General features: G+C 39.6%; 45 protein-coding genes, 2 tRNA genes and 3 rRNA genes (1 of these 50 only partly in view). 27 read left to right on the plus strand and 23 right to left on the minus strand.

Annotated features, from left to right (window positions below):
• From RI844_RS00990 to pabB, 3 genes are all read right to left on the minus strand, one after another.
• A protein-coding gene (locus RI844_RS00990; protein WP_348396623.1) for an L-serine ammonia-lyase crosses the window boundary here: on the minus strand, positions 1–1,183 show its 5' portion. The gene continues 194 nt to the left of window position 1, outside the view; the window shows 1,183 of its 1,377 coding nt (coding positions 1–1,183); it begins with the start codon at positions 1,181–1,183; its stop codon lies off the left edge, out of view.
• Positions 1,184–1,280: 97 nt separating this feature from the next.
• Entirely contained in the window at positions 1,281–1,850 is a 570-nt protein-coding gene (locus RI844_RS00995; protein ID WP_348396624.1) for a CoA pyrophosphatase, read from the minus strand.
• Between the two features lie 41 nt (positions 1,851–1,891).
• Positions 1,892–3,286, minus strand: a complete 1,395-nt coding sequence (gene pabB / locus RI844_RS01000) for an aminodeoxychorismate synthase component I (RefSeq protein WP_348396625.1) — start codon at positions 3,284–3,286, stop codon at positions 1,892–1,894.
• A 185-nt stretch (positions 3,287–3,471) separates the two neighbouring features.
• Here pabB and RI844_RS01005 point away from each other — a divergent pair, with 185 nt between their 5' ends.
• From RI844_RS01005 to RI844_RS01015, 3 genes are all read left to right on the plus strand, one after another.
• The gene (locus RI844_RS01005) at positions 3,472–4,995 is read left to right on the plus strand and encodes a fumarate hydratase (RefSeq protein ID WP_348396626.1); all 1,524 of its coding nucleotides are present in this window, start codon (positions 3,472–3,474) and stop codon (positions 4,993–4,995) included.
• A gap of 78 nt (positions 4,996–5,073) precedes the next feature.
• Positions 5,074–7,110, plus strand: coding sequence for a S9 family peptidase (locus RI844_RS01010; protein ID WP_348396627.1), 2,037 nt, complete (start codon positions 5,074–5,076; stop codon positions 7,108–7,110).
• Between the two features lie 186 nt (positions 7,111–7,296).
• Positions 7,297–8,589 carry a DNA recombination protein RmuC gene (locus RI844_RS01015; RefSeq protein WP_348396628.1) on the plus strand — a complete coding sequence of 431 codons (1,293 nt, stop codon included), beginning with the start codon at positions 7,297–7,299 and terminating at the stop codon, positions 8,587–8,589.
• 73 nt (positions 8,590–8,662) lie between these two features.
• Here the strand turns inward: RI844_RS01015 and RI844_RS01020 are convergent, their stop codons facing one another.
• Positions 8,663–10,000, minus strand: coding sequence for a sodium-dependent transporter (locus tag RI844_RS01020; RefSeq protein ID WP_348396629.1), 1,338 nt, complete (start codon positions 9,998–10,000; stop codon positions 8,663–8,665).
• A gap of 182 nt (positions 10,001–10,182) precedes the next feature.
• Between RI844_RS01020 and RI844_RS01025 the strand changes: the two genes are divergently transcribed.
• Positions 10,183–10,824, plus strand: a complete 642-nt coding sequence (locus RI844_RS01025) for an MBL fold metallo-hydrolase (protein ID WP_348398295.1) — start codon at positions 10,183–10,185, stop codon at positions 10,822–10,824.
• On the opposite strand, the gene RI844_RS01030 is transcribed toward RI844_RS01025, so the two are convergent.
• A complete protein-coding gene (locus RI844_RS01030) occupies positions 10,817–11,326 on the minus strand; it encodes an RNA methyltransferase (RefSeq protein WP_348396630.1) in 510 nt (169 codons plus the stop codon). The two genes, RI844_RS01025 and RI844_RS01030, sit on opposite strands and share 8 nt — an antisense overlap.
• Before the next feature lie 608 nt (positions 11,327–11,934).
• Here RI844_RS01030 and RI844_RS01035 point away from each other — a divergent pair.
• A complete protein-coding gene (locus tag RI844_RS01035; RefSeq protein ID WP_348396631.1) occupies positions 11,935–12,291 on the plus strand; it encodes a hypothetical protein in 357 nt (118 codons plus the stop codon).
• Positions 12,292–12,383: 92 nt separating this feature from the next.
• Here RI844_RS01035 and RI844_RS01040 read toward each other — a convergent pair whose 3' ends face one another.
• From RI844_RS01040 to RI844_RS01065, 6 genes are all read right to left on the minus strand, one after another.
• On the minus strand, positions 12,384–13,313 hold the full coding sequence (locus tag RI844_RS01040) for a hydroxymethylglutaryl-CoA lyase (RefSeq protein WP_348396632.1): 930 nt from the start codon (positions 13,311–13,313) through the stop codon (positions 12,384–12,386).
• Between the two features lie 2 nt (positions 13,314–13,315).
• The gene (locus tag RI844_RS01045; protein ID WP_348396633.1) at positions 13,316–15,334 is read right to left on the minus strand and encodes an acetyl/propionyl/methylcrotonyl-CoA carboxylase subunit alpha; all 2,019 of its coding nucleotides are present in this window, start codon (positions 15,332–15,334) and stop codon (positions 13,316–13,318) included.
• 13 nt (positions 15,335–15,347) lie between these two features.
• A complete protein-coding gene (locus tag RI844_RS01050) occupies positions 15,348–16,139 on the minus strand; it encodes an enoyl-CoA hydratase/isomerase family protein (protein WP_348396634.1) in 792 nt (263 codons plus the stop codon).
• Between the two features lie 10 nt (positions 16,140–16,149).
• Entirely contained in the window at positions 16,150–17,757 is a 1,608-nt protein-coding gene (locus RI844_RS01055) for a carboxyl transferase domain-containing protein (RefSeq protein ID WP_348396635.1), read from the minus strand.
• Between the two features lie 254 nt (positions 17,758–18,011).
• The gene (locus RI844_RS01060; RefSeq protein ID WP_348396636.1) at positions 18,012–19,178 is read right to left on the minus strand and encodes an isovaleryl-CoA dehydrogenase; all 1,167 of its coding nucleotides are present in this window, start codon (positions 19,176–19,178) and stop codon (positions 18,012–18,014) included.
• Between the two features lie 40 nt (positions 19,179–19,218).
• On the minus strand, positions 19,219–19,626 hold the full coding sequence (locus RI844_RS01065; protein WP_348396637.1) for a MerR family transcriptional regulator: 408 nt from the start codon (positions 19,624–19,626) through the stop codon (positions 19,219–19,221).
• A gap of 280 nt (positions 19,627–19,906) precedes the next feature.
• On the opposite strand from RI844_RS01065, the gene RI844_RS01070 reads away from it, so the two are divergent.
• The 13 genes from RI844_RS01070 (at position 19,907) to RI844_RS01130 (ending at position 33,502) form a co-directional block, all read left to right on the plus strand.
• Positions 19,907–21,091, plus strand: coding sequence for an acetyl-CoA C-acyltransferase (locus tag RI844_RS01070; RefSeq protein ID WP_348396638.1), 1,185 nt, complete (start codon positions 19,907–19,909; stop codon positions 21,089–21,091).
• 110 nt (positions 21,092–21,201) lie between these two features.
• On the plus strand, positions 21,202–22,359 hold the full coding sequence (locus RI844_RS01075; RefSeq protein WP_348396639.1) for an acyl-CoA dehydrogenase family protein: 1,158 nt from the start codon (positions 21,202–21,204) through the stop codon (positions 22,357–22,359).
• Between the two features lie 13 nt (positions 22,360–22,372).
• On the plus strand, positions 22,373–23,149 hold the full coding sequence (locus RI844_RS01080) for an enoyl-CoA hydratase (protein ID WP_348396640.1): 777 nt from the start codon (positions 22,373–22,375) through the stop codon (positions 23,147–23,149).
• An 8-nt stretch (positions 23,150–23,157) separates the two neighbouring features.
• Entirely contained in the window at positions 23,158–24,276 is a 1,119-nt protein-coding gene (locus RI844_RS01085; protein WP_348396641.1) for an enoyl-CoA hydratase/isomerase family protein, read from the plus strand.
• A 28-nt stretch (positions 24,277–24,304) separates the two neighbouring features.
• Positions 24,305–25,192 (plus strand): 3-hydroxyisobutyrate dehydrogenase, encoded by an 888-nt coding sequence (gene mmsB / locus RI844_RS01090; RefSeq protein WP_348396642.1) that lies wholly within the window; start codon positions 24,305–24,307, stop codon positions 25,190–25,192.
• Between the two features lie 30 nt (positions 25,193–25,222).
• Positions 25,223–25,984 carry an SDR family oxidoreductase gene (locus tag RI844_RS01095; protein WP_348396643.1) on the plus strand — a complete coding sequence of 254 codons (762 nt, stop codon included), beginning with the start codon at positions 25,223–25,225 and terminating at the stop codon, positions 25,982–25,984.
• Between the two features lie 147 nt (positions 25,985–26,131).
• A complete protein-coding gene (gene gmhB, locus RI844_RS01100; protein ID WP_348396644.1) occupies positions 26,132–26,668 on the plus strand; it encodes a D-glycero-beta-D-manno-heptose 1,7-bisphosphate 7-phosphatase in 537 nt (178 codons plus the stop codon).
• Positions 26,669–27,276: 608 nt separating this feature from the next.
• Positions 27,277–28,819 (plus strand): 16S ribosomal RNA (locus RI844_RS01105).
• Positions 28,820–28,936: 117 nt separating this feature from the next.
• Positions 28,937–29,013, plus strand: a tRNA-Ile gene (locus RI844_RS01110).
• Between the two features lie 101 nt (positions 29,014–29,114).
• Positions 29,115–29,190 (plus strand) — tRNA-Ala (locus RI844_RS01115).
• A gap of 411 nt (positions 29,191–29,601) precedes the next feature.
• Positions 29,602–32,490: ribosomal RNA gene (locus RI844_RS01120) — 23S ribosomal RNA — on the plus strand.
• 215 nt (positions 32,491–32,705) lie between these two features.
• Positions 32,706–32,820, plus strand: a 5S ribosomal RNA gene (gene rrf, locus RI844_RS01125).
• Together the 16S, 23S and 5S rRNA genes with 2 tRNA genes alongside form the textbook arrangement of a ribosomal RNA operon.
• Positions 32,821–33,055: 235 nt before the next feature.
• On the plus strand, positions 33,056–33,502 hold the full coding sequence (locus tag RI844_RS01130) for a DUF3859 domain-containing protein (RefSeq protein WP_348396645.1): 447 nt from the start codon (positions 33,056–33,058) through the stop codon (positions 33,500–33,502).
• A 108-nt stretch (positions 33,503–33,610) separates the two neighbouring features.
• Here RI844_RS01130 and RI844_RS01135 read toward each other — a convergent pair whose 3' ends face one another.
• Complete coding sequence (locus RI844_RS01135; protein WP_348396646.1) at positions 33,611–34,120, minus strand: MAPEG family protein; 510 nt, start codon at positions 34,118–34,120, stop codon at positions 33,611–33,613.
• A 65-nt stretch (positions 34,121–34,185) separates the two neighbouring features.
• On the opposite strand from RI844_RS01135, the gene RI844_RS01140 reads away from it, so the two are divergent.
• Positions 34,186–34,791: an energy transducer TonB gene (locus tag RI844_RS01140; protein WP_348396647.1), complete on the plus strand. Its 606-nt coding sequence runs from the start codon at positions 34,186–34,188 to the stop codon at positions 34,789–34,791.
• A gap of 19 nt (positions 34,792–34,810) precedes the next feature.
• Here RI844_RS01140 and RI844_RS01145 read toward each other — a convergent pair whose 3' ends face one another.
• The 9 genes from RI844_RS01145 to hisG are packed head-to-tail and all read right to left on the minus strand — an operon-like array spanning position 34,811 to position 42,476.
• Entirely contained in the window at positions 34,811–35,278 is a 468-nt protein-coding gene (locus RI844_RS01145) for a GNAT family N-acetyltransferase (RefSeq protein WP_348396648.1), read from the minus strand.
• A 25-nt stretch (positions 35,279–35,303) separates the two neighbouring features.
• Complete coding sequence (hisIE, locus tag RI844_RS01150; RefSeq protein WP_348396649.1) at positions 35,304–35,921, minus strand: bifunctional phosphoribosyl-AMP cyclohydrolase/phosphoribosyl-ATP diphosphatase HisIE; 618 nt, start codon at positions 35,919–35,921, stop codon at positions 35,304–35,306.
• 53 nt (positions 35,922–35,974) lie between these two features.
• Positions 35,975–36,748 carry an imidazole glycerol phosphate synthase subunit HisF gene (gene hisF, locus RI844_RS01155; RefSeq protein ID WP_348396650.1) on the minus strand — a complete coding sequence of 258 codons (774 nt, stop codon included), beginning with the start codon at positions 36,746–36,748 and terminating at the stop codon, positions 35,975–35,977.
• Positions 36,730–37,467, minus strand: coding sequence for a 1-(5-phosphoribosyl)-5-[(5-phosphoribosylamino)methylideneamino]imidazole-4-carboxamide isomerase (hisA, locus tag RI844_RS01160; protein ID WP_348396651.1), 738 nt, complete (start codon positions 37,465–37,467; stop codon positions 36,730–36,732). The genes hisF and hisA overlap by 19 nt, the downstream gene beginning before the upstream one ends.
• Positions 37,467–38,105: an imidazole glycerol phosphate synthase subunit HisH gene (hisH, locus tag RI844_RS01165; RefSeq protein ID WP_348396652.1), complete on the minus strand. Its 639-nt coding sequence runs from the start codon at positions 38,103–38,105 to the stop codon at positions 37,467–37,469. The genes hisA and hisH overlap by 1 nt, the downstream gene beginning before the upstream one ends.
• Positions 38,105–39,187 carry a bifunctional histidinol-phosphatase/imidazoleglycerol-phosphate dehydratase HisB gene (gene hisB, locus RI844_RS01170; RefSeq protein WP_348396653.1) on the minus strand — a complete coding sequence of 361 codons (1,083 nt, stop codon included), beginning with the start codon at positions 39,185–39,187 and terminating at the stop codon, positions 38,105–38,107. Before hisB ends, hisH begins: the two co-directional genes overlap by 1 nt.
• Complete coding sequence (hisC, locus tag RI844_RS01175; protein WP_348396654.1) at positions 39,175–40,278, minus strand: histidinol-phosphate transaminase; 1,104 nt, start codon at positions 40,276–40,278, stop codon at positions 39,175–39,177. The genes hisB and hisC overlap by 13 nt, the downstream gene beginning before the upstream one ends.
• A gap of 2 nt (positions 40,279–40,280) precedes the next feature.
• Positions 40,281–41,567 carry a histidinol dehydrogenase gene (hisD, locus tag RI844_RS01180; RefSeq protein WP_348396655.1) on the minus strand — a complete coding sequence of 429 codons (1,287 nt, stop codon included), beginning with the start codon at positions 41,565–41,567 and terminating at the stop codon, positions 40,281–40,283.
• Positions 41,568–41,570: 3 nt separating this feature from the next.
• Positions 41,571–42,476 (minus strand): ATP phosphoribosyltransferase, encoded by a 906-nt coding sequence (hisG, locus tag RI844_RS01185; RefSeq protein WP_348396656.1) that lies wholly within the window; start codon positions 42,474–42,476, stop codon positions 41,571–41,573.
• A gap of 510 nt (positions 42,477–42,986) precedes the next feature.
• Here hisG and RI844_RS01190 point away from each other — a divergent pair.
• From RI844_RS01190 to fadD, 5 genes are all read left to right on the plus strand, one after another.
• Entirely contained in the window at positions 42,987–44,960 is a 1,974-nt protein-coding gene (locus RI844_RS01190; protein WP_348396657.1) for an ATP-dependent DNA helicase, read from the plus strand.
• 57 nt (positions 44,961–45,017) lie between these two features.
• Complete coding sequence (gene tsaB / locus RI844_RS01195; protein WP_348396658.1) at positions 45,018–45,719, plus strand: tRNA (adenosine(37)-N6)-threonylcarbamoyltransferase complex dimerization subunit type 1 TsaB; 702 nt, start codon at positions 45,018–45,020, stop codon at positions 45,717–45,719.
• A 122-nt stretch (positions 45,720–45,841) separates the two neighbouring features.
• Positions 45,842–46,441, plus strand: coding sequence for a M50 family metallopeptidase (locus RI844_RS01200; RefSeq protein WP_348396659.1), 600 nt, complete (start codon positions 45,842–45,844; stop codon positions 46,439–46,441).
• A 24-nt stretch (positions 46,442–46,465) separates the two neighbouring features.
• On the plus strand, positions 46,466–47,326 hold the full coding sequence (locus RI844_RS01205; protein ID WP_348396660.1) for an alpha/beta fold hydrolase: 861 nt from the start codon (positions 46,466–46,468) through the stop codon (positions 47,324–47,326).
• Between the two features lie 188 nt (positions 47,327–47,514).
• Positions 47,515–49,170 (plus strand): long-chain-fatty-acid--CoA ligase FadD, encoded by a 1,656-nt coding sequence (gene fadD / locus RI844_RS01210; protein ID WP_348396661.1) that lies wholly within the window; start codon positions 47,515–47,517, stop codon positions 49,168–49,170.
• Positions 49,171–49,256: 86 nt separating this feature from the next.
• Here fadD and cysZ read toward each other — a convergent pair whose 3' ends face one another.
• The gene (cysZ, locus tag RI844_RS01215) at positions 49,257–50,003 is read right to left on the minus strand and encodes a sulfate transporter CysZ (protein ID WP_348396662.1); all 747 of its coding nucleotides are present in this window, start codon (positions 50,001–50,003) and stop codon (positions 49,257–49,259) included.
• Between the two features lie 183 nt (positions 50,004–50,186).
• Here cysZ and smc point away from each other — a divergent pair, with 183 nt between their 5' ends.
• The 3 genes from smc to RI844_RS01230 all read left to right on the plus strand — a co-directional run bounded on the left by smc (position 50,187) and on the right by RI844_RS01230 (position 56,869).
• A complete protein-coding gene (smc, locus tag RI844_RS01220) occupies positions 50,187–53,675 on the plus strand; it encodes a chromosome segregation protein SMC (RefSeq protein WP_348396663.1) in 3,489 nt (1,162 codons plus the stop codon).
• Positions 53,676–53,687: 12 nt separating this feature from the next.
• The gene (gene zipA / locus RI844_RS01225; protein ID WP_348396664.1) at positions 53,688–54,854 is read left to right on the plus strand and encodes a cell division protein ZipA; all 1,167 of its coding nucleotides are present in this window, start codon (positions 53,688–53,690) and stop codon (positions 54,852–54,854) included.
• 65 nt (positions 54,855–54,919) lie between these two features.
• Positions 54,920–56,869, plus strand: a complete 1,950-nt coding sequence (locus RI844_RS01230) for a helix-hairpin-helix domain-containing protein (RefSeq protein WP_348396665.1) — start codon at positions 54,920–54,922, stop codon at positions 56,867–56,869.
• Here the strand turns inward: RI844_RS01230 and RI844_RS01235 are convergent.
• Positions 56,852–57,520: an NAD(P)H-binding protein gene (locus RI844_RS01235; protein ID WP_348396666.1), complete on the minus strand. Its 669-nt coding sequence runs from the start codon at positions 57,518–57,520 to the stop codon at positions 56,852–56,854. The two genes, RI844_RS01230 and RI844_RS01235, sit on opposite strands and share 18 nt — an antisense overlap.
• Positions 57,521–57,671: the final 151 nt, after the last annotated feature.

The raw sequence follows: 57,671 nt of genomic DNA on the forward strand, positions 1-57,671 counted from the left end.
GAACTTGCACAAGACCACCAACAGGGTCACAAGTTAAACCTAAGTTATGTTCCATACCAATTTCTGCAGCGTTTTCGACTTGTTTAGGATCTCCGCCTAATATTTCAGTTAATGCACCGGCAGCCATTGAACAAGCCACACCTACTTCTCCTTGACAGCCTACTTCAGCGCCAGAGATAGAAGCATTAGTTTTGTATAAAATACCTATTGCAGCTGCGGTAAGTAAATACCTAATACAGTCGTCATCTGAAACAGGCTTAACAAATTTATCATAGTAACAAAGTACCGCTGGTAATATACCTGCAGCACCATTTGTCGGTGCTGTTACCACTTGTGAACCCGCGGCATTTTCTTCATTAACCGCTAACGCGAAAAGGTTAACCCAATCCATAGCTTGTAATGGGTCAGCATTTTTTTCGACGGTTAATAAACGAAATAGACTAGGAGCTCTGCGAGTAACTTTTAGACCTCCTGGTAAAATACCTTCAGTTTTAATACCACGATCAACACAGGCGTACATTGCTTTCCAAATTTTAACAAGCTCTGCTTTTATGTACTTTTCATCATTCAAACATTTTTCATTAGCCATCATAATTGAGCTAATGCTTAAGCCGCTTTCTTTACATAATGCTAAAAGTTCATTAGCTGAACTAAAGCGATATGGTCGGTCAATGTTTGCATGCAATGATAAGGCATTATCTTTTTCTTGCTCAAATTCACTGTCTTCAACAATAAAGCCACCGCCGATCGAATAATAGGTTTTTTCTAGGACAATATTATTGCCATTAAAGGCAAAAATAGTCATGGCATTAGCATGTGCAGGCAGTGTTTTACGGCGGTGATAAATAATCGCATCTGCTTTTGGAAAAGAAATACTTGTTTCATTGTTTAAGATAATTTGTTCGGTAGCAACAGTTGCTTCTAAGATACTATCTATTTTTTCTACCGCGACAGACTCTGGTGCTTCACCATGCAAACCAAGTATTACCGCCTTGCCTGTACCATGGCCAATACCGGTTTGACCAAGTGAGCCAAATAACTCAACTTTAATGTGATTAACATCATTAAATACGTTTTCTTGTTTTAATGAGTCGATAAAACGGTTAGCCGCTCTCATTGGGCCGACAGTATGCGAACTCGATGGGCCGATACCAATAGAGAACATATCAAATACACTGATCATAGTAAAAACCTGAATTTTTGCGCGATAAGTTTCGCTTAATTGAAATTATGTTCGGATTTTAACTTAAAAGCCGTAGTAATCTCAATTGTTAAAAAAATTATTTTAGATGACTAACGAGATCTTTTAAAATTGCCGCTGTCGCCCCCCAAATGTTGTACTTTAAATATGGCATAAAATAGATATTATGCTCGACTCCTTGGCGTTTGAGTTGATAGTTAAGGTGATTTTTTTCGTTAATAAAATGCAGGAAAGGTACACTAAAGACTTCTTCGACTTCATTTTCATCGATATTAAAGGGATAATCTTGCGGGATAAAGCCAATAACGGGAGTAATTTGAAAGCCGGTTATGGTGTGGTAATCATTGAGTTGACCAACAATATCTACATCACCTCGGTTTAAGCCTATTTCTTCCTCAGCTTCACGTAATGCGGTATCGGTTAAATCAATGTCTGCGGCTTCAACTTTACCTCCGGGAAAGCTGATTTGCCCGGGATGATGTTTTAAGTGTTTTGATCTTTTCGTTAATATTACTTCAATGCCTTGCTTGGTATGAACTAAAGGAATTAAAACACTGGCATGTTTAAGGTTACCTGCATGATGATAACCACTCTCGATATCATTGAGGTGATGATAAGAAAAACGTTGTAAGAACTGTTGCTTATCCATTTGCCGCATCCGTTTTTTGTATAACACACCTGAGTAAAGTTTTATTTTAGTATAGGTAAAATTTTGTTCACTTTATCAAAAGTTTCTTGGTATTCACTGTCTACATTTGAATCAGCGACTAAACCACCACCAGCCCAACAATGAATTTTTTCATTTTCACATATTAATGTTCTGATGGTAATGTTGGTATCCATCTTACCGCACGCTGAAAGGTAGCCGATAGAACCACAGTAAACACTACGGCGGTGAGGTTCAAGTTCTTCAATAATTTCCATTGCTCTAATTTTAGGCGCGCCAGTGATAGAGCCTCCAGGAAACGCACCTCGTAATAAATCGGTGCCGTCATATCCTTGTGCCAACATCCCTTCAACAGTGCTGACTAAATGGTGAACCGCAGGAAAACTTTCAATAGCAAACAGCGAAGGAACATTGACCGTACCGGCTCGACAAACTTTTGATATGTCATTTCTTAATAGATCTACGATCATCAGGTTTTCAGCTCGATCTTTGCCTGATTTCTGTAAATCTATTGCATGCTCTTTATCAAACTCGCTAATGTTTGAACGAGGCCTAGTACCTTTAATCGGTTTAGTTTGTACTTTCTGGTGTTTTAATTGCAAAAATCGCTCTGGCGATACACTTAAAATTACACCATCTTCAATACGCATAAAGGCAGAAAAAGGCGCATTATTACTATGTCTTAACTTTTTATAAGCGCTAAACTCTTCACCTTGATACATGGCACTAAATCGTTGTGCCAAGTTAATTTGGTAACAATCGCCAGATAATAGATAATCTTGTACTCTAAAGAACTTATCTGAGTATTGCTCTTTAGTCATGTTTGAACGCCAATCAGAAGTAAGTTCAAACGGTTCTGGTACAGATGATACCCTGGTCAGCTTATTAGTAATTTTCTCAATTAATTCAGCTAAGTTATCATCAGAGCTTACTAAGCTATACTGCTGGGCTGAGCGATCATAAATAATCGCCGACTTATAAATTCCTACTGCCATTTCCGGTAACGTAATATCGACCGAACTTGTTGCTGGAATTTTTTCAAAGCGACGACCGAGATCGTAACTGAAATAGCCAACAGCACCACCGCAAAATGGAATGTTTTCTTGCTCACTAACATTATCAGGGAAAACGTTTTGTAGTGTTTGTTTAACTAACTGTAACGGATCGTCGGTAGAAACTTCTAGCTCGTCTGTCGCTAACCACTGAATACGAGTCGAATCAATTGATGTTTTTAAGGTAACCGTTGGGTCAAATACCATAATGTCATAACAACAATCAATATGATCACTGTTGCCAGAGTCAAGCCAAAATGCCCAGTTTTCATTGGCCCAATAGGTAAATAATTGCTCAGGTGTTAAATGTTTTGCAGCCGTTAACTCACAAGTAAAATAGGGCCGTGAAGAAGTTGTATCATTCATTACTTGGTTTAAATTCCTAATTTTTAGCTAATATTAGCCAATGGCATCAGTATACCGATTGTTGTCGTTATTGTAGCAAAAAAATATTATGAATATAGCGAAATGTCTAGTTGTTGAAGATATTTGGCTGTTGTATTATATGTACACTTTTATACGCCATCACATTACAAAACAACGAGAATATTATGACTGTTATTAAGCAACAGGATTTTATTGATAGCATTGAAGATGCTTTACAATATATCTCTTTTTATCATCCTTTAGACTTCATCCAAGCCCTTGAAAAAGCTTACAACAAAGAGCAAAGCACTGCCGCAAAAGATGCAATCGCACAAATCTTAATTAACTCTCGTATGTCTGCCGAAGGTAAGCGTCCAATTTGTCAAGATACTGGTATTGTTACCTGTTTCGTAAAAGTTGGTATGGATGTTAAATGGGATAATACGAATTTAACCGTGCAACAAATGGTTGATGAAGGTACGCGTCGTGCTTACCTAAACCCTGACAACCCTTTACGTGCATCAATTGTTAAAGACCCTGCTGGTAAACGAGTTAATACTAAAGATAATACGCCATCGGTTGTACATATTGATTTAGTTGCCGGCAATAAAATTGAAGTAATGATCGCAGCAAAAGGTGGCGGCTCAGAAAACAAAACTAAAATGGTAATGTTAAACCCAAGTGATTCAATTGCTGACTGGGTTGTTAAAACACTGCCAACAATGGGCGCAGGTTGGTGTCCTCCAGGAATGTTAGGTATAGGTGTTGGCGGTACGGCTGAAAAGGCTGGGGTATTAGCCAAAGAAAGCTTAATGGACCCGGTGAATATTCAGGAACTTATTGAACGTGGCCCACAAAATGCTGAAGAAGAGCTACGTTTAGAAATTTTTGAACGTGTAAATAAATTAGGTATTGGCGCACAAGGCTTGGGCGGTTTAACTACCGTTGTTGATGTGAAAATTAATTCTGTGCCAACACACGCTGCATCAAAACCTGTAGTGATGATCCCAAATTGTGCCGCAACTCGTCACGTACATTTCCACCTTGACGGTTCTGGTCCAGCTGATTTAACACCACCTAAACTTGAAGAATGGCCTGAGATCACTTGGGAAGTTGGTGAAAATGTTCGTCGTGTAAACGTTGATGATTTAAGAAAAACGGATGTCAGTGATTGGAAAACAGGTGAAACAGTTCTACTGAGTGGAACTATTTTAACAGGCCGTGATGCAGCACATAAACGTATTCAAGACATGTTAGCAAAAGGCGAAAAATTGCCTGTAGATTTTACCAATAAATTTATTTATTACGTTGGTCCTGTTGATGCTATTGGTGATGAGGCTGTAGGCCCCGCTGGCCCTACAACAGCAACACGTATGGATAAATTTACAGAAATGATGTTAGCCGACACCGGACTATTAGGAACAATCGGTAAAGCTGAACGTGGGGCTGCTACAGTAGAGACTATTAAAAACCATAAGTCGGTATATTTAATGGCTGTTGGTGGTGCGGCTTACCTTGTTTCTAAAGCAATCAAAAAAGCGAAAGTAGTTGCCTTTGAAGACATGGGTATGGAAGCTATCTATGAATTTGAAGTAGAAGATATGCCGGTAACGGTAGCAGTAGATAGTACTGGTGAGTCAGCTCATGTAACCGGCCCGGCAATTTGGCAAGCAAAAATTGAAGAGTTAGACGAAAAATTAAACGCCTGACCCGTCATACATTGTTTTAACAAGCGCTCTTAAGGGCGCTTTGTTGTATTTAGAATATTATTAAAAAGAAACAAAATTATGAAGTTAAACAAGATGTTTAAGATAGCAGTATTAGCTGCTTTACCGTTATCAGCGAATGTAAACGCTGAAATATTGACAGTAGAAAAACTCAACAGTTTGAATCAAGTACATAACGTGAACGTTTCACCTGATGGCTCTCAATTAGTGTATGGCATTAAGAGAGGCCAACAAAAGGGGACTAATCACCTTTGGTTGCAAGATGTTAAGTCTGGCGCTACAAGCCAATTAACCAGCAATAAAACTAGTGAGTCATCGGTCGTTTGGGCAAAAGATGGTAAAGGGGTTTACTTTTTATCTGGTCGTAGTGGAAAAAGCCAAGTTTGGTTTATGCCTACAACAGGCGGTGAGGCGGTTCAATTAACTGACTTTCCATTATCTGTAGAAGGTTTTAAATTATCAAGTGATGAATCGCAAGTTGCCTTAGCTTTTACCGTATTGCCAGGTTGTAAAACATTTAAATGTTCAGTAGATGCCTTTGCCGCACAAGCTGCTAAAAAACACAATACCCGCGCTTATGATCAGCTGATGGTTCGTCATTGGGATGCTTGGCTAGACCAATTTAACAGTCACGTATTTGTTGCCGGTATACAAAAAGGTAAAGTAACCACTGAAGCTGTAGATCTTATGGCTGATTGGAATACTGATTTCTCTGGAATGAGCGAAGTTTCATTTAACCCTAATGGCAAAAGTTTAGCGTTTTCGGCAAAAGTGCCAGGCGTTGACCATGCTTGGACTACGAACTGGGATATTTTTGAAGTAAACCTGGAATCAAAAGAAGTTACCAACTTAACCGTTGCTAATAAAGCTTGGGACGCGATGCCTGTTTATTCTGCCGATGGTCGTTACTTAGCTTACAAAGCAATGAAAACCCCAGTATATGAGTCTGATAAGTTTAGCCTGCAAGTTAAAGACTTACGTACTAAAGAAGTAAAAGACGTAGCACCTTTATGGGATCGCTCTATTGCTAGTTTTCAGTTTGGTAGTGATAATCGCAGCGTGATTGCGATTGCCCAAGATGTTGGCCAAAAATCTATTTTTGAAATAGATCTACAATTTGGCGATGTAACACCAATTTATAATCAAGGTTATGCGGGCAACGTTTCAATTGCTGGCGATGCTTTATACTTTACTCGTCATAATATTGGTAACCCGAGCGACATATTTACCATTAATAAAGATGGTTATGGCTTTAAACAGCTAACGCATGTAAATAAGGCTAAATTAGCTAACATTGCACTAGGTGATTTTGAGCAGTTTAAATTTAAAGGCTGGAACAACGAAGATGTTCACGGTTATATTGTTAAACCTGCAAACTTTAAAGACGGTGAAAAATATCCTATAGCATTTTTAGTACATGGCGGCCCACAAGGCAGCTTTGGCAACATGTTCCATTATCGCTGGAATGCACAACTTTGGGCGGCTCAAGGTTATGGTGTTGTCATGGTAGATTTCCATGGCTCTACCGGCTATGGTCAAGCGTTTACCGATTCAATTTCGCATGATTGGGGTGGCAAGCCACTTGAAGATTTGCAAAAGGGTATGGATTACATTACTGAGCAAAATGCTTGGTTAGATCGTGAAAATGCTTGTGCGCTAGGTGCTTCATACGGTGGCTACATGATGAACTGGATCATGGGTAATTGGTCTGATGGTTTCAAATGTATTGTTAACCATGCTGGCTTATTCGACATGAAAAGCTTCTACAATGTAACCGAAGAGCTATGGTTCCCTGAACATGATTTTGGTGGTCCGTACTGGGAGAAGGAAGAAGAGTACAGCAAGTTCGATCCATCACGTTTTGTCGATAACTGGAAAACACCTATGCTCGTTATTCAAGGTGAGCTTGATTACCGTGTACCATATGGGCAGAGTTTAGGAGCATTCACTACGTTACAACGTAAAGGTATTGATTCGCGTTTAGTGATGTTCCCTGATGAAGATCATCATATTCGTGATCCTGATAATTTAAAAGAATGGTATCGTGAAATTTTTGTTTGGATGGAAAAGTACATTAAACCAGCAAATGAAAAATAATAATTAAACAATACACAGTTGCTTAAACTATAGGATCCTAGCATTTCAAATGCTGGGATTTTTTTTAATCTTAACAATACTATACAAAGCTCTATAGCTTGTTTACTTGACCCCGACATAAACATAAGGTTAAATGAACTGTAAAAAGATACAGTGTTTTGTATCTTGTTAATATTAAGAGCCAACATGCTAGAAATTCCGTACTTTACCTATATTGCACTTTCCTTATTAATTTTACTCATTGTTATCTGTTTCATTTTACTGAGCAAAATATCCAGTTTATCGTCTTTGTTACATGTACAAAGCAAAGAAACATCAGTAGTACAGGACCGCCTTAAGCAGTGGCAAGAGCAGCAACAGTTAATGTTTGCTCAGCAACAAAAATTACGCAGTAATTTAGAAAGCTCCAGTGCTGAGCTGCAATTGAAATTAATGCAGCAATTAAATGAGCATAAAGAGCAATTTAATAAAAACCAAATGTTCGCCATTAATCAACTTATTGCCCATTTAAGTAAAACCACCAAGGAAAGCAGGGAAGAACTGGCTAAGTCGTTAGCGAATAATTCTGAAGTTATGGCTAAACGTATGACTGAGCTTACGCAAAGCACAGATAAACGCTTACAAGATATTTCTGCAGGCGTTGAGAAACGCTTAACTGACGGCTTTGATAAAACCACGAAAACCTTTAATGATATTCTTAAGCGTTTAGCGCTCATAGACGATGCACAAAAGAAAATAACTGAGCTTTCGACTAATGTGGTTAGTTTGCAAGAAGTATTGGCTGATAAACGATCACGTGGCGCATTTGGTGAAGTACAGCTTAATGCACTTATTCGTAATGTATTGCCTGAGAAACACTTTGCAATTCAACATACCTTATCAAATGGAAAAATCGCAGATTGCATCTTATTTTTACCTAAACCAACCGGCAATGTCGTTATCGATTCAAAGTTTCCGTTAGAAAGCTACAAGAAAATGACTGATAATGAATTGGCAGAAAGCGATAGAAAGTTAGCTGAACGACAATTTAAAGTAGATATTAAAAAGCACATCAATGATATTAGCGACAAATACTTAATTGATAATGAAACGGCTGATGGCGCGGTAATGTTTATTCCCGCGGAAGCGATATTTGCTGAGATCCATGCTCATTATCCAGAGCTTGTTGAAGAGGCGCATAAAAAACGTGTTTGGTTATCATCACCAACTACCCTTATGGCTATATTAACGACTGCGCGTTCTGTTTTAAAAGATGAAGCTACTCGTAAACAAATTCACTTAATACAAGAGCATCTATCGCACTTAGGTGCTGATTTTGGGCGCTTTAGAACGCGTTTTGATAATCTGGCAAAGCATATTGATCAAGCGGCGAGTGACGTAAAACTTATCCATACCTCCGCCAACAAAATATCGGGTCGATTTGAAAAAATAGAACAAGTTGATTTAAAAGACGAAGAAGTAGAAAAAATTACTGAATAAAGTCAGAATCAAAAAATTAGGGTCAGAGTCAAGTTAATTTATAATAACTTGACTCTGACCCTGGTTTTTATTGTTACAGGGCCATCAACACATTAATAAAGACTATTGAAAGTAAAATAGGGCAAACATAGCGTAAATAGTTCCCCCATAGTTTTAATGCCGGTTTGCTAGCGAGCAAAGCGTGATCCGTTAGCTGGTTACCACGTTTCCAAATCCAACCAACAACAATAAAATAAAATAAGCCCATAATAGGCAGCTGAAATGAATTTACCCAAGTGATCACCAAGCCAAATAACACATCAAAATTATAAACGATGCTCATACAGGCCACTAAAACAATAAGCGATACTATGATAGTGGACTTAGTTCTTGAATACTTTTTATCTTCGACTAAATAAGCAACCGGTACTTCTGTGGATGAAATTGTTGAAGTTAACGCTGCCATAGACATCAATGAGAAAAAGACCAAGGCTACATAAACACCAATGTCGCCCATAGAATCAAACAAGGTTGGTAATATTGAGAATATTAACTGCGGGCCGCCAATGAGCTTGCCATCGCTGAATACTTCTAAGCCCAAGTGTTGGGCGACAAATAATGTTGGAATTATCAGTAAACCTGCTAAAAATGCAATTAAGGTATCAAGTGCACCTATAGATAAAACTAGTTGGCCCATGTTGGCATTCTTTTTCATGTAAGAGCCGTAAACCATCATGCCACCAACACCAATTGATAATGAAAAGAAGGCTTGTCCCATTGCTGAAATAATTAACATAGGATCTTGCAACTGGCTAAAATCAGGTTGCAAATACATAGCAACCCCTTCACTCGCGCCAGGTTGTTGTAAAATATAAATAATTAAACCAATGAGTAGTACAAACAAAATTGGCATTAAACGGCTGGACCAACGTTCTATTCCTTTATGTACACCTTGATTAATGATCAATGCACCTAAAATTATGAAGATTGGGGTAAAAGCTAAATTACGAGCATGACTCGATTCACCAAGCCAATTAGCAGCACTAGGAGAACCAATAAGCTCCATTAGGGGAGATAGCGCATGAGCTAGCATCCAACCGGCAACTATGGTGTAAAAGCTGAGCATTAAAATTGCGCCTAATAAGCCAAACAATCCCGCATATTTACCCATATTTCGAGACACGTTTTGACAAGCATCTTGTAATGCGCCTACAGGGTTTTTCTGTGCTTGATTACCAATATACATTTCAGCGTATAAAGCAGGTAAGGCGAGTAATACGGTTACAATTAAGTAAACAAAAACAAAGGCGCCGCCGCCATTGTTTGCTGCTTGTGTTGGAAAGCCCCAAATATTTCCTAGGCCTATGGCTGCCCCTGCTGCAGCTAAAATAAACCCAATTCTTGATTGGAAGGAGTCTCTTGTTGCGCTCATAAAGTACTTTTTAATTATTATTGTTCTATATAAGCCGAGCTTACCTAGCTTTTAAAAGGTTTGGCAAGTTAAATTGTGAAATTTCAGCGAATAAACTTAAGGCAAATTTAGATTGCACTGGAAAGTGTCGATAACACTGCTTATCATAGTCACATTAGTTAATTTTAGAATTTTTAGTTATGTTGCAATTTAAAATAATCCCCGTGACCCAATTTCAGCAAAACGCAACCTTAATCTGGTGTGACCAAACCATGGAAGGGGCGCTTATTGACCCCGGTGGAGAAAGCGATAGACTTCTAGCTGAAGTAGAACGTGTGGGAGTAACGCTATCAAAATTGCTATTAACTCATGCACATGTTGACCACGCAGGTGGTACACAAGATATTGCCGACAAGCTCGATTTACCAATAGAGGGGCCTCATCAAGCTGATCAGTTTTGGATTGATATTTTTCCTCAGCAAATTCAACAATTTGGTTTTCCTGAAGCGAGAGTATTTAAAACAAATCGATGGTTAGAGCAGGGCGATACAGTAACTGTTGGTAAAGAAACTCTAGAAGTGTACTTTTGCCCTGGGCATACACCCGGTCATGTGGTCTTCTTTAACCGAGAAGCTAAACTTGCGCAAGTGGGTGACGTATTGTTCAGAGGTTCTATTGGCCGCACGGACTTTCCAAAAGGCGACCAAGCCACGTTAGTTCATTCCATTAAATCCAACCTATGGCCATTAGGGGATGATGTAAGATTCATTCCTGGTCATGGCCCAATGAGTACTTTTGGAGAAGAACGCCGCAGCAACCCTTATGTTGGTGAAGGGATTAGGTAGCTTTAATTTTTGCGGTATTGTTAGTATCGCGGCTTTGTCTAATAAGCTCATCGCCGCCGATACGCGTTGTTGATTTTGCTAAACGATCGTATAAAACTACATTTACCGTTGCGGCTAAATTCATACATCCAATGGTAGGTATATATACCACTGAATCGGCGCTATCAATTACTTCTTGTTCAATGGTGCCATCTTCAGGGCCAAAAATATAATAAGCATTTTCTGGGTGTTCAAAATCGGGCAGGGCAATTGCGCCTTCAACTAAATCAACACAAACAATTTTAGCACCTGCAGGTATTACATCTAATAAACGTTTCGTTTCAACTAATGGAATATTTAATAGTGCATTTTGAGTATCTGTATGAAACTTCTTAGCAAAAGCAAAACGTGGACCATCATAGAAAACTGAATCAACTTGGTAACAACCACTCGCGCGCATAACCGCGCCTACATTACTTGGGCTTTTAGGGTTAGTTAAACCAATAGTTGCTTTACTTGTCACATGTTACCTAATGGAGTTGAAATTAAGCATTATCATGCTGTGTTAATTATGAGGGGATTATATAGAAATTTTCTCAGTAGGGAATAAATTTAATCAAATTAGTGAAAGCAAAAAAAAGAGCAGAACAGCTCTGCTCTTAACCGCTAACTAACACTACTAGTTAGTAACCACCACTACCATGGAGGAATTTTCAGTGAAAACCGCTTCAGATGATGCAAATGCTGTCGACATAGATACGCTAATTATCGTGATGAAAGTAATTATCATTAGAGCTAAAAATTTCTTTTCCGTAAACATAAAGTATCTCCATATAGTAAAATCATTCGAAGCTATTAATCATTTTAAGTGCAAAATTAAAGAATATATAAATAAAACATAAAATTAATATAATTAATTAAATTATTGAATTTTGGATTAATTATCACTAAATCTCATGATTTCCTCATAAATTATATTTTCCAAATGTTTTTAACATACTCTGAGAATAAGCGAGCTTTGTATGTTGGTGTGTAATATTACAGAATGACTTTTATTTGTAAGTGAATCTTTGTTAAAATCTTTGCAATAAGAAAATAAACATAGAGCGCTAAACTTTGATGAATCAGAAAATGAAAGTAGAAATAGATTTATTTGGTCACGATCTTAACTGTAAAAATACACTAACTCGAGTGATCACTGAAGGTTTGCTTTTGAACAAACTTAAGTTTCATGAGCGTATGACAAGAGTTTCACAGCAATATTGTGAAAGAGCGCATGTAAAAATGGAAACTTTCGAAGTATCAGCTGCTAGCGTAGGGCAATGTTCTGGAGAAATTAAAGTAGGATATCAATGGAATTCTTACTATGATTTTGAAGACATACAGCATTTTGATCAGGTGTCTGAGACTTGGCCTTTTTCTATCAAAAATAATATGGCTTTGTTTGAACTCGATTTACCAGAGTTATTTGTAACTCACGAATTATAGATTACAAATCTATTGTTATCTTGAAGAAAAAAAGCCAGTAGTTAAGCTACTGGCCCTTTGAAATCATCTATTGCTATTGTCGTAACATAGTTCTATTGTTTTGCACGCATTGCATTCGATACTTTAGAAATAGGTGCTTTACCTAGCTTGTCAGAAATGAACCAACCAGCATGCAACAATTTATCAAAATCTATTCCGTGCTCAATACCTAAGCCATTTAATAAATAAACCACATCTTCAGTGGCAACATTACCAGATGCGCCTTTAGCATAAGGACAACCACCAAGACCTGCTACAGCAGAGTCAATAACGGTTATGCCACAATTTAATGCCGCAAAAATATTTGTTAGGGCTTGGCCGTACGTATCGTGAAAATGTACAGCTAACTTATTTATTGGTACTAATTGACTTACAGTATTGAGCATCGTTTTTACACTTGATACTGTACCGACACCGATAGTATCGCCAAGGGATATTTCGTAACAGCCCATATCGAACAACTTTTTCGCGACTTTGGCAACTTGCTCTGGCTCTATATCGCCTTCATAAGGACAACCAACTACACAAGAGACATAGCCACGTACTTTTAACCCTTGCTTTTTAGCTGCTGCGATAACTGGCAAAAATCGCTCTAATGACTCATCAATTGAACAATTGATGTTCTTTTGGCTAAACGATTCTGAAGCGGCGCCAAATATAGCAACTTCATCGGCATTAACGGCAACAGCGCCTTCAAAACCTTTTAAGTTTGGCGTAAGTGCCGCGTAAGTAATGTCATTTTTACGATTAATGCCGTTAAACACATCGGTAGAGGTTGCCATTTGCGGCACCCATTTAGGCGAAACAAAACTGCCGCTTTCAATGTAACTCACGCCCGCATTGGCCAACTGCTCTATCAAAGCAATCTTATCTTCTGCGCTGATAAGTTTAGCTTCATTTTGCAGCCCGTCTCTTGGTCCAACTTCGACAATCTTTACTTGTTCAGGTAAGGAGCTAACTTCGCTGTTAGTTATAATAGTCATGATTATTTGCTCTCATCTTCTGCGGCAAAGGCTAATAATTCAGCGCCGCCATCAACCATATCACCTACATTAAAGTAAAATTCGGAAACACTACCGTCAGATGGAGCTCGGATAGTATGCTCCATTTTCATTGCTTCCATGATCAGTAGCGGTTGATCTTTTTTAACCGCTTCTCCAACATCGGCTAATAAAGTCACCATAGTGCCATTCATTGGTGCGGTAAGTCCGCCGCCAGCTTGTTCGCTATTTGCGTCACCACAATCTGGTTCAACTTTGGCAAAGTGAATAACGCCTGTTTGTCTAAATAAACTGTATTGCCCCAGATTTTCACCCACGGTAGCATTAAACCTATAGCCATTTACATTGGCAAATAAGGTGTCGCCATCAATATGACCCTGACAATCAATGGTTTTTCCCGCGACGGTAATTAAATAAAATGTACTGCTGCCTTGACGTTTTTCCTCAACCTGTACTGGATAAATAATATCGTTATGCTCCAGTTCAAAGGCATGAATATTAGCTTCATTTAAACGCCATGCATTGGTGGCATTCCAGGGAGAGTGAGGGTCGTTTGTATTGTTCGCTACTGCTTTAGCCTTGCTAGCCTGCGCTAATACTAAGTACAATGCTGCAATTGGTAGTTCATCTGCTAATGTTTTTTCGTCTTCATGAAAAATTAAATCGTGATGCTTTTCAATAAAGCCAGTGTCTAAATCGGCTTGTTGAAATGGTTTAGCCGTTGCTAAGTTATAGAGGAAGTCTATGTTGGTCGTAACACCTTGAATACGATATTCCATTAATGATTTAGCTAATAATTGTAGTGCTTTTTCACGGTTTTCCCCCCAAACAATCAACTTTGCGATCATTGGGTCATAAAAAACACTAACGTCATCACCTTGGCGAACACCGGTATCGATGCGAACATGTTCACTTTCAACAGGAATTCTCAAATAATTTAATTTTCCGGTAGCTGGTAAAAAATCATTATTTGGATCTTCTGCATAAATTCTTGCTTCAAACGCATGACCATTAAGCACAAGCTCATTTTGTTTAAGCGGTAACGTTTCACCTGCTGCTACACGTAACTGCCACTCGACTAAGTCTTGGCCAGAGATCATTTCAGTAACTGGGTGCTCTACTTGTAAACGAGTGTTCATTTCCATAAAGTAGAATGAGCCATCAACATCAAGTAAAAATTCAACTGTTCCAGCACCTTGATAACCAATTGCTTTAGCTGATTGAATCGCTGATTCACCCATTTGTTTACGAAGTTCTTCACTCATGCCTGGTGCTGGGGCTTCTTCAATCACTTTTTGATGACGACGCTGTACTGAACAGTCTCGTTCAAATAAATAAACGGCGTTGTTGTGATTGTCACAGAATACTTGAATTTCTACGTGTCGAGGTTGAGTTAAATACTTCTCAACCAACATAGTGTCATCACCAAATGACGATAAAGACTCACGCTTAGCCGCAGCTAATGCTTCATCAAACTCACTTTCTGACCAAACTTGGCGCATGCCTTTACCACCGCCGCCAGCGGTAGCTTTAAGCAAAACAGGGTAGCCCATGTCATCTGCAGCTTGCTTAATTATTGCTGGGTTTTGATCGTCACCATGATAACCAGGCACTAATGGCACATTAGCCTTTTCCATAATAACTTTTGCTGCTGATTTTGAGCCCATTGCTTCAATAGCTGGTACAGGAGGGCCAATGAAGACTATATTCTGTTTGGCACATTTTCGGCAAAAATCAGCATTTTCTGATAAGAAACCATAACCAGGGTGAATAGCCTGTGCACCAGTTCGAATAGCCGCTTCAATAACTTTATCACCAATAAGATAACTTTCACGTGAAGGCGAACCACCAATATGTATAGCTTCATCAGCCATATTTACGTGTAATGAATCAGCATCAGCATCGGAGTATACGGCTACGGTTAATATGCCCATTTCACGAGCAGTTTTAATAATGCGACAAGCAATTTCACCACGGTTTGCGATTAATATTTTAGTAAACATTGTTGTATCGATCCTATTTATTTATCCAGGCTGCAGGGCGTTTTTCGAAAAATGAAGTTAACCCTTCTTGACCCTCTGACGATACTCGAATAGCGGCAATGCGCTTACTGGTATCTTCTAATAATTCATCATTTATTGGCTTGTAAGCCACGTCAAATGCTAATTGTTTCGCCTGCTTAACGGCCGCAGGACTGTTTTGGAGTAAAGTATTTAACATAGTTTCAACTTCGCTATCTAATACATCAACTGCACATATTTCATCAACTAAACCAAGTTGTTGTGCCTTATTAGCAAAAAAACGCTCAGCCGTTTGAAAGTATCGTCGACAGGCTTTTAAGCCCATTGCATTTACCACGTATGGGCTAATTGTTGCTGGGATCAGCCCTAGCTTTACTTCGCTCAAACAAAAGCTGGCTTTCTCGGATGCAATTGCAATATCGCAACAACTTACTAAACCTACGGCTCCGCCAAACGCTGCGCCTTGAACTTTGGCAATGGTTGGCATTGGCATAAAGTTAAGAATCTTAAGCATATTGGCTAAGGCATTGGCATCTTTTAAATTTTCATCAAATGAATAACTTGCCATGCGCTTCATCCAGCCCAAATCAGCACCGGCAGAAAAACTTTTACCGGTAGATGCTAATACCATCGCTTTAACATTAGAATTTGCGGCGACATTATTAAATATATTAGTGAGCTCATTAATCACCCCATCATCAAAGGCATTATGCTTATCTGGATTATTTAAAGTAACGGTAGCAATACCGCGATTATCTATGTTTAATAATACTTTATTATCATTCATCAATACTGTCCTACATTCTAAAGATACCGAAGCGGGTAGCTTCGATTTCTTTATTTAATGATGCAGAAATAGCTAAACCAAGTACTTGTCTGGTTTCGCTCGGATCAATAACACCATCATCCCAAAGTCGGGCTGAGGCATAATATGGGTGCCCCTGCTTTTCATAGGTATCAATAATTGGTTGTTTAAATTCAGCTTCTGCTTCATTACTCCAACTCTCACCAGCTTTTTCTTTTTGATCTCGCTTGACCTGAGCTAAAACACCTGCAGCTTGCTCACCGCCCATTACTGAAATACGTGCATTTGGCCACATAAATAAGAAACGAGGATCGTAAGAACGACCACACATACCGTAGTTGCCAGCGCCAAAACTACCACCAATTAGTACTGTGAATTTAGGAACCTTGGCACACGCAACCGCGGTTACCATTTTCGCGCCGTGCTTGGCAATGCCACCAGTTTCATATTGTTTACCAACCATAAAGCCAGTGATGTTTTGTAAGAAAATTAATGGAATTTTTCGTTGTGCACATAGCTCTACAAAGTGCGCACCTTTTTGTGCTGATTCGCCAAAAAGTATCCCGTTATTGGCGACAATACCAACAGGGTATCCGAAGATGCGTGCAAAACCACAAACCAGAGTTGTACCGTATAATGCTTTAAATTCATCAAATTCACTGCCATCAACAACGCGGGCAATAACTTCGCGTACATCATAAGGTTGACGAGAGTCTTTAGGAATTATGCCGTAAATTTCTTTGGCGTCATACTTCGGCTCTTGCACTTCTTCAATGTTCATCTGTACCGGCTTAACACGGTTTAGATTAGCAATGGTTTGACGAGCAATTTGTAATGCATGATGATCGTTTTGAGCCATATGATCAGAAACACCGGATGTTCGACAATGAACATCGGCGCCGCCTAAATCTTCTGCGCTTACAACTTCACCTGTTGCTGCTTTAACGAGTGGAGGACCGGCTAAAAATATTGTACCTTGCTCTTTAACAATAATTGATTCATCAGCCATCGCTGGCACGTAAGCGCCACCAGCTGTACAAGAACCCATTACTACCGCTATTTGTGGAATGTTTTGTGCCGACATATTGGCTTGGTTAAAGAAAATACGACCAAAGTGCTCTCTGTCAGGAAATACATCGTCTTGGTTTGGTAAGTTAGCACCACCGGAATCTACTAGATAAATACAAGGTAAATTGTTTTCTAGTGCAATGGTTTGAGCTCGAATATGCTTTTTAACGGTGAGCGGATAGTACGTCCCACCTTTAACCGTTGCATCATTGGCAACGATAACACATTCTTGTCCGCCAACACGGCCAATACCTGTGATAATACCCGCAGCTGGGATGTTGTCTTTATATACATCATTAGCGGCTAATTGAGAAAACTCTAAAAATGGCGAGCCTGAATCTAATAAATTATAAACACGATCACGGGGCAGTAACTTACCACGACTTAAATGACGTTCACGGCTTTTTTCTCCGCCACCTAATTTGATACTGTCTAGCTTTACTTTTAAATCGTCAACTTGAACCTGCATGTGCGCCGCATTATCAGCGAAGTCTTGACTGCGAACGTTTATTTTACTGGTTATTTTAGCCACGTGTTTTCCTTATATGTTCTCATTTGAACTGCGTTCAAAGTTAGAAACGAGATACTAGAGACGAGAAACGCTAACAGCAATTCCGCTGTCAATTTGTTACTCTGAACCAATCGCTTTCCTGAATTTATTTCAGGATCTTCAATAATGATTAACTCTCTCAAATAAAGAACAAAGAACAAAGAACATGAACTTTCGCACATCATGTTCAAATTCCTGCTCTTAGTTTCTCGTTTCTCTTTCTAGTTTCTTTTTCTTTACGATTCGTTGAATAGCTCTCGGCCAATCAACATACGACGAATTTCTGATGTACCTGCGCCAATCTCATAAAGTTTAGCATCACGCAATAAACGACCTGCCGGAAATTCATTGATATAACCATTACCACCCAGTAATTGGATTGCATCTAATGCCATTTGGGTTGCTAATTCGGCTGAGTATAAAATTACAGCGGCAGCATCTTTACGAGTAGTTTCACCACGATCACAAGCCATCGCAACCATATAGGCATACGATTTTGCTGCATTCATTTGAGTGTACATATCGGCAATTTTACCTTGCACAAGTTGGAACTCACCGATAGATTGGCCAAATTGCTTGCGGTCGTGAATGTATGGAACGACTAAGTCCATACATGCATCCATGATCCCTAATGGACCACCTGAAAGAACAACACGCTCATAATCTAGGCCTGACATTAGTACTCGTACACCTTTGCCTTCTTCACCTAAAATGTTTTCGGCAGGTACTTCACAATCTTGGAATACTAATTCACAAGTGTTTGAACCTCGCATGCCTAATTTATCTAGCTTTTGATGACGAGAAAAGCCAGGATAGTCACGTTCAACAATAAAGGCTGTCATACCTTTAGAACCGGCATTAACATCGGTTTTAGCATAAACTACATAAACGTTGGCATCTGGTCCGTTAGTGATCCACATTTTATTACCGTTTAAAATGTACTTATCGCCTTGTTTATCGGCACGCAGTTTCATGCTTACTACATCAGAGCCTGCATTTGGCTCACTCATTGCTAACGCGCCAACGTGCTCACCTGTACAAAGTTTCGGTAAGTACTTTAGTTTTTGTTCATGAGAGCCATTTTTACTTAATTGGTTTAAACACAGGTTAGACATAGCGCCATAACTTAAACCTACCGATGCAGATGCGCGGCTAATTTCTTGCATCGCTACCATGTGCTCTAAATAGCCTAAGTTTGAGCCGCCATATTGTTCTTCAACGGTCATGCCTAACAAACCTAAGTCGCCAAATTTACGCCATAAATCTGCAGGAAATTCATTATCGATGTCAATTTGTTCAGCACGAGGCGCAATTTCATCACGAGCAAACGAGTTTACGGTATCGCGGATCATGTCCACGGTTTCGCCTAGATTAAAGTTTAATGAAGAAAAAGTAGAAATCATGGTTGATCCTTTATGTAGTGTTGAAACGCATTTAATTATTTTAGTTTAAATTAATGCTTTTATTTAATTCTTTGTGCGCTATTTCACAGCGCTTCTCTAATGTATCTAATTCCATAAGCACGACTTTAATATCATCAAGTTGTTGAATTAAGGCTGCCTTTTTTTCTGAAATTATTGTTTTAATCGTATCTAGTTGGCTGGTATTGGTTTTGTCATTATCGTAAAGCTCAAATAACCTGCCTGTTTCCGCTAAAGAAAAGCCCAAGCGTTTGCCTCGTAAAATTAATTTTAATCGTACACGGTCACGTCGGTTATAAATGCGAGTTTGGCCTTTACGCTCAGGAATAATTAACCCCTGATCTTCATAAAAACGAATACTACGAGTGGTAATATCAAACTCTTTGGCGAGTTCGCTAATTGAGAACGTTACTGTTTTTTGAGTTGCCATAAGATAATTCGATTAATAATTTTAAATGAGTATAACCTCAAGGTAAGTTTACGTAAAGGTAAACTTTATTTTAGTGGGGGTGCTAGACGATTTATATAATGATAATTGGGTTTATGCATACAGAATGCTCGCTAAAGCCAGTATTTGTAGACTTTGTCATGAATTGACTACACTTTTACTTATATTGAATTTGCTTAACGTTGGCGTAAACTTGTAAACTAATGTACTCTAATGCGAAATTTATAATTTTAGAATTCACTTCAAGTAAAGGACAATTAACATGTCATTATCCGATCCTATCGTAATTGTATCAGCCGTTAGAACACCTATGGGTGGCTTTATGGGCGCATTAAGCAACGTGACTTCGCCAACTTTAGGCGCACAAGCAATCCGTGCAGCTGTTTCACAAGCCAACTTAGCTTCAGATCAAGTTGATGAAGTTGTGATGGGATGTGTACTTGCTGCAGGTCTTAAACAAGCCCCGGCTCGTCAAGCAGCACTTGGTGCCGATTTAGACTTAGGTACTGTATGTTCTACGGTAAGCAAAGTGTGTGGTTCAGGTATGAAAGCTACCATGAACGCTTATGATTCAATTGCCGCAGGAAGTATTGATGTTGCTGTTGCTGGCGGTTTTGAAAGTATGTCACAAGCACCTTACATGTTACCAAAGGCCCGTGGCGGTATGCGTATGGGACATGGTCAAGTGCTTGACCATATGATGCTTGACGGTTTAGAAAATGCTTATGACGGAATTGCGATGGGGTGTTTCGCCCAAGTTACAGCCGATGACGTGGCTTTTACTCGTGAAGATATGGATGCATTTGCTATCGCTTCTTTAACGAAAGCTAACGCCGCAATTAATAATGGGCACTTTAAAGATGAAATTACTCCGGTAACATTTAAAACTCGTCGCGGTGATGTAACTGTTGATACCGATGAACAACCAGGCAATGCCCGCCCGGAAAAGATCCCTTCATTACGTGCGGCGTTTAAACGTGACGGAACAATTACTGCGGCTAATTCAAGTTCTATTTCTGATGGTGCTGCAGCTATGGTGTTAATGCGCTTGTCGGAAGCTGAAAAGCGTGGTTTAACGCCTCTTTGTAAAATAGTTGGCCATACTAACCACGCGCAAAAGCCAAGCGAGTTTACCGTAGCACCTGTAGGTGCAATGAATAAATTGTTTGCTCGTATTGGCTGGACAAAAAATGATGTCGATTTATTTGAAATAAACGAAGCGTTCGCTATGGTTACTATGCTAGCAATTAAAGAGCTTGGTCTAGATAATGACAAAGTAAACGTTCATGGCGGAGCGTGTGCACTTGGTCATCCAATTGGCGCAAGTGGGGCTCGTATTATCGTGACACTGATTCATGCCCTAAAACAACGCGGTTTAAGTAAAGGTGTAGCTTCTCTTTGTATTGGTGGTGGTGAAGCCACAGCTATCGCCGTAGAAATGCTTTAAGCAATAATTATTATGAATAACCGCGGCCTTTGCCGCGGTTATTGTATGTAACAATGAATTTTCGATCTTTAATCTAATCTAGATCTGTAATTCAATATTAGGAATCAATGATGAATTTTAACTTATCTGAAGATCAGCAAATGTTTGCTGATATGGCTAGCCAATTTGCGCAAGCCGAATTTGCACCGTTAGCTGCAAAGTGGGACAGTGAGCATATTTTTCCAAAAGACGTTATTGCCAAAGCCGGAGAGCTTGGCTTTTGTGGTTTATATAGCCCAGAAAATGCCGGTGGTTTGGGTTTATCACGTTTAGACTCATCAATCATCTTTGAGCAGTTGTCTATGGGGTGTACAGCCACAACCGCGATGATCACTATTCATAATATGGCTACTTGGATGTTAGCCACTTGGGGCACCGATGTTGTTAAAAATGAGTGGTGTGATGACTTAGTCAGTGGTCAACAACTTGCTTCTTACTGTTTAACTGAGCCCGGGGCTGGATCTGATGCCGCAGCTTTGCGAACTTCGGCCAAAAAAGATGGCGATGAGTATATTATTAATGGCTCGAAAATGTTTATCTCGGGTGCCGGTGAAACAGATGTACTAATTGCTATGGTGCGTACTGGTGGGCCTGGCGCTAAAGGTATTTCTGCGGTTGTTATTCCAGCCGATGCTGCTGGTGTTATTTACGGTAAAGCCGAAGAGAAATTGGGGTGGAATGCACAACCAACTCGCTTAATTACCTTTGAAGATGTACGTATTCCTGTCGCTAATTTACTTGGTGAAGAAGGTGAAGGGTTTGCTATTGCGATGAAAGGCCTAGATGGCGGTCGTATAAATATTGCCACATGTTCTATAGGTACCGCGCAACAGGCATTAAATACAGCACTTGAATACATGAAAGAGCGTGAACAGTTTGGTAAGCCAATTGCTGCTTTTCAAGGTATGCAATTTAAATTGGCTGATATGGCCACTGAACTGGTAGCCGCACGTCAAATGGTGCGCTTAGCAGCATTTAAATTAGACAGTAACGACCCTGAAAAAACGGCTTATTGTGCAATGGCAAAACAATTTGCAACAGATGTTGGTTTTAAGGTGTGTGATGCAGCTCTGCAAATACATGGCGGTTATGGGTATATCAAAGAATATCCACTAGAGCGCCACTTTCGTGATGTTCGTGTACACCAAATATTAGAAGGAACTAATGAGATCATGCGTCTTATAGTTTCGCGTCGTTTATTAACTGAAGGCGCAGGCCAAATTTTATAAGGTTTTTTATCCTATGACTGATTTATTACAATTGGAAAAAAATGGTAATACCGCGGTAATTACTTTTAATAACCCTCCTGCTCATACTTGGACTGTTGAAAGTTTATCTGCGTTAACAACTATGGTTGAAGCGCTTAACCAAGATAAAGATATTTATGCATTAGTAGTTACCGGTGGCGGCGAAAAATTCTTTTCTGCCGGTGCTGATTTAAACCTGTTTGCCGATGGCGACATAGCAACAGCTACACTAATGTCTAATTTATTTGGTCAGGCATTTGAAACACTATCTAAGTTTCGAGGGGTATCAATTGCTGCCATAAATGGCTGGTCAATGGGCGGGGGACTTGAAGTCGCTCTCGCATGCGACCTGCGCATTGCTGAAGAGCATGCAAATATGGCACTACCTGAAGCTTCTGTGGGTTTATTGCCATGTGCAGGTGGAACTCAGAACTTGCATATATTAGTCGGCGAAGGTTGGACTAAACGGATGATTTTATGTGGTGAACGAGTTGATGCACAAACGGCGTTACGCATTGGTTTAGTCGAAGAAGTTGTTGCTAAAGGTACAGCAAAAGAGGCTGCTATAGCACTTGCAGCGAAAGTTGCACGACAAAGCCCTGTAGCCGTTGCAGCATGTAAAAATCTAATTCAAATGAATCGCTCAATGCCTATAGATGAAGCGTTGCCGATAGAACGTCAAGCATTCGTAGATTTATTTGACAGTAAAGATCAAAAAGAGGGGGTTAACGCCTTTCTCGAAAAACGTAAACCACAATGGCTAAACGAATAGGATTAACCATGTCTGAAGTAGTATTATTTGAAGAATTAAGCTGTAGCAATGGTAAAAAAATTGCCGTTGCTACGTTAAATGCTGAGCGCTCATTAAATGCGTTAAGCCATGACATGGTGAAGCAATTATATCCACAGTTATCAATATGGCAAAAAGACCGCAACATAGCGGCGGTTTTTTTACAGGGCGCTGGCGAAAAAGCTTTTTGTGCTGGTGGCGACATTGTTCACCTTTATAATAACTTGCCTGAAAAAAACGGCGATCCAGCACCGGGTATTGAAGAGTTCTTTCGTGACGAATATCAATTAGATTATTTGATCCATACCTTTGACAAGCCTTTTATCGTATGGGGCAATGGTATTGTAATGGGGGGGGGATTAGGCCTAATGGCTGGTGGTAGTCATCGGATTGTTACCGAAACTACACGGATTGCAATGCCAGAAATCAGTATAGGCTTATATCCTGATGTTGGCGGTAGCTATTTTTTAAATAAAATGCCGGGTAACAGTGGCTTGTTTTTAGGTTTAACCGGCGCTTCTATTAATGCCGCTGATGCTAAATACACTCACCTTGCCGACCACTTTATTAATAATGATAAAAAACTGGCCCTATTAGATGAGTTATTAACAGTAAATTGGGGCGATACCATTGCCTTAAATCATCAAAAGTTAAGTTCACTTATTGTCGGTTTTGAACAACGCTCTATTGCGAATGCACCTATTTCAAATGTACAGCATCATCAATCACTTATCACTGAGCTAACTAACGGAGATAATTTAACGTCTATAGTTGATAATATTTTAACATTTGAAACTGAAGATAAATGGTTGTCGCGAGCGAAAACGTCTCTTGCTCATGGCAGCCCAATTAGTGCCATGCTTACTTATCGTCAACTTCAAGAAAGTGCTAATTTATCTTTGCTAGAATGTTTTAGGTTAGAACTTGGCGTATCAACAAAATGTGGTGAGTTTGGTGAGTTCAAAGAAGGTGTTCGCGCACTTTTAATTGAAAAAGATAATAATCCGCAGTGGAAATACAATAGTGTAAGTGATGTTGAAGCAAATGTTATCGATTGGTTTTTTACATCCCCTTGGACTAAAACTGAACACCCTTTAGCTAGTTTATAATTACAGAATTCATATTTAGGAGTTAACTATGGCGAATATCGCATTCATCGGTTTAGGTAATATGGGCGGCCCTATGGCCTCAAACTTACTTAAGTCAGGTCATCAAGTTGCAGTTTTTGATTTATTTCCTGAGGCTGTCGCTAAATTAGTTAGTGAAGGAGCATCTACTGCTGATAAAGTTTCAACATGTGTAAAAGATGCAGACTTTATAGTTTCAATGCTTCCTGCAGGCAAGCATGTTGAAGGATTATATATAGGTGATGACGGTTTAATTAATTACATTAAACACGGTAGTTTAGTCATTGACTCATCAACTATAGATAAGGGCACTGTAATAAAAGTATCCGCTGAACTTGCTAATAAAGGTATTAACTTTATCGATGCTCCTGTTTCAGGCGGTGTTGGTGGTGCTCAAGCAGGTACTTTAAGTTTTATGGTTGGTGGTGATGTTGCTGACTTTAACCGCGCTAAGCCGATACTTGATAATATGGGGAAAAATATTTTTCATGCTGGCGCTCATGGTGCAGGCCAAGTGGCAAAAGTATGTAATAACATGCTATTAGCTATCTTAATGTCCGGAACTGCAGAAGCATTACAGCTTGGCATGGACAATGGTCTTGATGCAAAGGTACTCTCAGACATCATGTTACAAAGCTCAGGTCGAAATTGGACTTTAGAAGTTTATAATCCGTGTCCTGGGGTGATGGAAAATGTACCCTCATCAAATAATTATAATGGTGGTTTTATGACTGATTTAATGGCTAAAGATCTAGGGTTGGCTATGGATACGGCAGTACAAAGTCAGTCTGCAACACCTATGGGAACCATGGCCCGCAGTTTATTCGCTTTACACGCAGGCAAAGGTAATGGCGGTAAAGATTTTAGTAGTATTATCAAAATGTTTGAAAAGGCTTAGGCCTGTCCAACATATTAGAAAGGTAGAAAAATGAATTTACAAGATAAAGTAATTGTAATCACTGGTGGCGGTCAAGGTTTAGGTCGCACAATGGCTGTAGAGTTTGCTAAGAAAGGTGCTAAATTAGCACTAATCGATTTGAGCGAAGAAATGCTGGCTGAAACAGTAAGTTTAGTAGAACAAGTTGGCAGCTCGGCGAAATACTATTTAGCTAATGTGACTAATGAAGAGCAAGTTGAACAAACATTTGCACAAATAGCTAGCGACTTTAATGGTATTGATGGTTTAGTTAACAATGCCGGCATCTTACGCGATGGTATGTTTGTTAAAGCCAAAGATGGCGAAATAACTAAAAAAATGTCACTGGCACAGTTTCAATCAGTTATTGATGTGAACTTAACCGGCGTGTTTTTATGTGGTCGTGAGGCTGCAGTACAAATGATAAAACATGATCGTCAAGGTGTTATCGTTAATATGTCGTCAATTGCTCGTGGTGGAAATATGGGGCAAACAAACTATGCCGCAGCAAAAGCTGGCGTTGTTGCAATGACTGTAACATGGGCTCGTGAACTTGGACGTCAAGGCATCCGTGTTGGCGCAATTGCACCAGGTGTTATCAAAACAGCGATGACTGATGCAATGAAACCAGAAATGCGTGAACGTTTAGAGAAAATGAAACCTGTTGGCCGTTTAGGTACACCAGAAGAAATTGCTCATACTGCACAATACATTTTTGAAAATGATTTCTTTACTGGTCGTGTTGTTGAATGTGACGGTGGCTTAAGCATGTAAATTGCTTGAAAATTTTAATAAAAAACGAGCTATGCTCGTTTTTTTTTGCTTATAATATTAGGAGCTAGGAGCTAGGAGCTAGGAGCTAGGAGCTAGGAGCTAGGAGCTAGGAGCTAGTATCATAACTGAGTAAATAAAGAGTAATAAATGAATAGAGCGTTATTTCTAGATAGAGACGGCATTATTAATGTTGACCATGGCTATGTATACAAGCCGGAAGAATTTGAATTTGTCGATGGCATATTTGATGTTTGTCGTCATGCACAAGATCTTGGCTTACAACTTATAGTTATTACAAACCAATCAGGCATCGCTCGAGGAAAGTATACAGAAGAGCAGTTTTTGACACTAACTGATTGGATGAAAAAAGAATTTTTGAAAGAGCGAATAATTATCACTGATGTATTCTTTTGCCCTCATCATCCAACTAAAGGCCTTGATGCATATAAATTAGCATGTAAATGTCGAAAACCTGAACCTGGAATGATCTTTAAAGCTGCACAAAAACATAAAATAGATCTTAAGCAAAGCATCTTTATTGGCGATAAAGTTTCTGATATTAAAGCTGCTGAAAACGCAGGCGTGCATAATCGCATCTTAGTTAGCGGTAAATATTCCGATGATGGTGCTATCACTGCACACCGGATCAATAATGTTTGCTCAGCAATCAACCATATTGACTAGTATTGCTCATTAAATAATCAAAATAACATCTTTATTAATTAATTTTAAAAAAGGTGTTGACCTTCTAGTAAAAATCACTAAAATGCGCATCTCTTCTTCGGGGCAACCCAAGAGGTCATTTTTATAAGTTAACTTATGTTATAAGGCAACTTAATCGTTGATGAAACGTTTAAAAATAAACTTTTAAATAATTCAAAAAATGGTTGACATTAAAAATGAGGTGCTTATAATGCGCATCCTGCTTCGGGCAAACAACAACGGTTAACGTTGTGAGAGCTCAAGCAAAGAAGCTAACGAATGCGATTAGCTCTTCGTTCGAATAGAACGATTCTTTAACAATTAGTTATCATGCAATTTGTGTGGGCACTCACATTAAGATTGATTTACAACATAGATACCTCGGTATCGAAATCACTTAATGATGATGAACACACAAACAAATTAATTTTTCTTTATTTAGCGATGAAGATTAATTAGTACGTTTTAGTATCATTCGCTTCGATTGATACGAAACAGTTTTGAACTTACTTTTTTAAAAGTGAGAACAAGATATTCAGAATTCATTGAGTAGACGCGAACTTGTTTCGTGTCGATATGTAACAACTTTTTAATTGAAGAGTTTGATCATGGCTCAGATTGAACGCTGGCGGCAGGCTTAACACATGCAAGTCGAGCGGAAACGAGAAGTAGCTTGCTACTTCGGCGTCGAGCGGCGGACGGGTGAGTAATGCTTGGGAATATGCCTTTGAGTGGGGGACAACAGTTGGAAACGACTGCTAATACCGCATAATGTCTACGGACCAAAGGGGGGGATCTTCGGACCTCTCGCTCATAGATTAGCCCAAGTGAGATTAGCTAGTTGGTAAGGTAAAGGCTTACCAAGGCGACGATCTCTAGCTGGTTTGAGAGGATGATCAGCCACACTGGGACTGAGACACGGCCCAGACTCCTACGGGAGGCAGCAGTGGGGAATATTGCACAATGGGGGGAACCCTGATGCAGCCATGCCGCGTGTGTGAAGAAGGCCTTCGGGTTGTAAAGCACTTTCAGTTGTGAGGAAAGGTTAGTAGTTAATAACTGCTAGCTGTGACGTTAGCAACAGAAGAAGCACCGGCTAACTCCGTGCCAGCAGCCGCGGTAATACGGAGGGTGCGAGCGTTAATCGGAATTACTGGGCGTAAAGCGTGCGTAGGCGGTTTGTTAAGCAAGATGTGAAAGCCCAGGGCTCAACCTTGGAACTGCATTTTGAACTGGCAAGCTAGAGTATTGTAGAGGGTGGTGGAATTTCCAGTGTAGCGGTGAAATGCGTAGAGATTGGAAGGAACATCAGTGGCGAAGGCGGCCACCTGGACAAATACTGACGCTGAGGCACGAAAGCGTGGGGAGCAAACAGGATTAGATACCCTGGTAGTCCACGCCGTAAACGATGTCAACTAGCTGTCTGTAGACTTGATCTGTGGGTAGCGCAGCTAACGCGATAAGTTGACCGCCTGGGGAGTACGGCCGCAAGGTTAAAACTCAAATGAATTGACGGGGGCCCGCACAAGCGGTGGAGCATGTGGTTTAATTCGATGCAACGCGAAGAACCTTACCATCCCTTGACATCCAGAGAATTTTCTAGAGATAGATTAGTGCCTTCGGGAACTCTGAGACAGGTGCTGCATGGCTGTCGTCAGCTCGTGTTGTGAAATGTTGGGTTAAGTCCCGCAACGAGCGCAACCCCTATCCTTATTTGCCAGCGAGTAGTGTCGGGAACTCTAAGGAGACTGCCGGTGATAAACCGGAGGAAGGTGGGGACGACGTCAAGTCATCATGGCCCTTACGGGATGGGCTACACACGTGCTACAATGGCAGATACAGAGGGCAGCGAGACCGCGAGGTGGAGCGAATCCCAGAAAGTCTGTCGTAGTCCGGATCGGAGTCTGCAACTCGACTCCGTGAAGTCGGAATCGCTAGTAATCGTGGATCAGAATGCCACGGTGAATACGTTCCCGGGCCTTGTACACACCGCCCGTCACACCATGGGAGTAGGTTGCAAAAGAAGTAGCTAGTTTAACCTTCGGGAGAACGGTTACCACTTTGTGATTTATGACTGGGGTGAAGTCGTAACAAGGTAACCCTAGGGGAACCTGGGGTTGGATCACCTCCTTACCTTAAGTAGACAACTTAATGAGAGCGCAAGCTCTGCGAGTGTTCACACAAATTGTATGATAACGAAAGATGAAGAAGTATAGGTCGTGACTACTTAAGTTGCAGACCCATCATGATAGGTCTGTAGCTCAGCTGGTTAGAGCGCACCCCTGATAAGGGTGAGGTCGGCAGTTCAAGTCTGCCCAGACCTACCAATTTAACGATTTAACGTCGTTATTTTATGACTCGTTTAAGAAAACTAAACGTTGCCATGAAATGCCTTGTTAAATACGCTAAATACCATGAGTAACATCATGGGGCTATAGCTCAGCTGGGAGAGCGCCTGCCTTGCACGCAGGAGGTCAGCAGTTCGATCCTGCTTAGCTCCACCATTTACTCTTCTTCGATTAAAGAAACCAAATTTAAGACATCAGATTGATGATTTAAATTTGGTTTTTTACCAAAATCCTCACCGAATGCGTGTGTTGATTAACTCTTTAACAATTTGGAAAGCTGATATTAAACCCGGTGATTTGTGTTTATGACCTCCAATCATAAACGTCAGCAAATCACCACGATAAACAATTTATTGTTTATCACTGAGTTGTTTTATACAACAACTCAACATTATAACTAGCAACTCTTATCGTGTTGTTAGTTGTTCTTACTCAAGGCCTAAACAGCAATGTTTAGGTTTGACATGAAGATGTCAACATTCTTATGAATGCGTGAAAATGTCAGACTTGCAACTTAGTTCGGTTTAGTCACCGAACAGTCTTAAAGGAAACTTTTTGGGGTTGTATGGTTAAGTGACTAAGCGTATGTGGTGGATGCCTTGGCAGTTAGAGGCGATGAAGGACGTGTTAATCTGCGAAAAGCTGTGTTAAGCCGATAAAAGGCGTTATAGGCACAGATGTCCGAATGGGGAAACCCACCCGTCATCAGGCGGGTATCGTAATGTGAATACATAGCATTATGAGGCGAACCGGGAGAACTGAAACATCTAAGTACCCCGAGGAAAAGAAATCAACCGAGATTTCGTTAGTAGCGGCGAGCGAACGCGAATCAGCCCTTAAGCTATTTGGGCGTTAGTGGAATGTTCTGGAAAGGACAGCGATACAGGGTGATAGCCCCGTACACAAAAACAACCTAATAGTGAAATCGAGTAGGTCGGGACACGAGAAATCTTGACTGAATATGGGGGGACCATCCTCCAAGGCTAAATACTCCTAACTGACCGATAGTGAACCAGTACCGTGAGGGAAAGGCGAAAAGAACCCCTGTGAGGGGAGTGAAATAGAACCTGAAACCGCATACGTACAAGCAGTGGAAGCCGGATTTAGTCCGGTGCCTGCGTACCTTTTGTATAATGGGTCAGCGACTTATGTTCTGTAGCAAGGTTAACCGAATAGGGGAGCCGTAGCGAAAGCGAGTGTTAACTGCGCGTTTAGTTGCAGGGCATAGACCCGAAACCCGGCGATCTACCCATGGGCAGGTTGAAGGTTGAGTAACATCAACTGGAGGACCGAACACACGTATGTTGAAAAATGCGGTGATGACTTGTGGGTCGGAGTGAAAGGCTAATCAAGCCGGGAGATAGCTGGTTCTCCCCGAAATCTATTTAGGTAGAGCCTCGCACGAACACCATTGGGGGTAGAGCACTGTTAAGGCTAGGGGGTCATCCCGACTTACCAACCCTTTGCAAACTCCGAATACCAATGAGTGATATGCGGGAGACACACTACGGGTGCTAACGTCCGTTGTGGAAAGGGAAACAACCCAGACCGCCAGCTAAGGTCCCAAAGTCATAGTTAAGTGGGAAACGATGTGGAAAGGCATAGACAGCTAGGAGGTTGGCTTAGAAGCAGCCATCCTTTAAAGAAAGCGTAATAGCTCACTAGTCGAGTCGGTCTGCGCGGAAGATGTAACGGGGCTAAACTATGCACCGAAGCTGCGGATTTAATCTTAGGATTAAGTGGTAGGGGAGCGTTCTGTAAGCCGTTGAAGGTGAATCGTAAGGTTTGCTGGAGGTATCAGAAGTGCGAATGCTGACATGAGTAACGATAAGGGGAGTGAAAAACTCCCCCGCCGAAAGACCAAGGTTTCCTGTCCCATGTTAATCAGGGCAGGGTAAGTCGGCCCCTAAGGCGAGGCGGAAACGCGTAGTCGATGGGAAACAGATTAATATTTCTGTACTTCTATATATTGCGAAGGAGGGACGGAGAAGGCTAAGCAAGCATGGCGCTGGTTGTCCATGTGAAAGTATGTAGGTTGTGAGTTTAGGTAAATCCGGATTCACTGAGACTGAGATACGAGACGAGACTCTACGGAGTTGAAGTTGTTGATGCCATACTTCCAGGAAAAGCTTCTAAGCTTCAGATATATAGGAACCGTACCCCAAACCGACACAGGTGGTTAGGTAGAGAATACTAAGGCGCTTGAGAGAACTCGGGTGAAGGAACTAGGCAAAATAGTACCGTAACTTCGGGAGAAGGTACGCTCTCTAGTGTGAATCCCTTGCGGAGTAAGCACAGGAGAGTCGAAGTAACCAGGTGGCTGGAACTGTTTATTAAAAACACAGCACTGTGCAAAATCGAAAGATGACGTATACGGTGTGACGCCTGCCCGGTGCCGGAAGGTTAATTGATTGGGTTAGCTCTGCGAAGCTCATGATCGAAGCCCCGGTAAACGGCGGCCGTAACTATAACGGTCCTAAGGTAGCGAAATTCCTTGTCGGGTAAGTTCCGACCTGCACGAATGGCGTAATCATGGCCACACTGTCTCCACCCGAGACTCAGTGAAATTGAATTTGCGGTTAAGATGCCGTATACCCGCGGCTAGACGGAAAGACCCCGTGAACCTTTACTATAGCTTGACAGTGAACATTGCTCCTACATGTGTAGGATAGGTGGGAGGCATTGAAACCGCGTCGCTAGATGTGGTGGAGCCAATCTTGAAATACCACCCTTGTATGCGTGATGTTCTAACCTAGGGCCCTTATCGGGCTTGGGGACACTGTCTGGTGGGTAGTTTGACTGGGGCGGTCTCCTCCCAAAGAGTAACGGAGGAGCACGAAGGTTAGCTAAGTACGGTCGGACATCGTACGGTTAGTGCAATGGCATAAGCTAGCTTAACTGCGAGACAGACACGTCGAGCAGGTACGAAAGTAGGTCATAGTGATCCGGTGGTTCTGTATGGAAGGGCCATCGCTCAACGGATAAAAGGTACTCCGGGGATAACAGGCTGATACCGCCCAAGAGTTCATATCGACGGCGGTGTTTGGCACCTCGATGTCGGCTCATCACATCCTGGGGCTGAAGTCGGTCCCAAGGGTATGGCTGTTCGCCATTTAAAGTGGTACGCGAGCTGGGTTTAGAACGTCGTGAGACAGTTCGGTCCCTATCTGCCGTGGGCGTTTGAGAATTGAAGAGGGCTGCTCCTAGTACGAGAGGACCGGAGTGGACGAACCTCTGGTGTTCGGGTTGTCACGCCAGTGGCATTGCCCGGTAGCTATGTTCGGAACTGATAACCGCTGAAAGCATCTAAGCGGGAAGCAGGCTTTGAGATGAGTTCTCACTGGGACTTTAAGTCCCCTAAAGGGTCGTTGGAGACTACAACGTTGATAGGTCAGGTGTGTAAGTGCTGTGAGGCATTGAGCTAACTGATACTAATTGCCCGTGAGGCTTAACCATACAACACCCAAGCAGTTTTGTTTGAGGCTGTATGGTCTGACAAAGAAATGTGGAAACACATCACGCATTAAAGAATAGAGTAAGTACGGTTTAATATTGTTTTTTCCAAATTAGTTAGAAGACTGATGCTCGGTAAGTGTCAGTAGGTCCTGAAATGAATTCAGGACAAAAAACTTCTAGCAAGCAAAAGAGCTTCTTTTGCGAAACGTTTTTTGTCTGGCGACAATAGCACTGTGGAACCACCTGATCCCATGCCGAACTCAGAAGTGAAACGCAGTTGCGCCGATGGTAGTGTGGGAGTTCCCATGTGAGAGTAGGTCATCGCCAGGCTTCCAATTCAAGAAAGCCCCTAGCTAACGCTAGGGGCTTTTTTCGTTGTGGAGATTTAAAATATCCTTCGAAAAAGTACTCCGTCATTCCGCAGTGCTTTTGTGCGGAACCCCCTGACTCGTACCGAGCTTGGGGTTCTTATGTGGGTTATAGATTTAGATTCTTGATGCTTTAACAAATAAAGCATACTGTTATTATCAAATATATTTTATAAAGAGAGTTTAATAATCAACCAATGGCTAAAAGTAAACCTGAATTTTCCATTAAGAGTTATGGTATATATGAACTGTGGAACCCTAAAGTCAAAGAACTACCTAGAATACAAAACTTCACTTCTGAGATACCGGCTGTAGTTGATATTGAATTTGGTTATATTCTTAATGTAAAAAAAGGCAAAGGATGTAAATTAAACTTTAAAATTTCCCATCCTAATATATTGGATAAAAATGGAAATGTAATGGCGCCTTTTACGGGTGAAGTGTTTGTTAAAACGAATGATTGGAGTTTTTTCCTTGGCGATACTATTTGGCAACCTATTCAAGATAAGTTGGGGCCGTGGCAGATCGTTATTAAGTATCACGAGAAAATAGTTGCTGATAAAACCTTTAATGTAGTCATTAAGGAGAGTGATGATATAGATGAATTCACTATGCTAAATAAAAAAATTAATAAACGACGTTAACCACCTTTGTTATCAAATTAACTTAATTTGGTTTCCGAACACCATAAGAGTATTTTTTATAGTTACATTAACTGATTCTAATAGTGTTCGAAACTTTAATTCTGCTTTTTAAAACATCGTTAAAATATTACTAACCGCCAAAACAAGCATAGTAATAAATGTCGCTAGGGTACCTACAAAACGCTGCCATGATGTACCCGTACTTTTACCAAGGCCAATTGCATGTAAGAATCTAGCCGTCACCAGTAACCCACCTAAAAGGTGTAGCAGTTGAGCAGAGCCGCCATTTAATTCAAAAGCGGCAAATAATATTAATGCGATTGGAACATACTCAGAAAAATTTCCATGAACGCGAATCGCTTTAGCAAGTTCAGCGTTTTCACCATCGCCAATTCCAACTAAATGTTTTCTGCGAAGTCCAATAACCTTGAATGTTAAAGCTATATATAAAATTGCTAAAATCCCACTGTAAAAGCCAGTAAGTAAAAGTGGTGAAACCATATTATTTTTATCCTGCAGAGAGTTTAATGCCCATATTAGTTTAATTATGCTGTGCAAACAATTGTTTCCATTAAAATTTATAAACCTTTGCAATAATACTTTTACCTTTAAAATCAACTACTATACTTAGGCCATAAACTAATTAATTAAGGGACTATCTTCTATAAACTATAGGAAATCTATTGAAATTTATTATTCCAATAATATTAGGAGCACTGATCTCCTTTGCATTGTTTGCAGTAATGGCCTCTCTAGTTGCCACTGAAGACGTGTACATTGAAGATGTTGATGAATCACCAATTATTAAGATTATCAGTGTACCTAAAGAAACAAAAATAGCTAACAGACATCGTACTCTAGACCCACCCCCTAAACCCAAAAGTAAACCCAATGCTCAGATAAAAATGACTGAACTTGAATCCAATAAAACGATTGTACCTGGTAAGGTTAATTTGCCTTCGATAAAAATGAATAGTAATTTTGCTGATCAAGAGTTTACTGTTGGTATTATTAAAGACTCTGATGCTATGCCTATATACCGTTCTTTACCAAGGTATCCTCTTGCGGCAGCAAGAGAAAAGCTTAAGGGGTGGGTTAAGCTAAGCTTCAGTATTAACCGCTTTGGTAAAGTTGAAAATATTGCGGTTATAGATTCTGAGCCTAAGGTTATTTTTGATCAGGCAGCGATAGATGCATTGCGTCACTGGAAATATAAGGCAAAACTAGAAAAAGGTAAAACTGTACGACAGGAGTACCTTTCAGTAAGAATTGATTTTGGCAATAAGTAAAAGCTTAAGTTTTAGTTCTTTAGTGTGAAGTCTTAAGCATAGCAATATGAGGTATATCATCCTCTAAGTACATATCAGAAACCCGCTCAAAACCGTGTTGTATATAGTATTTCTCAAGGTGTTCTTGTGCGGAAATTTTTATATCTTCACCAGGCCAGTTTTGTTCACATACCTCTAATGCTTTTACCATTAGCGGATGGCCTATGCCTTTACCACGATATTCAGCTTTTGTTGCTACACGGCCTATACTTGGATATTCAGGGTAAGAAACACCTTTAGGTAATAACCGTAAGTATGCTACTAATTCTTCACCATTATAACCGAGTAAATGGACCGTGCCATTTACTCGGTCGCAATCGTCTAATTCAGGATAATAACAAGTTTGCTCTACGACAAAAATATCAACTCTCAACTTTAGTGCATCATAAAGCTCGGTAGTGTTTAATTCGGAAAATGTTTTTGCTTTCCAATTAATACTAACACTCATATGCTTGTCTCTTCTCGGTCTTAAATTATTTATGCCTAGATTGTAATACAGACATCACTTGAGATAAATCTACATTTTGATCGGCTAAAAGCACTAAGGTGTGATAAAACAGGTCTGCACATTCACCAATGAACTCTTCTTTTTGATTTGTTGCCGCAGCAAGCGCCACTTCAACACCTTCTTCACCAACTTTTTGAGCAACGCGAGCTGTACCACGAGAAAGTAAATGCGCAGTATAACTGTCTTCTGGTTTATCATTTTTTCGAGAGCTGATCACATGTTCTAAATAGCCTAAGAAGTTCTTTTGATTAAAGGCTTCTTCGCTGAAACAAGAGTCAGTCCCTAAATGGCAAGTAGGTCCATCTGGGCGACAGCTAATTAATAAACTATCTTGGTCGCAATCGGTCAAAACATTTTCTACAAGCAAGTAATTCTTTGAGCTTTCGCCCTTTTGCCATAAACGTTGTTTCGAACGAGAAAAGAACGTGGCTTTACCGCTGTTTAATGTTTCGTTTAGTGCATCCTTATTCATATAGCCCTGCATAAGCACAGCACCAGTATCGGCGTGTTGGATAATAGCAGGGATCAAATTGTCCATCTTATCCCAAGCAAGGTCGTTAATGTTTTTAGCAGATACAATCATTTTATTCTCTTCTTAAATTTAGTTAATTCATCAATTGATGCAATATCAATTAGTTACACTCGTACGGCAATATTTTCTGCTTGTAGGTAGTTTTTTAAATCTTGAATGTCGATAATGCCTTTATGAAATACACTAGCGGCTAATGCGCCATCTACATCGGCTTGCTCAAATACCTCTTTAAAATGTTGCATAGTACCTGCGCCGCCGGAAGCAATTAATGGTATGTTGCACACCTCTCTGATCATTGATAGTTGTTCTATATCATAACCTTGGCGTACACCATCTTGATTCATTACATTGAGCACAATTTCACCCGCACCGCGGCTTTGCACTTCTTTGACCCAATCTTTTGTTTGCCATACTGTTTTAGCTGATTTACTTTCATCACCAGTAAACTGATAAACTTGGTACTGTTTGGTCTCTTCATCATAATAAGAATCGATGCCAACAACCACGCACTGTTGACCAAATTGACGCGTTAACCGCGAGATCAGACTAGGATCTGATAATGCAGGGGAGTTGATAGATATTTTATCTGCACCCATTAGCAGCATTTTTTGGGCTTCAATTTCAGTTTTAATGCCGCCAGCAACACAAAATGGAATGTCAATAACTTGGGCAATACGTTCAACCCAGCTTTTATCGACGACACGGCCATCGGAACTTGCGGTAATATCATAAAATACCAATTCATCCGCGCCTTCTTCAGCATAACGTTTGGCTAAAGGAACAATATCACCGATAACTTCGTGATCTCTAAACTTTACGCCCTTAACAACAACGCCATCACGAACATCCAGACAAGGTATTATGCGTTTTGCCAGCATGTGATAGCCTCCGCTAAGGTAAACTTCCCCTCAAGTAATGCCCTGCCCAAAATTATGCCGTCGGCGCCTGAAGTGGCAACATTTCTGATATCATCTAGACTACCAATACCGCCAGAGGCTTGCCAAAAAATGTTTGGATATTGTTGCTTCAATTGTTGATAAAGTTCAACGTTTGAACCTGTTAATGTCCCGTCTTTTGATATATCGGTACAAAGCACTTGACTGACATTGTCTTCACCATAAAAGTCTAGCAATTGTTCCAATGTGGTATTACTTTGTTCAATCCAGCCATGAGTAGGCAGTAACTTATCGCCTTGCTCATTTATTTGTACATCCAACGCCAGTACAATTTTATCTTTACCGTAAATGCTAAACCAAGATTTAACAAGTTCAGGTTGTTTAATTGCTAATGAACCGATAACGACCTTGCTTGCGCCTAATGCTAACAAGTCATCAACATCTTGCTGGCAGCGAACGCCGCCGCCAACTTGTACCGGCATTTTTGCTACACTGATAATTTCTTTTAATCGTTTGGTTTGGCGCTTATTACTGTCCTTTGCACCATCTAAATCAACTAAGTGTAAAATTTTTGCGCCTTGTTGATAGTAACGTTCTGCCAGCTCTTCTGGTGTTTGTTGATAATTTGTTTTTTGCTGGTAATCGCCTTGATATAAACGTACGGTTTTACCATCAATTAAGTCAATAGCTGGAATGATCATCAGCATAGCTCCATAAAGTTTTTCAATAATTTTGCGCCTGATTTACCTGAACGTTCAGGGTGAAATTGTACGCCGTAATAATTTTCTTGTTGTAAACTTGCACTAAAGTTTTGTCCATAGTCACACAATGCTAGAGCATGGCTAGAAACCGGTGCGCAATAAGTATGAACAAAATAAAAATAGTCTTGCTCACTAATACCATCAAATAAAGGTGATACTTTAATATTTGTTAAGGTATTCCAGCCCATATGCGGTAATCGGATGTGTTCAGCGGCATTAATTTTGTCGATTTGTGTATCAATAACAGCCAAACAAGGAGTATCAATATTGTTTTCCAGTGAATGCTTAGTCATTAATTGCATGCCTAGACAAATCCCCAAGACTGGTTGTTTTAGCTCGGTAATAACATCAAATAAATTACGTTCAGTTATGCCTGCCATAGCATACTCAGCAGAGCCAACCCCAGGTAAAAATACTTTTTTGGCATTTCTAATGTCAGCGCTTTCTTTTGATACTAAAATTTTATAACCCAAACGCTCTAAAGCAAACTTTAACGAGCTGATATTGGCACAACCCGTATCAATGATCAGTGCATCGGCTTGCTCTACAGTATTATCTGTAGATGATAATTCATTCATTACAATACGCCTTTAGAACTCGGCATTGCATCACCACTTACAGTGATGGCTTGGCCCAATGCCCGACCAAATACTTTAAATAAGCTTTCTACCTGATGATGACAATTACCTTTTGTCGTTGAAAGATGAAGCGTAATCGCCATCGCATCAGTTAAACTCTTGAAGAAATGGCTGACCATTTGTGTCGACATGCCGCCTACGCGGTTGTCGGTAAATTCGCTATCAAACACTAAATGCGCTCGACCTGATAAATCGATACTACATTCTGCTTTACACTCATCCATAGGCAATACAAAACCAAAGCGGGTAATACCCCGCTTATTGCCAAGTGCTTGTTTTAGTGCATCGCCAAGTGCTAGTGCGGTATCTTCAACACTGTGGTGATCATCTATATGTAGATCGCCATCGACGGTACAGGTTAATGAGAACCCACCATGGGTAGCGATTTGATCAAGCATATGATCAAAAAATCCTATGCCAGTCTCGATATTGTTTGCGCCAGCTTTATCTAAATTTACCTGTACGTTTATATCGGTTTCTTTCGTGGTGCGAGTAACGCTGGCAATGCGTGGGCTGTTTAGAAGTTGTTCGCTGATATCATTCCAATTTAGGCTTTCACGGTTGTATTGAATACCTGGTAAACCCATGTTTTTAGCCAAAGAAATATCAGTTTCTCTATCGCCAATAACGAATGAGTTGGCAAAGTTGATTTTACCCTGTTGTAAGTAATCACTGACCAAACCTAGTTTTGGTTTTCGGCAATTACAGTTGTCTTCATCAAAATGTGGACAAATAAGCTGATCTTTAAAGTTAACCCCTTGCGAGGCAAACATTTCCAGCATTTTTTCGTGTGGTAAATCAAAATCCGACTGCGGATAGCTATCTGTGCCTAAGCCATCTTGGTTTGAAACGATCACTAAAGTGTAGCCACTTTGTTGAAGCTTTAACAATACAGGTATCACGTTTGGTTCGAATACTAGTTTCTCAAGGGTATCAACTTGCTTGTCCGTTACCGGCTCTTCAATTAAAGTGCCGTCGCGATCAATAAATAAAATATCAGATTTAGGCGCTATGTTTTGCATGTTGAGTTTTCCTGTTGTTGATTGTAGGTATTAACCGCTGATTTAAATTGTTCAAGCTCATTTACATTGCCAATACTAACTCGCAAACAATTATCTAAACCTAATTGACTTGATTGGTTTCGAATTAACACGCCTTGTTTAATTAGCGAGTTAAATAAAGTAGATGCATTATTAGCTTGGAATAAAATATAGTTAGTTTTCGAGATGAATAGTTTTTCTAACCAAGTTTGCTGCTTTAAAAACTCACCGATCTCTACATTTAGTTTATTGGTTTGAATAACCCTTTGTTGCATCTCATTTAAGTTCTGAGTTAGCGCTTGGCTAGCTATTGCACTTACCGGGTTTGAAATCGGGTAGGGGGCAATGATTTTGCTCATCATGGTAATAATTTCATTACTAGCAAGGGTGAAACCGCAGCGTAAGCCAGCTAACGCAAACGCTTTTGACAAGGTTCTTAAGATCACTAAATTTGGATAATCATTTAATAATTTTGCAAAAGAAAGCTCTGGGCAAAATTCAATATATGCTTCATCTACTACGACCAAAGCTGAATCTTTAAATAACTCTAGTGTTGTAATGATGTCATTTCGATTGATCACATCACCGGTAGGGTTATTTGGAGAGCAGATAAACACAATTTTTGTTTGGTTTTTATTCTCTTCCAGTAATGCTAAATCAAGTTGTAAGTCATCAGTTAATGGTACTGTTGTTACATTAACAGCGTGTCCTTTAGCGCTTATCGCATACATACCATAAGTTGGTGGACAAATAATGATGTTATCTTGAGCAGACTGGCAAAATGTTCTGATCAGTACTTCAATACCTTCATCAGCGCCGCGGGTAGCTAAAACTTGTTTATTTTCGACACCTGCATATTGCGCATAAGCGTTAATCAGCTGCTGAGGTTGAAAATCAGGGTAACGATTAAGATTGCTTAAACTAATATCGAGTTGATTATTACCACCTGCTTCATTGGCATTTAACCAGCAACTACCACCGGCCTGTTCACGCCTGGCAGATTGATAAGGCACCATATTTAATACATCTTCACGTACTAATTTATCGCTAATATTAGTGGTTTTATCGGTCATTATCATTTCTCCAAACGGATGGTTACAGCACGTTGGTGTGCATCCAAGCCTTCTGCATCGGTAAGCTCAATAATTGTTTCAGCCAATGATTGCAAACCTTGCTTGCTAAGCTCTTGTACCGTATAACGACGAGAGAAATCAGCTAATGACAAAGATGATATCACCTTAGAATAACCATACGTTGGTAAAACGTGGTTAGTACCACTGGCATAATCACCGGCTGATTCTGGTGAATAATCACCAACAAAAATAGATCCTGCAGAACGTATTTTAGTCATTAGTTGTTGCGGCTGCTTGGTTTGAATGCTCAAGTGCTCTGGTCCATAAAGGTTAGATACTTGTACCGCTTCATTGATATTGTCACATACAATTAATCGGCTTTCGCTTAATGCTTGTTTGGCAATAGCTTTACGGCTCAATAATTCCACTTGCAGGTCAAGCTCAGCTTGTACATTGTTTGCAACTTCAGCAGAGTTAGTGACTAATATCACTTGTGAGTCTGGACCATGTTCAGCTTGTGATAATAAGTCTGCTGCAACAAAAGCTGGAGTAGCGCTTTCATCGGCAATCACTAAGAGCTCTGAAGGGCCTGCTGGCATATCAATAGCAAAACCAGGTACCAATTGTGACAGTTGCTTTTTAGCTTCAGTGACAAAACGATTACCTGGGCCAAAAACTTTATTAACTGGTTTAATAGTATCGCTGCCAAGTGCTAATGCAGCAATCGCCTGTGCGCCGCCGATGGTATAAATTTCGCTAATTTGACAAAGCTTTGCTGCATAAATGATTTCGTCGGCAATTTCGCCTTGCTTATTTGGTGGGCAGACTAAAACAACACGGTTACATCCAGCTAGTTTGGCCGGCACTCCTAACATTAAAACAGTAGAAGGAAGCGGTGCAGAACCTGCGGGAATATATAAGCCGACACTATCAATAGCTTCCGTTTTTAAAGTACATTTAACGCCAGGCAGAGTTTCTACAACAATATCAGTTGTTTTTTGCGCAATATGAAAACGTTCAATCTGTCCATAGGCAGTTTGAATAGCCAATTTTCGTTTATCGGATAAACGTTGCGTCGCTTTAACTACGGCTTTATCTGTCAGAAGTAAAGAACTCAGCTTTACCTTGTCAAATTCTGCGGTTAAATCAAATAAGGCGTTATCACCTTGTTTGTCTACTTTATCAATTATACTAGCAACGGCTTTACTTAACCCTTTATTGTCGCTAATCGCAGGCCGGGAAAGAGCTTTAGTTTGTTCAGCTGCATTTAATGTTGACCAATTTAACATGTTCTATCCCATCATTTTTTCAATTGGCATAACCAAAATTGAATTACAGCCCAATTCTTTTAGTTCTTCCATCGTTTCCCAGAAGAATGTTTCAGTACTGACCATGTGAATAGCAACTCGATCATCACGTTCAGCTAATGGCAAAACCGTAGGTGTTTCGCTACCTGGCATAAGCGCTACCACTTCATTAAGCTTATCTTTTGGCGCGTGCATCATGATGTATTTACTTTCCTTGGCTTTTAATACACCTTCTATACGAGGAATTAAGGTGTTTAGCGTTTTCTGCTTTTCTGCTGACAAAGGCTGGCTGCCTTGAATTAACGCCGCTTTAGATTGATAAATAACCTCAACTTCTTTCAAGCCATTCGCTTCTAACGTTGTACCTGTTGACACTAAGTCACATATACCGTCAGCTAAGCCAACTCGAGGAGCCACTTCTACTGAACCATTTAACTTACAAAATTCAAATTTGATATTATTGTCATTGCCAAAACGTGTTAACAGCCTTGGATAAGTGGTTGCTAAACGCATTCCATCTAAACTTTGAATACCTTGATATTCAGTTTCTTCCGGTAAGGCTATTGATAAACGGCAAGCTCCAAATTTTAATGACATAATTTTGTCGTAATCACTATTCTCATTAGTTAGCTCACGTTCTAAGGCGTGTTCTTCTAAAGTATTATCACCGACGATACCAAGATCACATACGCCATCCATAACTAAACCTGGAATGTCAGAGCTGCGCACTAACATCAGATCTATGGGCATATTTGCTACATGAGCTAACAAACGACGATCGGCTAAATTTATCTTCATACCGCAACGTTTGAATAAGCTTTGTGATTCGTCACTTAGTCGGCCAGATTTTTGAATGGCAATTCTTAGTCTGTTTTTGTCTGTAGTTGTCATTTGTTGCTCCAAAATAAAATATTTATAAATTTGTAATTTCAATCAATCCTAATGGATTTTAACTGAGTTGTGAGGGCATAAAAAACCCCGAAAAAGTGGACTCTTTCGGGGCATTGCTTATTTTGAGCGTCGCTTTAAGAGTCCATAGACCCTCAGCGAATAACCTGAGGGCTAGTCGATAATATGATGACGATGATGTAAGTTCAGGTTAAACATATGTGTTCTCTTAAAAATAAGTAGCTTGGTTGTAGCACCAGCTCTGTTATGCACACAATAATGTTTTTTAGGGCCAATCGTCAATAGTTATTTATTAAATAAATATGAATAATTAAATACATTTTTGCATAACTCATAACCTTTTTAACTTTTAACTGGCGCGGTTTTGATTTTGTAATCGTTTATTTTAGGTTAAATGAGCAAATATTTACTTCAATCTGTATTATTTGTTTACCTACAATAGTTACTGGTTATAATGTTGTTTCTTCCTTTTATAGAAAACTATAAACAATAATGACCAGCATAACTACCACTGTTGCTAAAGCTTTCGCTAAAGATGGTCTTCTTGCTCAACTGATCCCTGGTTTTAATCCTCGTCAAGCTCAATTGGATATGGCATCTGAAGTTGAAATAGCAATTAATAGTAAAACAAGGTTAATCGTTGAAGCTGGTACTGGTACAGGGAAAACCTTTGCCTATCTTATTCCTGCAATTGCGTCAAAAAAGAAAGTGATTGTTTCAACTGGAACAAAAAACTTACAAGAGCAACTGTTTCATAAAGATTTGCCGCTTGTTAAAAAAGCCTTAAACAGTGGCCATAAAACAGCGCTACTAAAAGGCCGCTCTAATTATTTATGTGTGTTTCGATTAGAAGAAAACTTCTCCAGTTCAGCTGAAAAACGTCATCAAGTCGGTGGTGCGTTAAATGCCAGTACATTACAAGACCTCGTTGCCGTTCGGCAATGGTCAAGCATTACTCAATCTGGAGATATTGGTGAACTTACTAATGTTGCTGAAGATTCTTTAATATATCCTCAAATTACCTCTACTACAGATAACTGTTTAGGTAGAAATTGTCCTGAATATGAAAAATGCTATTTAGTCAAAGCTAGGGAAAGGGCTATTGATGCTGACTTGGTTGTTGTTAATCATCATCTGTTTTTTGCCGATATGGCGCTTAAAGATACGGGGTTTGGTGAATTAATTCCTAAATCTGATGTGGTGATTTTTGATGAAGCTCATCAACTTGGTGATATTGCCAGTGAATATTTTGGCCAAGCTTTTTCCACGAAACAGTTACTTGAACTTGCTATTGATTGCTTGCAACAATATAAAGTTGAATTAACAGATGTAAAACAACTGGCCAAAGCAGCGGAGAAATTACAGCGTGCTGCGGGTGATTTTCGTCTGCTATTTGCCCAAGATTCAGAAAGAGGTAATTGGCGCCATAAAATGAACCAACAACAGTTTGCCCGAGCATTTGCCCAACTTCATGTTGATTTAAAGTTCCTCTTTGACGTATTAAAAATATGCGTGTCGCGTACCGAAGCCATAGATAATTGCTTCGAGCGCGCAACCGAGTTGTTAACTAAATATGACATTATGAATAATACTGAAAGTTTCGGTATGAGTTTATGGTATGAAACAACACGCAGACATGTTGTGCTGCATCAAACACCATTATCGATTGCGGATAAATTTCAGCATTTCATTGATGAATCAGATGCTGCCTGGGTGTTTACTTCTGCAACCTTAGCGGTAAATGGCAATTTTAGTCATTTTAGTAACGAACTAGGCTTAGCAGACGCAAAACAACTATTACTCGAAAGCCCATTTGATTATCCTAAACAATCAAAATTATTCGTACCAAGGTATTTACCCGAAGCAAATCACCATAAGAGAGGGCAAGCGTTAGTTAATATTGCTATGCCATTGATAAAAGCCAGTAAGGGTAGCTGTTTCTTATTGTTCACCTCTTATAGAATGCTTAATCAAGTCGCCGAGTTACTAGCCGAAGAAATTGATAACCCATTATTGGTACAAGGACAAATGGCGAAAAGTATTCTTTTAGATAATTTTGTTGAACAAAAACAGGCAATATTACTGGCAACCGCTTCTTTTTGGGAAGGTGTTGACGTTAGAGGTGACAACTTAACTTGTGTTATTATCGATAAATTGCCATTTAGCGCACCAGATGAGCCATTATTACAAGCGAAAAGTGAAGATGTTAAGCGCAAAGGTGGAGATCCCTTTGGCCAAATTCAGTTACCGCAGGCAGTAATTGCGTTAAAGCAAGGTGTAGGCCGATTAATTCGAGATGTGAGCGATCAAGGTGTACTTGCTATATGTGATAGCCGTTTGGTTAATCGACCTTATGGGCAAGTATTTTTAGCTAGTTTACCTAATATGGATAGAACAAGAGATATTAATAGTGCCGTTAAATTCTTACAGTGTATTAATACAGATAAAAGCTCAAATAATGAATAAACTGAGTTTATTGCATTATAGTTATTAACTAACTAAATAAATGAAGAGAGATTAATCGTGAACTACTTGGCCATTGATGCCTCAACAGAAGCCTGTTCAGTTGCCCTGACATTTCAAGGCAAAATTTATAGTCGTTATGAATTATGCCCACAATCACATAGTTTATTACTGCTGCCAATGGTCGACGATGTATTACAAGAGGCAGGGGTTAAGCTCAATCAACTTGACGGTTTGATTTTTGGCCGCGGTCCCGGCAGTTTTACTGGAGTGAGAATTGGTATCGGCGTAGCACAAGGTCTGGGATATTCAGCTAAATTAAAATTGGTTGGCGTTTCAACATTGCAAACTATGGCGCAATTAGCGTATTTAAATCATGGTCAAACTCAGGTGATATCAGCAATAGATGCCCGTATGAATGAGGTTTATTGTGGCATGTTTGCTGTTGATGAAAATCAAATCATGCAAGAAGTAATTCCTGAAACCGTGATCGCGCCAGAGCTTGTAAACGGGGTTACTGAACAAGCTAGAAGCTCTGTTGATTTAATCGGTGTCGGAAGTGCTTGGTCTGCTTACCCTGAGCAATTAAGCGATGTCGAACAGGTAATTATTAATCAAGATGTTGAATTTCCAAATGCTGTTGCCATGTTACCTATTGGTATAAAAGAGTTTGAAAATGGTAATGCTATTGCTGCTCAAGATGCTCAACCTGTGTATTTACGCGACACTGTAACCTGGAAAAAACTTCCTGGTAGAGAATAGTTCATTTTATATTGAGGTATTGATGGAGATAAACCATTTCAACTAATAATAAGCCAGTTGCACCGCCAGTTAAAAAGGTAACGTCAATCTATCATTTTTTATCGACTAATTTTTGGTCGTTGTTGATCATTGCTTTTTTGTTAAAAGAAACCCCATATTTAGGTATTCCATTTAACTGGCTAGAAAGTTTTTTTCATGAATTGAGCCATGGTCTAGCGGCCTTAATTACGGGTGGGAAAATACTGCAAATTGAACTCTTTCCTAATGGTGCAGGGCTTTGTACAACACAAGGAGGAATCGCATTTATAATTGCGTTTTCAGGGTATGCTGGCGCTGTAGCTTGGGGGGTGTTGATTTATAAAATAGCCGACCTTAAATCCTCAATTAGCCGGTATTTTAGTCTATTTATGGTAGTGCTATTAGCACTGTCTTGCCTGCTCTGGGCCCGTGATTTACTTACATTAGTGATTATCTTAATTCTTATTGCCACATTTGCTTTAAGCATAAAAATATCTCATTTTCATTTTTTACCGGTTATTTTAAAGATCTTTGCCCTCATGGTGTTACTGAATAGTTTAAGTTCTCCTCTATATTTAATTGATGGTCGCGGCATCGGCGATGGTAGTGCACTAGCTAAGCTTACTTTTATACCCGAAATTGTATGGATTTTAGTTTGGACAGCAATTGGTATCTATGCGATTTATCGCTTAGCAAAGAAATAAACATTTAAATTATAAGGACTTATTTTGATTCGAGATATAAGCTTCGCCCTTGCTCATGGAAAACTCGCAGGTATAACTCTAGGTAACCCGAACGCACCGGTGGTTTTATGTTTGCATGGCTGGCTTGATAATTGTGCTAGCTTTTTACCGTTTTTTAATACCTTAATAGCACAAGACAGCGAATTGTTAACTCAATACCAATTTGTTGCTGTTGATTGGCCTGGGCATGGCCAATCAGAGCACAGAAGTAAAGACGCACACTATCATTTTATTGATTGGTGCTATGATTTACTGCAACTACTTGAAGTTAACCAATGGCAGCAAATAAGCATCATAGGTCACTCTATGGGCGGTATGGTCGCTACACTTTTTACATCCGCATTTAATGACAAAGTTGATAAATTAATCTTAATTGAAGCAATTGGTTTATTAACACAAAACGAAAACCCCAGTGAGCAATTACGTAAAGGCATGTTAAGTCGTCTGCAGCTGCAAAATAAACAGGCGACCGTACATAAGAATATTGATGCAGCAGTCAAAGCTAGGATGAATGTTTCTGACTTGGCTGATACTGATGCTAAATTGCTGGTTGAGCGCGGCTTACATGCTGTCGAAGACGGGGTCACGTGGCGCTCAGATGCAAGGTTAAGAAATGTATCACCACAACGTTTTGCCTTGAAACAGGCGATACAAGTAGTGGCCAACCTGCATTGCCCAGTAACCTTGGTTTTAGGTGAAAATGGTTTTGATATGGTACAAACTGGCGTGAAAATTTTTGCTGAGCACATTTCTAATTATCAACAGTTCACCATTCATGGCGGCCACCACCCGCATATGGAGAGTCCTGCTGATTTAGTCGCAATTGTTGAAAAAACACTCAAATAAAATTAATTTAATCTTTTCTGGTCATACCTCTTGCAATTGTTTCTATCTGTGAAATGATAAGTGGCTAAAATACGGTCGCCTATACTCATAACAATTACTATACAAATATAGGTAGAGCGAAAAATAAGAAAAGGGTGTCACGGTAATAACTACCCGTGAGATTTACCCTCAATAACAGGAGATGTAGTGTGGAAAAAATTTGGCTGGAAAAAAGTTACCCTCCAGGAGTTCCATTTGAGATAGACGCTGACCGATATAAATCGTTGGCTGAAATGTTTTTCCAATACAGTAAAAAATATGCTGATAAAACCGCATTCATTAATATGGATGTGTCAATTTCATATCAAGAGCTAGAACAGCAAGCTAAATCATTTGCTGCCTATTTGCAAAATGATTTAGGCCTGAAAAAAGGTGATAAACTCGCAATTATGGTGCCTAACTCGTTGCAGTATCCAATTGCTCTCTTTGGTGGCTTAATTGCCGGAGTTACCATAGTAAATGTAAACCCTTTATATACCGCGCGAGAATTAAAACATCAATTAAATGACTCTGGCACAAAAGCCATTGTTATCATCGATAATTTTGCCCACACTCTGGAAGAAGTTATTAATGAGACACCGGTAGACCATGTAATTTTAACGTCATTAGGTGATCGTTTAGGTGCAGTAAAAGGTACGGTTGTTAACTTAGTGGTAAAATACATAAAGAAAATGGTACCTAAATTTAATTTGCCCAATACCATTGCATTTAACCACGTTGTAGCTAGTGGTAACCCTGATGAATATACCCCTGTCGATATTGACGGGGAAGAGCTTGCCTTTTTACAATATACCGGTGGCACAACAGGGGTATCTAAAGGCGCTATGTTAACTCATCGCAATATGGTCGCTAATTTAGAGCAAGCGAAAGGGGCATTGAAACCTTTACTCATTGAAGGAGAAGAATTCGTTGTTACTGCGTTACCGCTTTATCATATATTTGCCTTAACCGCTAACTGCTTAACCTTTTTAACATTAGGTGGTACTAATTTATTGATCACAAACCCACGTGATATGCCGGGGTTTGTTAAAGAATTATCTAAATATAAGTTTACCGCGCTTACTGGTGTTAATACCTTGTTTAACGGTTTGTTAAATACCCCAGGTTTTAAAGACTTGGATTTCAGCCAATTAAAAGTTTCGTTGGGGGGCGGCATGGCTGTTCAGCAACCTGTAGCTGAACGATGGCAGCAAATCACTAAAACCCGTTTATTAGAAGGTTATGGCTTAACTGAGTGTGCACCTCTGGTAACTCTAAGCCCATATAATCAACAAGGGTATGATGGCACTATTGGTTTACCCGCGGCGTCGACTGAGGTAAAAATTATTGCAGATGATGGCAGTGTTTGTGCTATTGGTGAGCCTGGTGAGATGTATGTTAAAGGCCCACAAGTAATGAAAGGTTATTATAACCGTATTGAGGCGACAAACGAGATATTAAAAGATGGTTGGCTGGCAACGGGGGATATCGCCTCAATGGATGACAGAGGCTTTTTCAAAATTGTTGATCGTAAAAAAGACATGATAATCGTGTCAGGCTTTAACGTATTTCCCAATGAAATAGAAGAAGTGGTAATGATGCACCCTGGCGTCTTAGAAGCAGCAGCCATTGGCGTTCCTCATGATGTTAATGGTGAAAGTGTTAAAATATTTATCGTGAAAAAAGATCAGGCGCTGACCGAAAAGGATTTAACTAATCATTGTCGCGGTAATTTAACCAATTATAAAGTTCCTAAACTGATTGAATTTAGAGATGAGTTACCTAAATCCAATGTTGGTAAAATACTAAGAAAAGATCTGAGATAATTGTAACTTCGGATACGCTTCACTTCGAATACGCTGACGCTTCAATAACTACTTCGAAATTCGAAGTGCAACGTATTCGTAATTCGTTACTTATAATCGCCTTTAAAATGATCAACCCACATCGCAGTTGCACCACAAATAGCAACTGGCATTAAGACTAAATTTACAATTGGGATCATCGCAAAAATTGTTACTGTTAAGCCAAAACCGTAGCACTTGCCTTTATGTTCGGTGAGCTTATCACGCATTTCAACAAAGCCAACTTTATGATTGTCGAATGGGTAATCACAGTATTGCACCGCCATCATCCAAGCTACGAAGGCGAACCATATTACTTGACCAAAAACAGGAATAATCCACAACACTAAAAAGAAACCAATCGCTCTTGGTAAATAATAAACAAGTTTCCGCCACTCGCGGGCAAGAGTTCGAGGGATATCTTTAATAACATCGGAAAAACCGCCATCAGCAATTGATTCTCCAGTAAGGTAGCGTTCTAACTTTTCACTTAACAAGCCATTAAAAGGTGCAGCAAGCCAATTTGCCACCGTTGAAAATAAAAAGGAAAAACAAATTAGTGCGGTTATATAAAGCAGTGGCTCTGCAAGATAAGTTAACCAACTCAGTCCTTCGGGCAGCCAATTTTCAAAAGATACGATTAGATCAGAAATATAACTACTGAGATAATAAAAGGCATAACTAAATAAAATTAAATTTACCAATAATGGTACAAATACAAATCGTCTGATCCCCGGGGTTCTAATAAGTTTAAAACCATGCATAAAATAACCAGCGCCACTTTGAGCAATTGGCTGTTGAATGCCTCTTGTCATTGAAATTTCCTTATTGATCATATCTAAATTAAAGTATAACTATAGTAACAAATAATCAAAGCCAATAACTGTTACAAAGCATGTGTTTATTTGCTAAGGTAAATATACCAAGATAGGCTCAGTCTTATATAATTGCTATAATCAAAACGCTAACTATCAAACAAATAAAAACTATAATAACCAATGCGCTTAAAACAAATCAAATTAGCTGGATTTAAATCTTTTGTCGATGTCACGAGTGTGCCATTTCCACAAGAAATGACGGCTATCGTCGGCCCAAATGGTTGTGGTAAATCTAATATAATCGATGCTGTTCGTTGGGTTTTGGGCGAGAGTTCGGCCAAGAATTTACGCGGCGATAGCATGACCGATGTTATTTTTAATGGTTCTAGTGCTAGAAAACCGGTTGGTCAAGCGAGTGTTGAGCTCATATTCGACAATACTGATCAACGAATTCAAGGGTCGATGGCTGACCGAAGTGAGATATCTATACGCCGTGTTGTTAATCGGGACTCTCAAAATACTTATTATTTAAACGGCAGTAAATGCCGGCGTAAAGACATTACTGACATCTTTTTGGGCACTGGCCTTGGCCCAAGAAGTTACGCAATAATTGAACAAGGCATGATCTCAAAGTTAATTGAGTCTAAACCAAAAGATTTACGGGTGTTTATTGAAGAAGCCGCAGGCGTATCTAAGTATAAAGAACGTCGGCGTGAAACCGAAGTTCGTATTCGCCACACTCGAGATAATTTATTACGACTAGCTGATATCAGACAAGAGTTGGCAATACAAATAGAACGGCTGCATGGTCAGTCACAAGCCGCTGTTCGGTTTAAAGAATTAAAAGGCCAAGAGCGTACCTTAAAAGCTGAATTAACCGCGATAAAGTGGCGTCAATGCAGAGATGAATTAGAAAAGTTTAAACAGCATGAATTAAAAATAGAGCTTAAACTTGATCAATTAGTTGCCAAGCAAAGAGAAGCAGAGCTTGCCATTGTTAATGCCCGAGATACTCAAGATGAAGGAGCTAATAAAATTGCTGTTTTGCAACAGCATAAATTAACCTTAACCACCGAGATTACCCGTTTAGAGCAGAATATTAAGCATGCAAAACAGCGCAAGATAAGTCTCGCAGAAGATAGAAAACGATTGACTGATGATATTCAGCGCAACAGTGAATACTTAAATCAAGAGCTTAAAAAACAACACGACTTAAAAAAAGTGATAGCACAAATATTGCCTGAGCTTAATGAAAATGATGCTCGAGTTGAACTATTAACTGAGCAATTGCAAGACATACAGCATCGCCAACATGCTTGGCAGTTACACTGGGATAACTTTGTAAAAAAACAATCTGAACATAATAATGCCATTAATGTAATTGCCAACAAAGTACAGTCGACCAGCGATTTAATGAGAAAAACAGAGCAACGAATAGAGTCGATTAAACAACAATTAGCAACGTATAAATTGGAGTTATTAAAAAACAAGCTTGGGCAAAGTCATGAGCATGCTGTTGAACAAAATATAATGTGTGAGCAATTACACTTAGATGTTGAACAGCTTAGTGATGAATATCAGAATTCTATTATTAGTGAGCAAAGCATCAAAGCCCAGTTTGATAACATATCCAGTGAGTTGCAAGCTTTGAAATCGAAGCAACGAACATTAAATGAAATTAACCAGCAACGTGCAGATTGGCAGGTAAAGCAAAATAAGTTTTTGCAGTCGCTAGGTTTTAGTGCAGAGCATAACTTAAGCGAACAACTATCGATAACGCCAGGCTGGGAAACAGCAATAGAAATGGTTTTAGGTCAATGGTTAAGTGCCTCTTGTCTAGAAATTATTCCAGAGCATCTAGATATTGATGTAGCTCTGCTGATTAAACATGACGAAAATCAACAATCAGTACCGATTGTACCAGATAGTTTGGCACAGTTTATTCAAGGTAAACATCCATTTGTTACATTATTAAACTCGGTCAAAGTTGCTCATTCAGAAACTCAAGCACAACAAATCGGAAAACAGTTGACTGACAATAACGACTCCGTAATTTGCCCACAAGGTCTTTGGCTTGGCGGTTCATGGCTTAAAAAAGGCGTGGTAGAACAACAAAGTGGCCAGTTAAAACGAAATAACGAATTGCTCGAGTTGTCAGTCACTATAAATGAGGCACAAGCTGAGTTCTCTCGATTCAAACAAGACTTTACAGCAATTAATGAAAAGAATACGAACCTGAAAAGTAAACTTGAGCAACGAAATCAACAACATCAACAAAGTAAGCAATTGCTGATTGAAAAAGAGCAAGAAGCGAAGTTACTTAACCAAGAGTTTATGTTCAAGCAAACTCATCAACAAAGTTTGCAAGATGAACTGTTAAAGCAAGAAGCGGCGCTTAATGAAGAGTTGAAAGTATACGAAAACGAACTAGCTCAGCAGAACGCTTTGGCTAATTCTGCTGGTGATGACAGCGACATTGGTGACACCTTACAACATGAGCGAAATAGCCTCATGCAACAACTGCAAGATGTGCAATTAACTTTAAAGCAAGTAACTAATGAGCAACAACAACAAAGTTTAGTCATTGAAAAAGCCAAGACAGAATTAGATTCTGTTGGCACTGTGCTCGAGCGAGTACAGGAGCAATTATTAATACTGAAACAGCAAAAGCAAGAAATGGCTACAACTCAGCAAGAAAATGATCAACCGATTATAAAGCAGCAAGAGCAGTTACAACATTTGTTATTACAAAGCTCAGAAAATGATCTTCAGCAGCAGCATATTAATGCTCAACTAACTGAATCTCATCAAAATATTGAGCTTTTTAATAGTAATCAACAAAATTTATTGATGTTAATTGAAGAGCAAAGGAGTAAGCTATCGCAGCTTCATATCGATGCTCAAACTTATAATGTACGTGCCAAATCTGCTGTTGAGCAATTAGCTGAAATGCAGCAAACATTAACCGTTGTATTAGATAATTTACCTGTTGAGGCGAAAGAGTCGCAATGGCAAATTCAACTTGCTCGCGTGAGCAAAGATATTTCAAGACTTGGCGCGATTAATTTAGCTGCCATTGAAGAATTTGAATTACAATCACAGCGCAAAGAGTTTTTAGATACACAAAATCAAGATTTAGAGTCGGCATTACATACTCTTGAATCGGCAATTGATAAAATAGATACAGAAACACGGCAAAAATTTAAAGAAACCTTTGACCAAGTCAATAATGACTTGAAAATATTGTTTCCAAAAGTGTTTGGTGGCGGTAGTGCATACCTTGAATTAGTTGGGGAAGACCTACTCGAAACTGGGGTAACTATCATGGCAAGACCGCCAGGCAAAAAAAATAGTACAATTCACTTACTTTCTGGTGGAGAAAAAGCGCTAACCGCATTATCATTAGTATTTGCAATATTTAGGTTAAATCCAGCGCCGTTTTGTATGTTGGATGAAGTGGATGCACCACTTGATGACGCGAATGTTGGCCGATTTTGTAAATTGGTTGAAGAAATGTCTGAAACCGTGCAATTTATTTATATAAGTCATAATAAAATAGCCATGGAAATGGCTTCTCATTTAACCGGTGTTACCATGCATGAACCAGGAGTGTCGCGTATGGTTGCCGTTGATATTGATGAAGCAGTTGCTATGGCAGAAGCAGTATAAGCAGGCTTGGTAATGGAATTAAATTTTAGAACAATATTAATAATCATTAGCGTTATCGTAATTGGTGGCATTTATTTTCATGGTCGGATAAAGATCCGCAAAAACCCTTATAAGCTCAAAGCCAAAGTAAATGATGGCGATTTCTCTGAAGAGGATATTCGTAATTATGATACCCAAGGCTTTGATCAAGATGGTGTAGGCCGTCCTAAACCTATTAGCCTTGATGCCGCTGAAATGCCAGAGCTTACTCAACAGCAATCGGCAGACTTGCAAGCGAATACGCCGCCCCCCATTGAAGATGAGCAATTGCTCGAACAAGCGCCAACATTTTCTGATATTGAAACCTTGGAAAGTTCAGCACCATTACCTGAGATTGAATCAGCGGTCGAAGTTAAGAGCGAGCCTGTTTTTGAAGATCCGGTCGGCATTAAAAAAAGTACAACGATAAAAAATGCTGAGCCTAAGCCACAGATTAAGCCTGAGCAAATAGCAGATCCTAGCGAGCCGGTATTTACTACCTCGGAAACTATAGTTGACGAAGAGTTGCCAACGATAAGTGCTTTGGCCCAAGAAACCGCTGAGGTACAAGATATTGAAACTGTTAAGCCTGCCAAAGCGAAAGCTAATGCGAAGGTTGCAACCACAACCGTGCAACCTATTAATAAAGCAAAAACCAGAGCTGAGTTAAAACGTGATCAACTTGAAATGGACTTTGATCGTGCTAATAGCAACCGTAAAGTAGAAATTGAACAAGAAGTCTTAGCGTTATCAGTTGTCGTTAACGAAAACCAGTTGATCTCAGGTGCCGCTTTATTACCAAACTTTTTAACCTTAGGCTTAAAGTTTGGTGAAATGAATATTTTTCATCGCCATCAAGACAACGCTGGTAATGGTAAAATCACCTTTTCAGTCGCCAATATGGTGAATCCAGGTACGTTCGATTTAGATAATATGGAAAGTTTTGCCACGAAAGGTATCACTTTATTTATGACTTTACCTAATGCAGGCGACCCAGTAAAAGTCTTTAAGCAAATGTTGTCAGCCGCGAAACAAGTTGCTAATGAATTTGGCGGGCAAGTACTCGATGGTCAACGTAGCGTGATGACTAAGCAAACCGAGCAACATTATTTAAGTAAAATCAGAGAGTTTGACCGTAAAGCCCGCCTCGCTGGCTACTAATTTCTTCTAAATTATTAAGCCTCCCGATGGAGGCTTCTTTCCGTTAATCAAAATAGTAAAACCTAATGTTAAATTTTAATACAAAGCAATTATCGATCATTGAGCAACTTAACCAATCGCGAGATGTTTCTGCGCTCGAGTCATTATTTAATGAGCAAGACGCAAGTAAATTATCACTGAACAACCTATTAATTGTTCTTGAAACTGCTAATGCTCTATACCGCTCGGGCCAACCGATTATTGATGATCAGCTTTATGATGCTGTTTACTTGCAAGAATTAAAAAATAGAGAGCCAGGCCACCCATTTTTGAGCACGGTTGAACCCGAAGTTGTCATTGATAGTAAGACTGTGGCCCTACCTCAGAAAATGCTGTCTACAGACAAAGCCTATTCATTCGAAGAAATAAAAAAATGGATAGAGCGCTTAATCAAAGCGGCAAATGAACTTGATATTAATGATTCAGAAATAAACATTAGAGTTACCCCTAAGCTTGATGGTTATGCTGCTTTTGATGATGGATCTAAGCTTTATACTCGTGGCGATGGTAGCCGCGGACAAGATATCACCAGAGCATTTAAGCGTGGCCTTAAAGTTGCTGAGCAGGGTGAGCGAGGACAAGGTCCTGGCGAGATTGTTATCAAGAAAAGCTATTTTGACAATGTGTTAAGTGAAAACTTTGAGAATTCCAGAAATATACAAGCCGCGATTATTGCTGAGAAGAAAGTTGATAAAGCTGTGCAAACAGCAATCGATGCCGGCGCTTGTGTATTTTATCCATTTTCTTTAATTACTAACTGGACTGGACATTACAGTGAAGTATTAAGCAATTTTGAAGATATAGTTGAGCGTATATGGAATGCGGTTGATTATGATATTGATGGCGTTATTTTTGAAGTAACTAATGACGATATTAAACAGCATATGGGGGCCACAAGGCACCACCATAGATGGCAAATTGCGTTTAAAGTGAATGATGAGTCAGCTGAGGTTAAAGTTCTAAGAGTGGTGCCACAAACGTCAAGAACAGGGCGAGTTTCACCTGTTGCAGAGTTAGAGCCAACAAAACTAAGCGGCGCTACAATAAGTCGCGCAACCGTGCATCATTATAATATGGTTAAAACCAATGGCGTTGGTCCTGGAGCTGTTGTACAACTGGTTCGAAGTGGTTTGGTTATTCCAAAGATTGAAAAAGTAATAACAGCGGTATCTCCCGAACTGCCAGTAAATTGCCCTAGTTGTGGTACTCATATTTTATGGGATTCGGATCATTTGGTTTGCCCAAATAAAACCGACTGTCCAGCACAAACTGAAAACACTTTAGTTCATTTTTTCAAAACGTTGGGTAATAACGATGGTTTCGGCCCTAAAGTTATTGAGAAACTTCATGAGCATGGACTTAAACGAATTCATGAAATTTATGATGCTGCAAAAAATAGCTTTGTCGGCTTTGGTTTTGGTGACAAAACCGCCCAAAATCTAGTTGAACAATTAAAAGCGAGCAGAGAGATAGAAATAGAGGATTGGCGATTCCTTGCGGCATTTGGTGTAAGTAGACTTGCCGGCGGCAATTGCGAGAAGCTGTTACAGCATCATTCCTTAGATGAACTTTTTCAAGCCGGTGTTGAAGATTTAGTTAAGCTTGATGGTTTTGCCCAAGTTAGCGCTGAAGCGATTGTTGAGGGATTAGAAAATGTAAGAGAAGAGTACTTTAAAGTTAAATCATTAAACTTTAACTTAGCTATAACAACTAAAATTTCTGAACAATCAACTGTTGAAACACCAATTCTTGGCAAGGTGATCGTATTTACAGGCACTATGTTACAAGGCTCTCGTGGCGATATGGAAAAACAAGCCAAAGCACTTGGTGCTAAAGTAGCTAAATCTGTTTCCAGTAAAACCTCTTACCTTGTAGCGGGGGAAAAAGTTGGAGCAAATAAAATCAATGCCGCTAAAGACAAAGGGGTTTTGGTGTTGTCTGAGCAAGAGTACCTTGAGTTATTGAGTGATGCCTAACTCCTTGATGGCTTGATTTTCTATTACTTGAAATGATTTGTTAAGGCTTTCATTATTAGCAACTGTTATCATCGCGTTGGCTAAAACTGACGCTTCTATAGGCTTAACAGCTTTCAGTGGACCGATAAACATAAATGAGAACACCTTACAAAAAAGCGCGGTAATGTGTTCTAAACGCCTAAACTCTTTCCTATCACCTAGTAATAAACTTGGTCTAAACACAAAAGTCGCATTTAAATTTAATGTTTTTAATGCGCACTCCATCTTACCTTTTATCTGGTTGTAAAATGAATTGGACTTAGGGTTTGCCCCTAATGCACTAATCACTAGAAATTTATTCACAGCATGCTTTTTAGCTAATTTGGCTATATGAATAACCAAGTCATGATCTATGTTAGTAAATGCAGTGCGACTACCCGCTTTTTTGATTGTAGTGCCTAAACAACAGAATACTTCGTCTACGGCAAACAAATCTTCGTTACTGTTTATATCATCAAAATTGACAACTACTTGGGTTAGTTTTTTATTAACAACCGGAAGTGGGGCTCGAACAGCAATAATCACTTTTCGGTAATTATCATTATCAAGTAATAATTGCAAACAATGTCGGCCTGTTAAACCTGATGCGCCCAAAAGTAAAACTGATTTCATCTGTACTATATTCTCTATCTTTTTTATATCATTTTGTAGTAAAGAATAGCATTTTTATAATAAATTTTAATTAAAGAATGAATGAAAATTCACTTGAGAAATAGATAAATTTTTTATAAAAAAATGCTTGCAAATTTTCAGGCCAATAAAA

It is taken from the genome of Thalassotalea fonticola (assembly GCF_032911225.1).
GTDB lineage: Bacteria > Pseudomonadota > Gammaproteobacteria > Enterobacterales > Alteromonadaceae > Thalassotalea_A > Thalassotalea_A fonticola.

What these genes read in the sequence shown, in the direction of transcription:
- RI844_RS00995 (WP_348396624.1), bottom strand. Translation starts at nt 1,850, where the DNA reads ATGGATAAGCAACAGTTCTTACAACGTTTTTCTTATCATCACCTCAAT.
- pabB (WP_348396625.1), bottom strand. Translation starts at nt 3,286, where the DNA reads ATGAATGATACAACTTCTTCACGGCCCTATTTTACTTGTGAGTTAACG.
- RI844_RS01005 (WP_348396626.1), top strand. Translation starts at nt 3,472, where the DNA reads ATGACTGTTATTAAGCAACAGGATTTTATTGATAGCATTGAAGATGCT.
- RI844_RS01010 (WP_348396627.1), top strand. Translation starts at nt 5,074, where the DNA reads ATGAAGTTAAACAAGATGTTTAAGATAGCAGTATTAGCTGCTTTACCG.
- RI844_RS01015 (WP_348396628.1), top strand. Translation starts at nt 7,297, where the DNA reads ATGCTAGAAATTCCGTACTTTACCTATATTGCACTTTCCTTATTAATT.
- RI844_RS01020 (WP_348396629.1), bottom strand. Translation starts at nt 10,000, where the DNA reads ATGAGCGCAACAAGAGACTCCTTCCAATCAAGAATTGGGTTTATTTTA.
- RI844_RS01035 (WP_348396631.1), top strand. Translation starts at nt 11,935, where the DNA reads ATGAAAGTAGAAATAGATTTATTTGGTCACGATCTTAACTGTAAAAAT.
- RI844_RS01040 (WP_348396632.1), bottom strand. Translation starts at nt 13,313, where the DNA reads ATGACTATTATAACTAACAGCGAAGTTAGCTCCTTACCTGAACAAGTA.
- RI844_RS01045 (WP_348396633.1), bottom strand. Translation starts at nt 15,334, where the DNA reads ATGTTTACTAAAATATTAATCGCAAACCGTGGTGAAATTGCTTGTCGC.
- RI844_RS01050 (WP_348396634.1), bottom strand. Translation starts at nt 16,139, where the DNA reads ATGAATGATAATAAAGTATTATTAAACATAGATAATCGCGGTATTGCT.
- RI844_RS01060 (WP_348396636.1), bottom strand. Translation starts at nt 19,178, where the DNA reads ATGATTTCTACTTTTTCTTCATTAAACTTTAATCTAGGCGAAACCGTG.
- RI844_RS01065 (WP_348396637.1), bottom strand. Translation starts at nt 19,626, where the DNA reads ATGGCAACTCAAAAAACAGTAACGTTCTCAATTAGCGAACTCGCCAAA.
- RI844_RS01070 (WP_348396638.1), top strand. Translation starts at nt 19,907, where the DNA reads ATGTCATTATCCGATCCTATCGTAATTGTATCAGCCGTTAGAACACCT.
- RI844_RS01075 (WP_348396639.1), top strand. Translation starts at nt 21,202, where the DNA reads ATGAATTTTAACTTATCTGAAGATCAGCAAATGTTTGCTGATATGGCT.
- RI844_RS01080 (WP_348396640.1), top strand. Translation starts at nt 22,373, where the DNA reads ATGACTGATTTATTACAATTGGAAAAAAATGGTAATACCGCGGTAATT.
- RI844_RS01085 (WP_348396641.1), top strand. Translation starts at nt 23,158, where the DNA reads ATGTCTGAAGTAGTATTATTTGAAGAATTAAGCTGTAGCAATGGTAAA.
- mmsB (WP_348396642.1), top strand. Translation starts at nt 24,305, where the DNA reads ATGGCGAATATCGCATTCATCGGTTTAGGTAATATGGGCGGCCCTATG.
- RI844_RS01095 (WP_348396643.1), top strand. Translation starts at nt 25,223, where the DNA reads ATGAATTTACAAGATAAAGTAATTGTAATCACTGGTGGCGGTCAAGGT.
- gmhB (WP_348396644.1), top strand. Translation starts at nt 26,132, where the DNA reads ATGAATAGAGCGTTATTTCTAGATAGAGACGGCATTATTAATGTTGAC.
- RI844_RS01130 (WP_348396645.1), top strand. Translation starts at nt 33,056, where the DNA reads ATGGCTAAAAGTAAACCTGAATTTTCCATTAAGAGTTATGGTATATAT.
- RI844_RS01145 (WP_348396648.1), bottom strand. Translation starts at nt 35,278, where the DNA reads ATGAGTGTTAGTATTAATTGGAAAGCAAAAACATTTTCCGAATTAAAC.
- hisIE (WP_348396649.1), bottom strand. Translation starts at nt 35,921, where the DNA reads ATGATTGTATCTGCTAAAAACATTAACGACCTTGCTTGGGATAAGATG.
- hisF (WP_348396650.1), bottom strand. Translation starts at nt 36,748, where the DNA reads ATGCTGGCAAAACGCATAATACCTTGTCTGGATGTTCGTGATGGCGTT.
- hisA (WP_348396651.1), bottom strand. Translation starts at nt 37,467, where the DNA reads ATGATCATTCCAGCTATTGACTTAATTGATGGTAAAACCGTACGTTTA.
- hisH (WP_348396652.1), bottom strand. Translation starts at nt 38,105, where the DNA reads ATGAATGAATTATCATCTACAGATAATACTGTAGAGCAAGCCGATGCA.
- hisB (WP_348396653.1), bottom strand. Translation starts at nt 39,187, where the DNA reads ATGCAAAACATAGCGCCTAAATCTGATATTTTATTTATTGATCGCGAC.
- hisC (WP_348396654.1), bottom strand. Translation starts at nt 40,278, where the DNA reads ATGACCGATAAAACCACTAATATTAGCGATAAATTAGTACGTGAAGAT.
- hisD (WP_348396655.1), bottom strand. Translation starts at nt 41,567, where the DNA reads ATGTTAAATTGGTCAACATTAAATGCAGCTGAACAAACTAAAGCTCTT.
- hisG (WP_348396656.1), bottom strand. Translation starts at nt 42,476, where the DNA reads ATGACAACTACAGACAAAAACAGACTAAGAATTGCCATTCAAAAATCT.
- RI844_RS01190 (WP_348396657.1), top strand. Translation starts at nt 42,987, where the DNA reads ATGACCAGCATAACTACCACTGTTGCTAAAGCTTTCGCTAAAGATGGT.
- cysZ (WP_348396662.1), bottom strand. Translation starts at nt 50,003, where the DNA reads ATGACAAGAGGCATTCAACAGCCAATTGCTCAAAGTGGCGCTGGTTAT.
- smc (WP_348396663.1), top strand. Translation starts at nt 50,187, where the DNA reads ATGCGCTTAAAACAAATCAAATTAGCTGGATTTAAATCTTTTGTCGAT.
- zipA (WP_348396664.1), top strand. Translation starts at nt 53,688, where the DNA reads ATGGAATTAAATTTTAGAACAATATTAATAATCATTAGCGTTATCGTA.
- RI844_RS01230 (WP_348396665.1), top strand. Translation starts at nt 54,920, where the DNA reads ATGTTAAATTTTAATACAAAGCAATTATCGATCATTGAGCAACTTAAC.
- RI844_RS01235 (WP_348396666.1), bottom strand. Translation starts at nt 57,520, where the DNA reads ATGAAATCAGTTTTACTTTTGGGCGCATCAGGTTTAACAGGCCGACAT.